The following is a 45813-nucleotide window of genomic DNA, read 5'->3' as shown; positions in this document are numbered from 1 at the left end:
TTACACCTTTAGGTGCATAATCTTATTATACAGTTGGTGGCTCTCACCATGGAACAGGTGGCTCAATTCCGTGAACAGACTTGCTCTATTCTATGGAAAAGCTGGCTCTATCCCATGGTTATATACAGATAAATTATTTTAATTGTGAGAATTGGTATACAGGCACTTGATCAGAAGACTATTTAGAGAGTAACAGATGCCGCTTTAGACAAGGGATAAACACGAACACCAGTGCATGGGCCGGTCAATGAGTATTTTTTTATAGATTGAGAGAATAAGAGTTTATCGCAAAAGCATAAACAGAAACCCCAATGTTTTAGTTGATGAGAATGAACAAGTAGATTTTGGAATGTGTTTTTGGCATGATACTTGCAAGTATTTATTTGTATCGACGTTGGGATAAAACAAACCAACTATAAGTTATTAAAACCTTAGGAGGTAAACGGAAATGAAAGTGCAAACTAGTTTTAAATTAGAAAACAGAGATTCGGTGTGGTTTCATGAGAATTCAGCGCCAGTGAATGTAGCTTATGCTAAAGAGGTATGCGATGTAGCAATTTTGCCAATTGGAGCCATTGAGCAACATGGTCCACATTGTCCTTGTGGATCTGATACCTTTAATGCGATCGGCATTGCGGAAAGAGTAGCAAAAGAATCGGGGGCAATGCTATTGCCAAGTCCGATGTACGGATCACACCCACACCATCACTGGGGAATGCAAGGGACAATTCCACTGAAATATGAAACTCACATAGCTTTGCTGGAAGATATTATAAGAGGAGCGGCAGTTGCAGGATACAACAAATTCATTATACTTTCAGCACATGGTCAAGTTTCATCGATGATCGTTGCAACTCATAAATTAGGGATCGAGGGCTACTTCACAATCGCATCGACTTGGTATGACTTCTTAAGAGATAATAAAGCAGTGCTAAAAGATTACATGTGGCACGCAGACGAAGCAGAAACTTCGTTGGCATTGTGCTTATATCCTCAGTGGGTCAACTTTGATCTAGCAGTATCAGGAGGAGGTACGCCTTTAATTGACTCTAAGTGGAAAATTGCTCCAGGCCAAGCGGCCACTCCGGGATCCATGTATCACTTTGAAGGAACCTTTGCATTGCCAGAGAAAGACGATTTGGAAACTGGAGTAATCGGAGATCCTACAAATGCTACAGCAGGAAAAGGTGAAAAATTAGTTTCGGCAACCGTTGGACATTATTGCGAATTAATTAAAGAAATTAGAGAAAAATATCCGTGCGGAATAAATCCTTTAGGATTTAGAAATCCGTTAGGTTATGCCGGTGCTGACAGCATTGTGTATGACAAAGACCACGACGAAAAGGGCCAATTAAAATAATAAATTTGATTCAAGTGTGGCGCTTTCGTTTATATACCTATAATGCCTTGGTGTGTTGTAGGTATATTTTTATATTAGGTGGCTAATATTTGAACATGCGGATTTGCATATAAATAATGCAAAAATGCATCGATAACATATATGAAAGGTGCCCAGGTTATTTGAACTGTATAGAAAACGATTAAATAATCAACTTGATTTATCGCTAAATCAGCCAGTAAAACATATGATCGAGAAGAAAATGAAGAAAAAAATAAATTCTGGCATGGAAATTGCACATATAGTATTAGAAAGTTGACCCGTCTTGATTAATACTATTATGGAGGATGAGATTATGAAAGCTATAAGATTTTTGGAACCAAACAAATTTTCTTATGATGAAGTTCCAGTGCCAGAAATAAAAGATGATGAAGTTCTAGTGAAAATTAAAGCGGTGGGGATTTGCGGTTCAGATCTTGAGCTGCTTGAAGGTGAAATGCCACATCAAAAAAATGGTTATACTACTTTCCCATTAATTCCAGGACATGAATGGAGTGGAGAAATAGTTAAAATCGGCGATGATGTAAAGGGGTTTAAGGTAGGTGACAGGGTTGTTGGAGATGTCAGCATTGGTTGTGGAAAGTGCGATTTTTGCAGAGAAGGCAAATTTAACATATGCCCCAATCGAGTGGTTATAGGATCGTATAGAAATAAAGATGGCGCATATGCTGAATACTTAAACGTACCGGAAAGACATATGTACTTGATTCCAGACAATTTAAGTTACGATGAGGCTGCTTTAATAGAAACTGCTGCTACTGCATATTATGGAGTTAAAAGAGGACGAGTTTCGTTTGGTGAAACGGTTTTATGTATCGGTGATGGATCGATAGGAATAATGGCGGTTCAATGTGCCAAAGCAGCAGGAGCTTCAAAAGTTCTTTTGGTTGGTAGTTGGAATGAAAAGCTGGAGATTGCAAAGGAAGTAGGGGCGGACGAGGTTTTCAATTATCATGATGGGAATATCCATGAGTGGGTAAAATCGATGACTAAAGAAATGGGCGTGGACGTTGTGATCGAGTGTTCGGGAAATTCGTCAGCGATCGATGAATCTCTTCTTTCGTTAAAGCCTGGAGGAAGAATAGTGTTGCTGAGTTTATATTGGAACTACTCTTTCGAAACGAGAATAAACGACATAATCCTCAAAGATTGTGATGTAATTGGAGTTTTAGCTTCTAGAAATACCTTCAGACCCACACTTGCTATGATGGGTAATGGTGTTATTAAGGCCAGTCCACTAATAACACATCACCACAAACTTGCGGATTTCGAAGAGGCGCTTAATATCATCAAGGGTAGAAAAGAAATGAGGCTAAAGATGCTTTTGCATCCATAAAATATTTTAGATCCAATAATACTAAATCGCATATTGGGAGGTGTTTGATAAATGATGCGCAAAAATAAATTGAAAAATATGTTAAAAAATGGTGAATGCGCAATAGGTACGTTTGCCAAGTTGACTGATCCGGCTGCTGTGGAAATATTAGGGTTGTCGGGATTTGATTTCTTTGTTCTGGACAATGAACACGTTGGAATGAGCAGATCGGACATGCAAAGTGTGATTAGAGGCGGTGATGCTGTTGGAATAGTGCCAGTGGTGAGAGTAAGAGAGAATAGTCCCGTTGAAATATTGCAAGCTCTCGATGCAGGCGCGCTAGGTGTTCAAGTTCCGAATGTAGACACTTTTGAACAAGCGACAAATCTGGTTAAGAGTTCCAAGTATTCTCCGTTGGGAAACAGAGGGTTTTCACCGACGACTAGAGCGGCATCATACGGGTTGTTTGACAAAATGGAGTTTATCAAAGAATCCAATGAAAACACGTTAGTTGTTGCTCATTGTGAAACTGTTGAATGCATAAATAATCTTGATGAGATATTGACTATAAAGGAAATAGATGTTGTTTTCATAGGCCCGATGGATTTATCACAGTCAATGGGCTTGATTGGACAAGGGAATCATCCAAAGGTTTTAGATGCAGTCGATACTATTATAAAGAAAGTCCTTGAAGCTGGTAAGTCAGTGGGCACAGTTTCTACAGTGGCAGACGCACAAAGTTTTATAGAAAGAGGAGTTCAATACCTGCTTGTAGGGTCGGATACCGGATTTATTGGAACAAGTGCAAAAGATATCGTTGCCAAAATTAAAATAGCAAGATAAATGAGAAAGAAAACAGAAAATTAAAAAGGATGGTGCCTATGCCTACTTTAAGAGAAAGAAATTTTAGACGATTAAGACAAAGCGTCGCTGGAGAAAAATCTGACGGACATGCTGTATTTAATTTTTACACATTTCCGTTCTTTCAGGCGGTTACGGGAGTGAAACTAGATGATTACTTCCATAAACCGGAAGTGGCACTTCAGTGCCAAGTGGAAGCTTTAGATTTACTTGATGGGGTCGGGAATGTGGTTCCGGATGTGGGATCGGTTGCAGAAGCCAGTGGCCTTGGAGGAATTGTAAAATTCGATAACCTTGGTTTTATTTCTATCCATCCAAATCCTGATATAGTCGCGGCAAATGATGCTGGAGATTTAGATTGGCTGGTACCGGGAGATCCGTATGGCGATAATTATATGAAGCAGGTGCTTGATACATTGCAATATATGGTAGACAACTGCCCTGAAGGCTATAAAGTAAATCCGCACCCAGTAATGGGGCCATTTACAGTGGGTGCAAGTCTTAGAGGACTTATTAATTTTTGTGAGGATACAGTAGAAGACCCTGATTTGGTCAATAAAATATTGGATGTGGTAGTAGAGACTCAAATAAGGTTTATGCGAGCTCAAAAAAAGATTTTAGGCTCACTTCACCATATATTAATAGCGGATGACTTATCCTCTATGCTTAGTATATCTGCATATAGAACTTTTGTTTTACCGAGATATGAGCAGATGTTTAAAGAGTTTCCAGATACTCAGAGATGGTTGCACAATGATGCAAGAGCTCAACACATAGCCCCAGCAATAGTTGATGCAGGAATGGTCGCTTGGCAATACCTGCCGACCATGGATCCAAGTGTTGCACTGGAATTGACTAAAGGGAAAATAACACTGCTTGGCGGTCTAAATCCACTTGACTTGCAAAAATGGACAGCTGATGAAACTTATGACAAGTGTATAGAAGTGCTTGAATCATTTCAAGGGAACAATAAGTGCGTTCTTGCTGCAGGAGGTTCGATCAATCAGGTGCCAATTGAAAATCTAAAGGCGATGTTTAAAGCGGCGGATGATTATAAAATCAAATAGCTGAATTATCGAAATGATAAATATAACACTAGTTATTGAGCAATATTTAATTCAATAAATCGTTCTATTCAATAGTGATATTCGGGAGGTGGTTGTGAACATGGTTAATGTAATCGATAAAATGCGTAAAAGTAAGAAAGATGACTTCACCGAATTGGGCATTAAAATATTTTACGATAACAGCTCTTAGTTTATTTTTGGAGAAGTATGATCATGTGAACTGAGTTTCATCATTTTAGAGAATAAAAAACACAAATTCTAATAAATAAAATGAAAAGGTTTGCATAAATTAAACAAACGATGTCTTGAAATATAGCGATCTGGATACTTTAACAAAAAGGGGAAAAGAGATTATGTATAATGAAGAATACAAATTTAAAGCTGATTACATGTTCGACAAAATGAAAAAGCAAGAAGCTAAAATTAAAAATGCGGAAATTCACGATGCAGAATCGCTTGCAGAGTATTTCAAAAATTACACAACTTTAATTTATGACTATAAATGGATCGGAAGCATATATGACATTTATGCAGATGATGTAGTTGTTCATCGTGAAAGTGGTTATCTTATCGAGGGAGCACACAATGTTATGACAGATGCTCTTACTTTTACTTCAGCCTTCCCGGATTTAAAAGTGAATTTTGTGGATACTTTTGCGGTACAGTATGGCGATGTGTATAAATTATGGAGACTTTATAACTTGGATGGCACAAATTTAGGAGTTAGCAAATACGGACCGCCAACAGGAAAGTCTCTCGAAGGGGATAAAGCTTTAGTTGTTAGCATGTCTACAGTAAAACTTATAAACAATAAATGGCGTATCGTAAACGAATATACAATGTATAGTGAAGAATGGATTCGTGAAGTATGCTCTTTGTGAAAAAGCATCAAATCTTGCATAAATTAAAAAAGAAGGAGTTGAATCAGGCATGAACGCAAGAAAAATTATTATTTTTAGTATATTGACCCTGTTTGTACTAATGTGCCCGCCTTTTATATTTATATATAATAAACCAATTTTAGTTTTAGGTATTCCGTTATTTATGGTGACGATTGTAGGTTTGAGCTTAATGATACCAGTATTATTATTTATCCTATACAAAATCGAACATCCGAAGAAGAAGGAGGATTAAAAAATGTATGAATTCAGTTGGATTCCATTTATTATGATGGGTGGTTTAATGGTCGCAGTTTTGGGATTGTCTTATAAAGCGACAATTTCTAAAAGATTGTTGGGAAGAAGCGAAACATTCGAGGATTTTTATACTGGAAATAAATCTTTTGCAACGTTTACGGTTGCTTTGGTTACCTTAGTTACTTTTTATTCTGGTTCAACATTTACGGGTAGAGTAGGATACACGTTTAGCAATGGTGTTGCTGCATTATCTGTAATACCATCTTGCGCAATGGCAGGAGTAATAATGTATTTTCTGGCGGAGAAAGTATGGCCTCTGGCAAAGAAATATCGATTGTCAACTCTTGCAGATTTGTTGGAGCTCAGATATCAAAATAGGTACGTCAAAGCTATAGTTGCAACGACAATTGTATCTTTTAATATTATTTGGCTGATATTAGAAATAAGAACTTTGGGCTATATAATCAACATTGTTTCAGGAGGATTGATTTCCGATACAATAGGATCCTTAATTGGATTTTCGGTGATTGTTATGTATGTAGTTACTGGTGGGGTCAAGTCCGTGGCTTCGGTAGACAGTTTTACATCCTTGGTTGTACTTACTTTCTCCTTTGCCACATTACTGTTTATCTTGGGATCATTTTATAATGGAAGTATAACAAACATTTTTGAAGTAATTAGAGATGTAGCGCCAGAAAAGATGGTGTTTGAAACAAGCGGAGAATGGGGCTGGAAGTTCTGGCTGTCTATAATGATTATAGATACACCAACTGGCTTTATTTACCCAGCGAATTTTATGATGATATGTATGGGTAAAGATACCAAAACTATCAAAAAGAGTGCTATGTTTACGGCACTATCCGGTTCTTGGTTGGCACTAGTTGTTGTTTTGGGTTTTGCAGCTTATGGTATAACAACCATGGGATACACAATTGTAAATCCGGAATCATCGTTATTGGAAATGGTAACGCTATTAAGCAGTCCGTTCTTTGTAGGCGTAGTGGCTACATTTATTTTTGCGGCAGCCTTAGGTACTCTTGATTCCACTTTAATTGGCCTTTCAGGTTTGATTTCAAATGATATTATCGGTGGAATAAAACAAATAAGAACAAAAGAGCCTTTGATTGGTTCTGTTGAAGGAAACGGTAAAGCCATAAATGAGCGTGTAACAAAAAATTCAAAACAAGAAATTCGAAGAACAAGAATTGCAATTGTTACGTTGGGAGCTGTTGCTTTTCTCTTAAGTCTATATGATTTGCCAGTGATGATGTTGATGATTGCGTTGGCTTCTGGCGGATTGATTCAAGTTGCTCCTATTATCGTAGGTGGGTTATGGTGGAAAAAATCCACACCGGTAGCCGGTCTTGCGGGAATGGGAATAGGTTTGACAACCTATATAATATTCCATTTATCAGGCCTTGACTTGGGCGGATTATATGTCTCAGTGCCGGCTATAATACTGAACATTATTGTATACGTTTCAGTTTCGCTATTAACATATAAAAAGCACCATGCTGATCATCCTCAAATGGAGAAGATTTTAAAGGACTTCTTTGATCTTAAATCGGTTGAAAAATATATTGAAGAAGAATTTGTTGATCTATAATCAAATTTAATTTTATAAAAAATATCAATACGTTATAAAAACTGAAGGACTATACATAATTTTAGGAGGTTACTATGCAAGATATCATACAAATTAGTGATATGACTGTAGATATGATTGTAAAAGAGAGAACAAAACTTGAGTATATTGTTGACAATTGTAAATATGAAACTCCTGAGCAAATTTGCGAATTAATGACAGCTTACACATTACTGATATGGAAGCATAAACAGGTAGGCAGAGTATACGATTTATATTATGACGAAATGGCAATTGTCGAGGAAGGAGGAGGCGATGTCGCCGGATCGGATAACGTTATAAAAGAAACGTTGGCCACGCTTGCATCAGTTCCCAATTTAGGAACGGTATTTTGTGAAATACATTGCGTTGGGAATCCGGAAGACGGCTTTAGATTTGGACAGGTAGTTTACAATCTTGCTTCTTCAGAAAATGGGATCAGTAAGTATGGGAAGGGTCCGGGAAAACAATTTGCGCCTTTCCAAGACTTGGAAATGTGCGAGTGTATAATGAAAAACGTTGATGGTAAATGGCGGGTCTTCAAGGAGTGGGCGGTCCGCAGTTTAACTGGTTTTGAGAGCGTTCTTAAAAAAGACTAATTAACTGTTTCTTCTATATAAATAGCATATATATTTTAAAATCAAAGGCTGTCATTAAACTAGACAGCCTTTGACTATCAATAAGAGAGTTTGCAGTCGAATAAATAAATCGACTGTATGAAAGCAATCTTTACAATGGTCAAGTAGAAGTTTCTTGTGGATCTCGGTTGCAATGCAGGGAGGTGTATTATGAATGATTGAACAAATTATTTTTGGGATTATGGGAATTGGTGTTTTGATTGGCGGAGCAGATAAAGTTTTTGGCAATAGATTAGGTTTGGGTGAAAAGTTTGATGAAGGGTTTAACGCTATGGGACCATTGGCGTTAAATATGGTTGGAATTGTTTGCTTGGCTCCGGTTATTTCAAAATGCTTGCAACCGATAGTTGCTCCGTTGTTTTCGGTTTTGGGCATAGATCCTGCAATGGCTGGAGTGATATTGGCAAATGATATGGGAGGCTATGCCATTTCCATGGAATTAGCTCAAAATGAGCAGGCGGGATTACTAGCCGGCGTGATAGTGTCATCCATGTTGGGATGTACGTTGGTTTTTACAATGCCGATAGGATTTGGGCTGGTTAAGGTGGAAGATAGACGGTATTTTGCAAATGGCTTACTGATAGGTTTAATATCGATCCCTTTCGGAGGATTGCTTGGTGGTATGGTAGCTGGATTTGATTCAATGACGGTGATAATAAACATGCTACCAGTCCTTGTTCTTTCGATGCTAATAGCATTAGGGCTAAAGTTTGCGCCAAGTAAGATTATCAAATATTGCATTGTGTCGGGGCAAATTATTACCAAAATAATTTATATAGGACTGGCTAGTGCGGCATTTCAATCTATTACAGGGATAGTAATAATCAGAGGGATGGCTCCTATTATGGAGGGAATGAACATAGTTGCAAAAATCGGTATTGTTTTACTTGGGACTTTTCCAGTGTTGTCGATTTTAGTTAAGGCATTAGATAGACCGCTGAATTTCGTAGGGAAAAAAATAGGACTGGACACAACAAGCATAGCCGGAGTTATATTTTCATTAGCCAACTCAGTTCCGGTTTTTGGTATGCTGAAAGACATGAATATAAGAGGAAAGATTACCAGTACAGCTTGGATGGTTCCTGCGAGTGCGGCACTTGGTGATCATCTTGGGTTTACAGCGAGCGTGAGACCGGACATGATAGTACCCATGATGACAAGTAAATTAGCGGCAGGTGCATTAGCTGTTGTATTGGCATTGTTTATCACAAAAGATTTAAAAGAATAAAATTATGCAAAAATGCATCACTTAAATGTGCATTTTTGCCTAGATTGAGGGACTCTGACATTGCAAAAAGACATCAACATGTTTTTATAAGTAGAGTTTTGTGTGATTTTAGGGCATATCGGGTTAATTTAATTAAAATTTAGTATTGGCATGATAATTGCTACATATAAATTAAAATATAAATTTAACAAAATGGAGGGAAATGAATTGGTTAAGGTAGCAGTTGCAGGATACGGTGTAATAGGACAAAGATTAGCGGATGGAGTATCACTTCAAAAAGATATGGAGCTTGTTGGGGTGGTAGATGCAGCACTGACAATTTCAGTTAAAGCTTTAAAAGAACGAGGGATGCCTTATGACTTGTATGCAGCGAACCCTGAAAGTGTTGCAACTTTTGAAGCAGCAGGCATACCTGTTTCGGGAACCATGGAAGATTTAGTTCAAAAAGTAGACATAGTTTTAGACGCCACTGGTGCTGGAATAGGTGCGAAAAATAAAAAAATATACGAAAAGTATGGAGTTAAAGCTGTGTTTCAAGGCGGGGAAAATAATGATGTGGCAGATGTGTTTTTTCATGGATATGCAAATTATGAAAAAGGTTTGAATAAAGATTATTTAAAGTTAACATCATGCAATACTACAGGATTGATAAGAGCGATCGATTGCTTGGATAGAAAGGTCGGAATAGAAAAAGTTGCGATAACAATAGTCAGACGCGTAGCGGATCCGGGAGACTACCATAGAGGCCTTACCAATGCATTGCAAGTAGACAAAGCTCCAAGCCACCAAGCGCTTGACCTCATGACAATAATGCCGCACATTGATGCAACTGGAATACTCGTTCACACCCCGGTTACTCATGGACACTTTATTACAGTAGTGGCAACTCCGAAAACGGATATTACAGCCGAAGAAACAATCGAGGCCTTCCAAGCGCATGACAGAATCAGAGTTGTAAGTATTGATGAAGGATTCTTGGGGAATGCATCGTTATTTAGATATGCAAGAGACCTGGGAAATTCAAGAGGTGATATGTATGAAATAAGCATCTGGAAAGATACGGTTGTAAAGTCGGGAAGGGACGTAATGTTCGGAATACATATTCCACAAGAATCTGTGACGATTCCAGAAACTATGGATGCAATTAGAGCTGCTCTTGGAATGCAAGAAACAAGAGAAGAAGGCACATCTAAAACTAATGAATATTTGGAGATGGCAAGGTGGAAATAAAAAATAATGTCGGAATAAAATCGATGGAAGAAATTGATTTTAGCAATAAAACCGTTTTACTGAGACTCGATATCAACTCGCCGATCGATCCAAAAACCAAAAAAATTGTAAATGAAAATAGAATAAATAAAAGTATACCCACTATAAAATTTTTGATTGACAGTAAAGCAAAATTGGCAATTATTGCACATCAGGGAGACACTCTGGATTATGAAAATCTTATTGCTATGAACGAACATGCTGAAAAACTAACAGAAAAGCTGGGAGTTGCTGTCAGTTACATTGATGATGTTTCAGGGCCTGCAGCGCAAAATGCCATAAAAAGCTTAATGCCGGGAGAAGCTGTATTACTGGGTAATCTAAGGTACTTATCTGAAGAAATTTCTACTTTTGAAGATGCAGTAAAACTTAAGCCGGAAGAAATGCTAAACACCCATTTAATTAGAAACATTGCTCCCTTGGTAGATTATTATGTAAACGATGCTTTTGCAGCAGCTCATAGGAATGCACCATCTATGGTTGGGTTTCAGGAGTTATTGCCGTCTGCGGCTGGGAAGTTGTTGTTATCGGAATATAACGCATTAACAAAAGTTTTGGAGAATCCAGAACATCCTTCAATTTTTGTTTTAGGCGGTGCAAAAATTTCTGATGCGTTTGGGATGATGAGACAAGTCCTTGAAAATGGAACTGCTGACAAAATATTAGCATCGGGATTAACAGGAGAAATTATGCTGTTGGCCAAAGGCTATAAGCTGGGAAGCGTGAAGGAGACATTTATTAAAGACAGATCTTTAGATGTGTTCATAGATTTGGCAAAGCAATACCTTGAAAAATTTCCCCAAAAGATAGTGTTTCCGGTAGATCTGGCCTATGAAAAAGATGGCGAGCGGATGGAAGTTGATATAGATGAGTTGCCTTTGGAAGAGATGTTTATGGACGTTGGATCTAAAACAGTGAAAATATTTGAAGACGAAATATCAAAGGCTGGAACAATATTTGTAAATGGCCCTTCAGGAGTTTACGAAAATAAATTATTCGAATATGCAACGAAAAAAATCTGGGAAGCTGTGTCAAACGCAAAGGGATATTCAGTGATTGGTGGAGGCGATACCGTAAATGCGGCATCTAGGTATATCGATCTAAATAATATCAATTATGTTTGTACTGCCGGAGGAGCTATGGTTAGATTTTTGTCGGGCAAGAAAATGCCTCTATTAAAAGCCATGGAGAAAAATAAGATTAAATTTAATCTATAGGCAAAAAGAAATAAAGACACTTTCGCCGCTGGGCATACCATCGCGTGCTGTAAAAGAAAGCTGCAGAATATAGCTGTAAAAGCACTACGGTGCTGATAAAAATAATATACAAAGGAGTGTTTATGAAATGAAAAAAAAAGTCGCGGTTATTCATACATTTTTGTACTCGGTTGAGGATTTGAAAAAGTTATTTAGAGAAAAATTGCCCGATGTTGAGATGATCAATATAGTTGACGATAGTTTACTGGAAGAGGCGTTGGCAAATAAAGGATTGACACCAGGGATCGTAAAAAGGATCTGTCAATATGCGACGACTGCCCAAGAGATGGATGCGGATTTGATATTAAATCAATGTTCTTCAGTGGGAGAAGCCGCAGATGTTGCACAAAAATTAATAGATATCCCATACATAAAAATAGATCAGCCAATGGCTGCCAAAGCTGTTGAGTTAGGTACTAACATAGCGGTTATAGCGACGGCCATATCAACTTTAGAGCCTTCTTCAAGGTTGGTTGAATCCAACGCAGCAAAGATGGACAAAAAAGTAAATGTAAATAGATTTTTTGCTGACGGTGCCTACGAGGCGTTGTTGGTGGAAAATGACAGAGAAAAACATAACAGAATCGTAATTGACACAGTGAAAGTAGCTGCAACAACTAATGATGTTATTGTACTGGCCCAAGGAAGTATGTATAAGTTAATGCCGTTGTTAGCGGATATTGAAATTCCTGTACTGACCAGCTTAGAGACGGGCGTCGAACAAATTAAAAAATATTTGGACATTTAAAGGCGTTCAAAAGGAGAGATGAGTAATTTGAGTGCTGCTACAAATGATAAAGAAGAAGCTATGAAAATGCATGAAAAATGGAAAGGAAAAATTGAAGTCATAAGCAGAGTATCGGTTAAGTCATCAAAAGACTTATCCTTGGCATACACCCCAGGAGTTGCTGAACCTTGCAAGGCCATTAACAAAAATATAGACCTTTCACATACATTGACTAGAAGGGGAAATTTGGTTGCAGTTATAACTGATGGAACGGCAGTCTTGGGTCTCGGAGATATCGGACCAGAGGCCGCCATGCCTGTAATGGAAGGGAAATGCGTGTTATTCAAGGAGTTTGCAGATGTTGATGCACTGCCTCTTTGTATACGTTCAAAAGATCCCGATGTAATTGTCGAAACCATAAAATTATTAGCGGGCAGTTTTGGAGCTATTAATTTAGAAGACATTTCAGCTCCCAGGTGTTTTGAAATAGAAAAAAGGCTCAAAGCTGAATGCGACATTCCCGTTTTTCATGATGACCAGCACGGAACTGCGGTAGTTGTCCTTGCTGGATTAATAAATGCGTTAAGAATAGTAAAAAAAGATTTAAATAGTATAAGAATCGTTATTAATGGAGCGGGATCTGCTGGAACTTCCATATGTAAACTTTTATTGTTGGCGGGTGCTGAAAATATCATCATGTGTGACAGGAAAGGGATATTGGTTGATGGTGCGGAGTGGATGAACCCGGCCCAACAAGAAATTTCTGTAATCACAAACAAAGCAAAGTTGGAAGGAACGCTGGAAGATGCATTATTAAATGCTGATGTATTTGTTGGGACCTCAGCTCCAGGAGCTTTAACACCTGAAATGGTGAGAACAATGAGCAAGGATCCTATTGTTTTTGCTTTGGCAAATCCAGTGCCGGAAATCATGCCGGATCTGGCCAGGGAAGCCGGGGCAATAGTTGTTGGTACTGGTCGTTCTGATTTTCCCAATCAAATCAATAATGTGCTTGCCTTCCCAGGTATATTTAGAGCGACGCTTGATGTAAGGGCAAAGGACATTAATGAACATATGAAAATTGCAGCAGCGAAAGCTATTGCTTCAGTTATCAGTGATGAAGAATTAACTCAAGATTATATCATACCGGAACCATTCGACCCTAGAGTAACGCATGCAGTTGTTGGAGCGGTATCTGAGGCTGCAAGAAAATCTGGAGTGGCAAGACTATAAGACAAATGCAATTGGACACATTATTTAAAGGGTGATGAAAATGGAGATAGCGTTGGGTTTTGCAAAAAAAAAGATTGCGATCGATATTGAAGACAATAAAGTATTGGGTGTATTAAAGCCCAATGAAGTGTTGGTGCGAAATACAGGAGCAGATGAAGTTAAAAGAGCATTAGAAAAACCAATAAATTCGCCAAGGCTGAAAGATGTAGTAAAACCGAGAGAAAAAGTTGTTATAATAACGAGCGATATAACGAGACCTATGCCAAGTAGCGTAGTTTTGCCATTAGTGATCGAGGAACTTAATCAAGCTGGTGTTATTGATGAAGATATCACTGTAGTATTTGGACTTGGCAGCCATAGAATGCACACAGAGAGCGAAAAAATATATTTGGTCGGTGAGGATATCTACAAGAGAGTAAAATGTGTTGATTCTGATGTTGAAGATTGCATAAATCTAGGAAAGACTTCTAGAGGAACTCCTATCAATGTTTTTAGACCAGTTGTTGAATGCGACAGAAGGATTTGTCTTGGCAATATTGAATATCACTATTTCGCAGGATATAGTGGTGGAGCAAAGTCGATTTTGCCCGGAGTATGTGATAAAGAAACTATCCAAGCTAATCATTCAATGATGGTTAAAGAAGAATCAAAAGCAGGAGAACTTGAACATAACCCCCTGAGAAATGATATTGATGAGATTTCAAAAGTTATTGATTTAGATTTTATGGTTAATGTAGTACTCGATGAAAAGAAAGAAATCATTAAAGCTGTTGCTGGAGATATTATTGAAGCCCATAGAGCGGGGTGCAAGTTTTTAGATCAGTTATATAAAATTGAATTGGAAAAACATGCGGACATAGTCATAGTATCACCAGGTGGGTATCCTAAAGACATAAACTTATACCAAGCACAAAAGGCTTTGGACAATGCAAAGCACGCAGTAAGAGAAGGTGGCGTGATTATTCTTCTGGCATCATGCAAAGAAGGATTTGGATCGGAGATTTTTGAAGAATGGTTAAAAACTGCAAAAGAGCCAGAAGAACTAATATCAAAAATCAAAGAGAATTTTAAGTTAGGAGGACACAAAGCAGCTGCAATTGCAATGGTACTGCAAAAATGCAAGGTGTTTTTAGTGTCGGAGCTTGAAGACGAAGTAGTTAGAAAAATTTTCTTGGAACCATATGATTCATTACAAAGCGCATTAGATGGCGCAAAAGAACTTTTGGGTGCAGACAGCAATATTATTGTGATGCCTTATGGAGGATCAACTTTACCCAAAGTATGTAATCAAATAAGTGAGCTTGAAACTTCGACTTTACGAAAGCCATCATTTAATTTGTGAGGAGACTTAAAAATGAAAAGGATATTTGTTACTGAACCGATACATGAGGATGGTATGAATTTGCTTAGAAGCGAAGCAGAAGTTATTTTGGGTTCTGCTACTGATGAGATGACAATAATAAATGAAGCTGCAAATTGTGATGCCATTCTTGTTAGATCGGCAAATATAACAGAGAGTATTATTCAAAATATTCCAACGTTAAAAGTTATTGCTAAACATGGAGTGGGTGTTGATAATATTGACAAAAGAGCAGCGAAACAAAATGGAGTAATGGTTGTAAATGCGCCAGAGTCTAATATTAATTCAGTTGCCGAGCACGGATTTGCCATGATATTGGCATTATCGAAGAATCTTGTTGTTATGGATAAAAACACCAGAAACGGTGATTGGGGATCAAGAAGCAGGGTTATTTCAATGGAGATGAAGGGCAAGACTATTGGAATGATTGGATTAGGGAAGATTTCTAAAGCTGTGATAAAAAAATTGCATGCCTTAGATGTAAATATTTTAGGTTATGATCCATATGTGGATCAGTCTGTAGCGGACAAGCATGGCTTCAAATTAGTTACTGATATAAATGAAATCTTTGTCGAATCCGATGTTGTAAGTTTACATATTCCATTAACAGATGAGACCACGGGTTTGGTTGGGACGGAAGAATTAAAAATGATGAAAGAAAGTGCCTGTTTAATCAATGTATCAAGAGGTGGAATTGTTGATGAAAACGCCTTATACAATGCATTGAAAAATAATACGATCAGGGGGGCTGCACTTGATGTATTCGAACAAGAACCTGCTGCCAAAGAGAACCCCTTGTTTGAGTTGGACAATATTATAGTTTCGCCTCATAATGCTGCGCTAACATCAGAAGCTTTGCTTGCGATGGCCACACATGCGGCCCAAGGAATCTTAGATGTGTTAAATAATGAAAAACCAAAGTATCGAGTTGAACTTTAATAGATATGATAATAAAAATGTCAAAGGCGAAATTACAAAGAGAGAAATATGTCCAAAATAATTGAAGTTAAAAATGCAGTAGGAATCGGTAAAACAAAATTAGTACCTGGTTTGGTGCAAGGCAACAAAACTATTTGAGGGGGAGATAATATGAAAAAATACACTGAAGTATTTAGATTTAAAAACATTGACGGATATGAAAGGGTTATCACTAGAAATAATTCTGATTGTGAATTTTTGGGATTCGACAGAATATTGATAAAAAAAGGTCAAACGTTAGAACACGAAGTAGTTGGTGAAGAGATTGCAATTGTCTTGCAGGAAGGTGAATACACCGCCGATGTATACTGGAATGGAAAAAAAGTATTGGATGGAGTAACTGGAAAACGTAAAGACGTGTACAGTGATCTTCCAACAACATTATACTTGCCTCCTAACAGCAAACTAATAATGAAGAGTGAAACGGGGCTGGAAGCGAGAGTCTTTACAACACCTTGCAGCGAAGGGAATCCGCCATTCCAAAGTTTGCCTTGTGATGTTGAAGAAGGCGATCCTGGACATTATAATTGGAGAAGGAAATATAGATGGATCTTTGGACCGCAAGGTAAAAATATGGACCATGTTACAAAAAAATTATTAGTCGGAGAGTCTGTTTCTATACCGGGAGGGTGGATTGGATTTCCAGCACATAAGCATGATTTAGACAATGAAAAAGAATTTCCGCTAGATGAAATATTTTCAATTAGAGTTAAAGGGCCACATGGTAAGTATGTTATTCAACATTCATACGGGCTTGAAGGGGATGAAGGTGGAGCTTGGGATGAGTTCAATAAGATCAGTGATGATGAAACGGCTATTGCATTGCCTTTCGGATACCATACTTCTTTGGCAGTGCCTGGATGTACAGAATACCTGCTGTGGGGATTGGCCGGAAATGACAAGGTTTATAAATTGTTGCACGATGAAAGATTCCAATGGCTTTCAGATGTAGAAACGTTAAGAGAATTTTGAGTAAAGGATCATTGAAAGTGATATGACGATATCCGTATAAAATTACAATAACCTCGCTGATATAAAATTATTTATAGAAGTGAGGTTTTTGCATGAAAAGAGAAAATAATGTGGGGACCAAACTTACTAAGAATTTGCATGGAAAAAAATTGTATTTATGTAAAATCAGATCCCATCGGTTATATGTTTTGTGGTATACTTCTAATCAATGTTAATTGAGAATTTCAAGAAAAGCGGGAACCATTTTAATGACTATCAAAGGAGATGTATATGTTTGGTCTAAAGGATCCACAAATCATAGCATGTTTTTTTTCGACGTTATTGATGTTGATATTTAATGTTGTATTCGGCATCATAAAATACTCCAAGGCTGAAAGGGAAAAATAGAATGAAACTAAATTTGTCGGTTTTTTTAATTACCAGTTTGTTTTTTATCGGAGCTATTGCATGTACAACGTATTTTGGTAAGAGAAGAACCAAGAATGCTTTGGATTTGACAGTTGGCGGAAGAAATATAGGTGGCTTGTTTATTGCACTATCTTATGGAGCTTCACTTGTCAGCACATCGGCAATTGTAGGGTTTGGCGGTGTTGCCGGTTTGTATGGATATAGCCTGTACTGGGGAATACTCGGAAACATGCTCATAGGTACATTTATAGCATTTTATGTTTACGGCAGGAGAGTGCGGGTCATAGGAGAACGCTTTGGTGCAGAGAGTTTTCCGCAGCTGATGGGCAAAAGATTTGAAAGCAAATTTCTTCAAAAGTCGATTGGTGTCATAATATACGTATTTTTGCCGGCCTACACAAGCATAATTTTGATTGGCGGAGCAAATTTTGTAGCCGGTGCTACCGGGATAGATTACAAACTCGCACTTATTATAATTTCTGTTTTAGTTCTGCTATACGTATCGTATGGTGGATTGATCGGTGTTATTTACACTGATGCATTATTGGCAAGCATCATGTTTCTTTCGAGTGTGATATTGTTGGGAACGATACTATGGAAAGTCGGGGGTATTACAACCGCTCACAATGTATTGGACAGTATCACACATTTGATACCAAATAATCTTGTCCAAGCAGGTCATAATGGTTGGGTTTGGATGCCGGATCTTGGATCGACCATATGGTGGACGGTGATGAGTACGCTGGTACTTGGCATCAGTGTGGGAACGTTGGCTCAACCTCACTTGCAAGTCAAGTTTATGGCTGTAAAAAGCGAAAAAAATATTTATATAGGTATCGTAGCAGCAGCGATTTTCATTTGGTTTTTGACTGGTGGTTATGTATTGGTGGGAATCTTCAGCAATGTATATTTTTACAATAAAACTGGTCAAATTTCATTATTCGCAGCTGAAGGAAATGTCGACATGATAATTCCAATGACCATTTCATCATTGATGCCTGAGTGGTTTGTGTATTTATTCATGTTCGGTTTGCTGGCAGCGGCACTGTCATCTTCAGCATCCTTGCTTCACCTTCAAGGAGTGGCTTTTGCCAGAGATATTTTTGATAATTTCAATACCGAGAAAAATACAAAAAGAATGATGCAGCTGGGAATAGTGATAGGATTGAGCTTTGGACTTTTACTTGCTTTTGTATTGCCGGCCGGCATTATCGCAAGGGCTACGGTGTTTTGGTTTGGGATCTGTGCCATTTGTTGGCTTCCCTCTTATACAGGGTGTCTTTTTTGGAAAGGATCTTCAAAAGCTGGAGCTATAGCAAGTGTGTATGGAGGATTGGTTTTCGCCCTTTTTTGGTATGGATTTGTTAAAGCCAGTGAAGCTGTGCCACTGGGCATATGTATGGCTTTGACGGGAAAACCCGTATTGTTTGGTCATCCCTGGTCCAGTATGGATCCCATGGTGATCGGTGTCCCGTTATCTGCACTCATATTTATCGTTGTATCCATATTTACCAAGAAGCCTGATAACAACTTATAAATCAATTTATCGAATATCAAAAGCCAACGGCATCCGTTGGCTTTAATTCTTATGCTTTCGTAATAATTTATTAAGATTTTTTTAATCACCCGTTAATGTGGTCGATCTACAATGAAATGAAGACAAAAAACACAGGAGGTTTCATATATGGAGATTGTAAAAGTGGAAAACCTCACCAAGACTTATGGTGAAGGCGAAAATATGGTAAAAGCGCTGGATGACGTTTCCTTTGCCATCAAGAAGGGTGACTTTGTGGCGATCACCGGTCCTTCGGGTTCAGGAAAATCCACCTTGTTGCATATTTTAGGGGGTGTCGATCGACCTACTTCCGGCAAGGTATTCATGGATGGCAGCGATGTCTATGGGCAGGACGAAGAGATGCTGGCCGTTTTTCGACGTAGGCAGGTAGGTTTGATCTACCAATTTTATAACTTGATTCCCGTCCTCAACGTGGTGGAAAACATGACCCTTCCCGTATTGATGGACGGAAAAGAGGTGGAGAAGGAAAGATTGTCCGACTTGTTGGAAACGCTGAATCTCCACGGGCGGGAAAACCATTTGCCCAATCAGCTCTCAGGGGGACAACAACAACGGGTGTCGATCGGAAGAGCACTGATGAACGAGCCGGTGGTGCTGCTGGCGGACGAACCCACCGGCAACTTGGATTCCAAGAATAGCCAGGACATTATCGAACTTCTAAAGGAGTCCAACCGCAAGTATGACCAGACGCTGCTTATCATTACCCATGATGATGCCATCGCCCGTCAAGCCAACAGGATACTGACCATAGAAGATGGGAAGATCACTCGAGATGAGGTGATAAGTTCATGAAGATCCTGAACAAAGTGACCTGGAAGAACTTGCAGAAGAATCGGACCAGAACTCTTGTCACCATTGTTGGCATAATTCTATCCGTATCCCTCTTTACAGCGATCACTACATCTGTCTTTAGCCTCCAGTCATATTTGATCGAAGTGGTAAAGGAACAAGAAGGAGATTTTTACGGTGGTGCACTGAACATTACAGCAGCAGACATCCAGACTCTGAGGGATGAAGAAGAGATAGAGGCAGTCTCCACCCTGGAGCATATAGGTTATGCCCTGTTGGAGGGTATCCAAAATGAAGACAAGCCCTATTTGTTTGTGGGTGCCATGGATGAAGAATTTTCTTTAATGATGCCGGTTCATTTAGTGGATGGGATCCTTCCGGAGGATAGCAGTCAGATACTCCTGCCGGAGCACCTTTCCAGCAACGGCGGTGTCACCATGTCTCTTGGAGACGAGATCACCCTGGATGTAGGAAAGCGGGTGCATGACGGAATTATCATGACCCAATCCCAATCCTTCCTGAAAGGTGCAGAAGCGCTGGAAGGAGAAGAGACGAAGACGTACACCGTCGTAGGATTTTATGAACGACCCTCCTTTGAAGGATTCACGGCTCCCGGTTATACGGCACTCACCGTGGCTGACGGCACGGGAAACGGCAGCTTCGACGTATACTTGAGAGTAAAGCCCATGGAAGGGATCTACACCTTTCTTGATGAAACCGGATTTGAAGAAACGGTGGTAAACAGCAATTTGCTCCGCTTTAGCGGCAATTCTAACGAGAACACCCTCAACGATGTACTCTACAGCATGGTGGCCGTGCTTTCTGCCATCATTATGTTTGGTTCCATATCTCTGATCTACAACGCCTTTTCCATATCCATCAGCGAGCGGACAAAGCAATTTGGACTTTTAAAATCCATTGGAGCAACAAAAAAACAGGTTATGGGCAGCGTAATCTTTGAAGCCTTTATTCTGAGTGCCGTGGGGATCCCGCTGGGGATCCTGTTGGGGATCACCGGGATCGGACTGACGTTCACATTTGCCAAGGACATCTTCAAAGCCCTGTGGAATTCTGGGACGAATGCACAGCTTATACTGCGGATATCACCCACGGCCCTGCTTTTGGCTGCTGCTTTGGGGCTGGTGACAGTTCTGATCTCTGCGGCCATCCCCGCAAGAAAAGCAGCCAAGATTTCCGCCATGGATGCCATTAGGCAGACAAATGACATTAAAATCAAGGCGGGAAAGGTAAAGACAAGTCGGATCACCTACAAGCTATTTGGATTCAACGGTATGTTGGCGGCCAAAAACTTTAAACGGAACAAACGAAAATACAGAGCTACCGTCATATCATTGTTCATGAGTGTGGTGCTTTTCATATCCGCCTCCAGCTTCACCAGCTACTTGCAGAAAAGCACAAGTCAGCTTTTCGGGGAAGCCACTTACGACATATCCTACACTCTAACGCCAGAACAGCAAATTGATGCTGGGCACCTGAGAGAATTATTGACTTCCGTGGAAGGGATTCGGGATTCCTCATATGAATACAGTGAAATGGGAGCAGGGATCTTGGTGCCAAAGGATTTGGTTGAAGAGAATTATCAAAAGTTGGCAGGGACCAACTGGATGCAGGAGATAGTCGGAATGACGGAAGGAGAGATGCTGCTTGACATGCATCTGATCTTTCTGGATGATGACAGCTTTATGAGGCTGCTGGAGAACAACCGGTTGGATGCAGGGGAGTATATGGGGCGGGATGAGCCCAAGGCCCTTGTCTACACCAAGGGAAAGATCTTTGACCCGGAAGATTCCAAGTATTATACTTATGACGCTCTGGAAGAGGGATATTTCACGGCGAAAGGGGTGGAGATCATGGATGTGGAAGGTGCTTATTTTACAGGAGAGGCCAGAGGAGACCAGCTGGTCTACCGAGACTTGAACGAAGTGGAAGTACTCCTTCCCAAGAAGGATGGGATCACCACCCGGGAGTTGGAGTTGGGATATATCATTCCAGAACTTCCAATGATGGCAACCAATTTAATGGGAACAGACATCAAGGTGATCTACCCTTTTAGTGCGAGTAAGGAGATCTTGGGTGAAAAGGAAGATATCCCTATCAATTTGTACTTCCATGTTGATGACCACAAGGCCGCTTATGAAGAGATGACCCGTTTGCTCAAGGAAGAGAAGTTATCCTACAGCCGGCTTATCGACCATGGAGCATTTCAGGAGCAGGATCGTGCCATGATCAGTGTGATAAATATCTTTTCCTATGGGTTCATAATCCTCATTTCGCTCATTGCCGCCGCCAATGTATTCAACACCATATCCACCAACATTCATCTGCGGCGAAGGGAGTTTGCAATGTTGAAGACAGTGGGAATGACACAAAAGGGTTTCTGGAATATGATGACCTATGAGAGCACCCTCTACGGCCTTAAAGGCATTATCTACGGCATCCCGGTGGCGGTAGGGATTACTTATCTTATATATATCTCCATCAGCAACGGTATGGAATTTCCTTTCTACATGCCCGTTAAGCCTGTGGTCATCGCCATCGGCAGTGTGTTCTTGGTTGTATTTGCAAGCAGCATCTATGCCATGGACAAGATCCGTAAAGACAACCCCATGGATGCATTAAAAAGCGAAAATATATAATGGAATGCAGGAAATATAAAAAAGTACACCCAACTATTAGATTTTACGTCTAACATGAGGGGTGTACTTTTAAATTTGTTGACTTTAATTTCTATCGTTTGATCGGCGAATGAGGCTGCTTTGCTCTGGGCGGACCCAGAATTTCAGCCATAACAATGCTTTGTCTCAAGTCTTTTTTGCTCAATCGCTTATTTATGGGGAATCCTTTGGGGGATTTCCTTTCCACTTGCAAGGGAGCTGTTTGACGATCGATGACTCTCTCAATTTTTTCGGATCGCTGTATTGAGCGCGTATATTCCTGTTTCATGTTTACTTGGGAGTTTCTTTCAAAACTATCCGTTGGATCATTGATCCGCTGCATTGTCTCTGCCTGCTCGCTTTTACTGACAGTACTTTCGGGGAATAGAGTCCCCTTGTCCAGCTGTTCGATCTGCTTGATCAGTTCGCGACCGTAATCCATCAAAGTTTTATTCTGCTGGGGAGGTGATTCCCCCTTTTTTTGTTTTGATATTCTTCCTAAAATGCTCGAACCTATCATTATAAGAACGGCTAAGAGTGGTGCTAGAATGTCTTCCATTTAATCACGCCTTTCAACCTCTGTGACTTAGGTATCATTCCTTTGTAGAATCCTCTTCAGAGATCCTGCCGATGGAATCACGCATTTGAGTATCTGCTCCAATATTGCGGTAGTTCATATAGTCCATCACGCCCATTTTGCCCGAACGCAATGCTTCTGCCAGTGCTAGAGGTACAGTTGCTTCTGCTTCCACAACTTTTGCACGCATTTCCTGAACGCGGGCGATCATTTCCTGCTCTTCCGCCACGGCCATTGCACGGCGCTCTTCCGCTTTCGCCTGGGCGATGCTCTTGTCCGCCTGGGCTTGATCTGTCTGGAGGATGGCTCCGATGTTTTTACCGATATCCACATCGGCAATGTCTATTGATAGAATTTCAAAAGCGGTTCCAGCGTCCAATCCGCGATTTAATACGTTTTTGGATATGGAATCGGGATTTTCAAGTACTTGCTTGTGGGAAGTGGCACTACCGATGGTACTGACAACTCCTTCACCGACACGGGCGATGACAGTTTCTTCACCGGCGCCACCTACAAGTCGTTCAATGTTGGCACGTACGGTGATCCTTGCTTTTGCCTTTACTTCGATCCCGTCCATGGCAATACCCGCAATAAAAGGTGTTTCTATTACTTTTGGGTTAACGCTCATTTGAACGGCTTGAAGCACGTCACGACCGGCAAGGTCGATTGCTGCTGCCCTCTCAAAACCCAATTCAATATTGGCTCTTTGCGCAGCAATTAGAGCATTGACTACTCTGTCAACGTTTCCGCCAGCCAAATAGTGGGACTCCAACTGGTTGGCATCCGCACTCACTCCAGCTTTATACGCCTTTATAAGCGGGTTGATAACCTTGCTTGGTACAACTCGACGTAAACGCATACCGACAAGGGTAAAGATACTAACCTTTACTCCAGCTGCCAAAGCACTTATCCATAAAGCCACCGGAATAAATGAAAACAAAATTGCAAGACCAATAATAATGATACCAATGATTATAATTGGTATGAAATCAGCGAAACCTAACATATAATTATGCCTCCTCGTTTGTAATTTCTCTTACGACCACTCGACCACCGCTTACCTGGACTATTTCAACGGCTTGACCGCCACTTATAAAAGTTCCTTCAGACACGATGTCTATCCTGCTGCCGTTAAACAGACCAGTACCGGCCGGCCTTAAGGGCGTAAGTGTTTTTCCTTTTAAACCCACCAGATCTTTTCGTTCTTCAACAGGCACATAGCCACGTTCGGCTGTCAGCTGATCCGATAAAATGATGTGGCGAAGAATTCCCTCCTGCAAGCCGATTTTTCTGTAAAGAATAACGGCTACGGCGATAGTGATGATCAGGGCTGTCAAGATGCTCAGACCCATCGTAAAGATATTGTTCGTTGCAAGAAACAACGAACCAATGATGCTTAAAACTCCCAGTCCCCCCAGGATACCCCCCGGCACAAAGAACTCGGCAATGACCAGACCGATTCCAATAAGAAGCAGAACGAAGACTTCCAATCCCGCAAGACCTGCAACGGCATGACCGTAGAAAAACAGGATCAATGAAAGTATGCTTACAATGCCCGCCACGCCAAAGCCTGCAGAGTATAGCTCTAAAACCAGTCCAAGTCCCGCAAGAGTAAGCAGTATGGAAACCACCAGGGAGTTGGTCAAAAATCTGGCAACGCTTTCAGCAAATGAAATCTTTGCTTCGACGATCTCTGCCTCATCAAGCCCAAGAATGGCCAACAGTTCGGTACGGTGGTTCACTGTTCCTTCGGAATAGCCCACTTCCATGGCTTTAGTGGGACCAAGGGTCAAAAATTCGCCTTCCGGTGCATTGTATTCCGGCAAATCGATGCTGGCGTCTGCCATTGCTTCCGCATAAATGCGGTCACGTCCTCCGGCTTCTGCAGCGCTTCCCATGGCTTCCCGCCAATAGGATTGGGCCTTTGCATCTGCTGCGTTACCATCAGTTGTGATGATTCCGCTGGCGCCCATGGTGGCCTGAGGGTTCATGTAAATATTGTCAGCAAACAACGCAATGTATGAACCGGCAGAAAGGGCTCGGGAACGGATGTACGCAGTTGTAGGAATGGTTATCTCCTGCATGATCTGACCGATATTGTCAGCGGCTTCCACAGCACCGCCGGGAGTATTGATCTCAAAGATGATATGATCTGCATTTGCCTCGGCCGCTTCTTTGGTCGTCCGTCTTAAAAATGCCTCAAGTCCCCTTTCAACTTCGTTTTCAATGGGAATGACGTATACGAGCTTCCCGGAACCTTCGGCCTGGACTTTGGGAGCAAATCCAGTTTGAATTGAAGCGAGCATCACAAAAGCAATTGCAAAGGATGTTGCACAAGTAAAGATTTTTTTCATCGATATATCACCACCCTTCGTTAAAATGCAAACAAAAATGTCTATCTTCTTAAGTATACCCCAACCAATAGGCACTTACAACAAAGCTGATCGATTGAATGAAGGAAACGGAAAAATTTTACTTCTTAAACATCAAATAGACAAAATATATTTACAACGCTAAAATAAAATGGGTTTCATGGGTATGTTTTTTCTATTTTATACGTAGGAACTACGGTGCCAAAAACCAAAATGACAGAATCGGAGGCCAAATATGAATGAAATGATCCAAGAAATCAAAGAAGACGAAGGTTGGAATCAGGAAAAGTTGAATGCTCTATTTAAAAAGGTGGAGCCAATGGTAAAAAACATGTACAAAAGATACGGGTATTCGGAAGATTCGTTTGAGGATGCATCTCAAAATTCCTTTGAGATACTGATGAAATCGATTAACGATTACGATGAAGCCAGGCATATGTCTTTTCTTATGTACTACAGAAACCTGTTGTTTTATCATTACATGCAAAGGGTCAAGAAAAAAAAGAAGGACGGGGACGCACTGACATTTCCAACTTACGACGTTTTTGTCAATATCAAGGAAGATAATGTTGTGGCTCATGATTCCCAGCTGATAAGGGAAGAAGAGAAAAAGGCCCTCAAAGAAGCAATAAAGGGTTTGTCGGAGAAGCAAATGTGGGTCATTATACATCACTTCTATCAGGGAAAGAAAATCAAAGAAATTGCCGAAGAACACGGAATGCACACCCAAAGCGTGGTCAAATTGAAGAAAAGGGCACTGGACAAACTAAGAGAAAAGCTGCCCAGTTGATAAATAAGTCAAAAGAAATAAGCTGCACCGGACAGAAGAAGGTGATGTGTGGAAAGGTTGGAGGAATAGATAGAAAACACCATTTTTCAAGTTTGGAAAGCAGCTTTTTTATAGGTTTTACATGAATTTTTGCTCATAAGTTACCGTTAAATGACTATGAGAAAAATGAAAAATTGGCCTCAAGATTTGCGGACTATCCGTAAAGAGCATTGGAATTCACCAAGCAGTTGATTTATATATTTTTGAACACAAAAATAGACAAACACGGCTATGTAAAAAACCATGCTTGTCTATTTGACAGTCAAACCTTTGGTCAGATCAAACCTGCAAACATCTTTCTGAATTTAACGAAGAATACATATCCTATGGCGGATCCGACTGCTCCCTGCAATAGGTTGAAAGGGATGCTGGCCAGAGGAGACAGGAAGTTCGAGTAGATGATGACTTCTGAAACATAATATCCACCCACCATAATGAGACAGCCTGCTACCACCGCTTTTAAAGGGTGGTTTTTTTTGAACAGGTAACCGGATACCAGTCCCATTGTTCCCTTGACTAAAAATGTAGGGATCATGTAGACGAAGTAGCCCAGGTAATAATCGCCCAAGGCGGAACCAATGGCACCTGCGATGAATCCCAACTGGGGACCCAGTAGAGCGGATGCAATGTAGATGGCACCATCACCAAGGTTGATGAATCCCAACGGCATGGGAATGGCTATGACTACGGTGGCTATAAAGACGATTGTGATCATTAAGGATGTATAGATCAATTTTTTCAATGTAATATTCAAATAGTTCAACTCCCTTGCATTTGTTTTTCTTTATGATACAATACAATTGACCATATGAAAATGTACAAAAACAAATATACACATAAGGACAGATGGAAAATGATAGATAAATTCATTTTAATGAACAAAGAGGGAAAACACCTTTATATTCAGTTATACAAGTACTTCAAAGACTGCATATTGAGCGGAGAAATCAAAAAAGGTGAAAAGTTGCCCTCCATTCGGATGCTGGCGAAAGAGTTGAACATAAGCAAGATAACCGTAGAAGGCGCATACAGCCAGCTGGTGGCGGAAGGATATATAGAAAATATCCCCAGAAGGGGATACTTTGCCATAGGACTGTCCGAGTACGTGTTCGATAGAAAAACTGCGGCTCAAAAGATCGGAGAGGAAACATTTACATACATAAATACTGGAGTCGACAAGGACAGTTTCGATCTGTCCCTGTGGAGAAAAACCTACAACAGCGTTATCAGGGACAATTCACAGGCTCTTTTCGACGGTGGAGACCTTAAGGGAGAATTGATATTAAGAGAAGAGATATCCGATTTCATTGGAAAAAGCAGGGGCGTGGTATGTGATCCAAACAGAATAGTGATCGGATCTGGAAGCCAATATCTTTTGGGGATGATAGCAACACTCATAAAGGATGAAAACTCATCGGTTATCTTTGAAGATCCTGGTTTTGAGCAGGCCAGGTATACTTTTGAAGACTACGGCTTTGGCATAAAAGCCGTTAAAGTGGACGGAGAAGGCATCAAAACGGATCTTTTGGAGAAAACCAATGCGAGAGTGGCGTATTTGAGTCCCTCTCACCAGTATCCCATGGGTACTGTAATGCCCATAAAAAGAAGGCTTGAAGTACTGGCTTGGGCCAGAAAAGTCGACGGGCTGATAATAGAGGACGACTACGACAGCATCTTCAGGTATGAAAATGAGCCGATACCTTCCCTTCAAGGCCTTGATGAAGGTCGCCATGTAGTATATATGGGATCCTTCTCAAAGCTTTTGACTCCGGCCATGAGGATCAGTTACATGGTTTTGCCTGACGGCCTGCTTTCTAAATATGAAAAGAACAAGCACAGATTCACTCAGACCGCTTCCAAAATCGAGCAGTTGACTCTGGGCAGATTCATGAAAGAAGGTCATTTTGAGAGACACCTTAGAAAAGCAAACAAAATCTATTACAAAAAGAACAATCTGCTGATAGACAGACTCAAAAGCAGGTACGGGGACAAAATAGAAATTTTGGGAGAGAACTCGGGGCTACACCTGATAATAAAATTTAAAGACCAAAAGGAAGAGTCTAAACTTCACAGTATCTTTGACAAGAACAACATCCTGTTTGAAAAAATAAAGATACCCGAATCAGAAGATAGCTACATCCTTTTGACCTACAGTGGTCTGTCCTCCGCTCAAATTGAGGATATTTTTTAGACAGCTTCGGCGGCATCAAGAAAATTCAAGAAATAATGATCTGCCAGAGATTTGATTTCATCTTCAAATCTTAAGTGGGCAGGGTCATGTATGGCTGCAACTGACATGCCGGCATTTTTGGCGGCCATTACTCCTTCAAGGGTATCTTCAAATACCAGGCACTCACTTGGCAGGACCTTCAGGTCTTCGGCCACCTTGAGGAAAACATCCGGGTTTGGCTTGCCCCGGCCTACTTCGCAGGAAGTCCTGATGGTTTTAAAGTATCTTGTCAGGTTCTTTGATTGAAGAAAACCCTGGGCTATGGTTTTGTTGTTGCTTGTTCCTACGCCCATCATGTAGCCCATTGAGTGCATCTTTTGTACGAACAAAAGAGCACCTTCCTTAAGGCTTACATCGTCGATAAATACGTCTTTGCATAGAGCCACCCATTCATCATGCATGGTCTCAAGGCTGTCCGGGATATCAAACTTGTTTTTGATGTATGCCACCGCATCGCTGAAACTTAGTCCGTTCATTTCTTCCTGGAGATTGTCGCTGCTGTATATTCCCTTGCCTTCAAGATAGATTTCATCAAGGTTCTTCCAGACCCAGATGGAATCTGCCAAAGTGCCGTCAAGATCGAAGATAATGCTTTTTTTATTTTTTAACATTCTTTTCTCCTTTTGGAATTATCATTGTTGGTGCTATATCTTATTTTAAAACAACTTCCGGGGCAAAACAACAGAGTAAATTTATGTAAACGTTATATTTCGTGATATAATATTCTTATATTAAAGGTGGGAGGGATTTTGATGAAAATAACCGTGCTTATCGGCAGTCACAGACGGAAAAAAAACACACAAGACCTTGTGGATGCTTTTCTGGAAAACCTGAAAGAAGGAAATGAGATCGAATACGTAAATCTTTTGGATAAAAAAGTTGAAATTTGTCTGGCCTGTGATTACTGCAGACAGCATTATGACGAATGTATAATAAAAGACGACAGGGAAGCTATAATGAACTCTTTCAAGGAAAGCGATCTGATAGTCATAGCAACGCCTCTATACTTTAACAGTGTCACCAGCAGGATGAAAATATTTATAGACAGGACCCAGGTTTTATACAACGGATGGTATCACTTCAAAGACCCCATATTCAAGGAGAAAAAGAACGTCGTTATCCTGGCAAACGGTGGTTCTCCCACCTATCCAAACCAATTCCAGGGCGTAGATGTGGAGTGTCAACATTTCCTGGGCAATATCAATGCCAATGTGATCGAGGACCTTAGATACAACAATACGGATAGAAATCCCATTAAAGAAAATGAAAAGGCCCAGAGAGAACTGCGGGAAGCTGCAATCAGAGTAAAAGAGCTGTTGAGCAAATAATTTCGCAATAAGACCTTGACATATCTTTGAGATTTTGTATAAAATATGGTGTACAAATCTATATACAAAGGCTGTGAAGAGACCAGTAGACATTTCGCAAAACTTCTCCAGAGAAGCGGTTCCAGGCTGAAAGACCGCCAAGTTTAGAATTGTTGAATATCAACTCTGAGCCAGATCCAAAGGATCCGGTAAACCCGTTAAAATATGAGGCATCTATTTTAGATGTGAAGTAAGATGGTACCACGAAGTCAAACACTTTCGTTCTTATATGAACGAAGGTGTTTTTTATTTATCACCAGATAAAAATTGAATTCAGGAGGAAAATCATGGCACGGTTCAACGAATTATCCAATCTGCCCGTATCGGAAAGAGAAAAGAAGATATCTGACAGATGGGAAGAAATTGAAATATTAAAGAAAAGTATCGATATCAGGGAAGGAAACGAGAACTTCGTATTTTACGAAGGACCACCAACTGCAAACGGAAAACCCGGCATACACCACGTAATAAGCAGGACCTTGAAGGACTCTGTCTGCAAGTATAAAGCCATGTCCGGATATAGGGTTTTAAGAAAAGCCGGATGGGACACCCACGGACTGCCTGTGGAAATCGAAGTAGAGAAAGCGCTTAATCTCTCCAGCAAACCGGAGATAGAGAATTACGGACTGGACAAGTTCAACAAAAAATGCAAGGAATCTGTATTTACATACGAAGCCCAGTGGAGAGAGATGACAAAAAGAATGGGTTATTTTGTCGACATGGAAGATCCTTACATTACTTTGGACAACGACTATATTGAGACTGTATGGTGGCTTTTAAAGCAGTTTTTTGATGGCGGAATGATTTATGAAGGCCACAAGATACTGCCTTATTGTCCAAGATGCGGAACTGGTCTGGCTTCTCACGAAGTTGCACAGGGATACCAAGAGATAAAGACTACTACGGTAATTGTTCCGATGAAGTTAAAAGACAAGGACGAGTATTTCCTTGTTTGGACGACCACTCCTTGGACACTTGCTTCAAACGTTGCCCTTGCCGTAAACCCGAAAGCTGTGTACGTAAAGGCATCTTATGAAGGTAAAACCTATATATTGGCCAAGGAGCTTTTGGGCAAGGTCATGGGTGAAGGGTTTGAGATCCTGGAAGAAATGGACGGAACCAAGCTTGAACACATGGAGTATGAGCAGCTTATGCCGTTTTTGAAAACGGAACAGAAGGCATTTTTCGTTACATGTGCCGATTATGTAACGACTGATGACGGTACAGGTATCGTTCATATAGCTCCCGCCTTTGGAGAGGACGACTATCAGGTAGGAAGAAAGTACTCGCTGCCGGTGTTCAATCCTGTGGACGAAGAGGGCAAGTACACTGAAACGCCTTGGAAGGGCATGTTCGTAATGGATGCTGATCCAGAGATAATCAAATGGCTCAAAGAAGAAGACAAGCTGTTCAAAAAAGAAAAAATCGCACACAACTATCCACACTGCTGGAGATGTAAGACACCGCTGGTTTACTATGCAAAGCCAAGCTGGTATATAGAGATGACAAAAATCAAGGACGAGTTGATCGCAAACAACGATTCTGTAGATTGGTTTCCAGATTATGTAGGGGAAAAGAGATTTGGAAACTGGTTGGAAAACTTGAATGACTGGGCTATTTCCAGAAGCCGTTACTGGGGAACGCCGCTTAATATTTGGAGATGCGATTGCGGTCATCTTGAATCTATAGGCAGCAGACAAGAATTAAAGGATAAAGCAATCGAAGATATTTCGGTGGATATAGAACTTCACAGACCATACGTTGATGACGTACATATAACTTGCCCCAAATGTCAAAGCACCATGAGCAGGGTAAGCGATGTAATAGACTGCTGGTTTGACTCGGGCTCAATGCCATTTGCACAATATCACTATCCATTTGAAAACAAGGAACTTTTCGAAGAGCAATTCCCAGCTGACTTTATCTGCGAAGGCATCGATCAGACCAGAGGATGGTTTTATTCATTGATCGCCATTTCTACATTTATAATGAAGAAATCCGCATATAAGAGGGTATTGGTCAATGATCTGATCTTGGATGCAGAAGGAAGAAAAATGTCCAAGACAAGAGGAAATACAGTTGATCCCTTTGAGCTATTCGACAAATATGGGGCAGATGCTCTCAGATGGTATCTATTGTACGTATCACCAGCCTGGACACCTACCAAGTTTGACATAGAGGGACTAAAAGAAGTTCAGAGCAAATTTTTCAACACACTCAAGAATGTTTATGCGTTCTTTGCGATGTATGCAAACACCGACTCTATCGATCCAAACGAGTTTTTCGTAGAGTACGCGCAAAGACCTGAAATAGACAGATGGGTCTTGTCAAAATACAACAACCTGATCAAAGAAGTGCAGGAAGAGATGGAAATATTCGACCTGACAAGGGCAGTGCGAAAGATCCAGGAATTCGTAAATGAAGACTTGTCAAACTGGTACATCAGAAGAAACAGAAGAAGATTCTGGGCAAAGGAAATGACGGAAGACAAAAAAGCCGTGTTCAATACCACATATGAAGTGTTGACAGGCATTTCAAAAATGATAGCGCCTTTTGCTCCTTATATTTCCGAAGAACTTTATACCACCCTGACAGGGAAAGAATCCGTACATCTGGCTGATTTCCCCAAATGCGATGAAAGCCTTCTGGATGCCGGTGTGGAAGAGAGAATGGACAGGGTAAGGACTCTGGTTAGTCTTGGAAGAGCTGCCCGGGAAGAAGCCCAGATAAAAGTAAGACAGCCCCTGCAAAAGATTTTAGTAGACGGAAAATACAAAGATTCAATAGGATATCTTGTACCGTTGATCAAGGAAGAATTAAACATCAAGGATGTAAGCTTTGAGGAAAGCCTGAACGAATTTTTGGATTTCAGCTTGAAGCCGGATTTCAAAGTGGCAGGACCGATATTTGGACCGAAGGTAAAACTTTTAGCCAAGGCCCTGGCTCAGTCCGACGCTGAAAAAGTGGTTACGGCTATAAAAGAAAATGGATCCACCACTATAGACATGGATGGGGAAGCAACGGAAGTGAAGGAAGAGTACCTGGATGTAAGGATCAGCGCAAAAGAGGGATTCAACGTACAGATGGAAAACAATGTATTTGTCATTCTTGACACTGCCCTTACTGACGAACTGACCTTTGAAGGATACGCAAGAGAAATCGTATCAAAAGTACAGCAGTTGAGAAAGCAAAACGGTCTTGACGTATTGGACAGGATCGTATTGCACATAAATGCCGATGAAGAAGTGTCAAAAGGTATAAGCAAGTTTGAAGATTTCATAAAATCAGAAACCCTGGCAGATGAAATCCTGCTTGGCAAAGAAGAACTGGAAACACAAAACATCAACGGACACGATACGGGGATAAAAGTAATAAAAGCAATATAAATAAACAAGGAGGCCGTCCAAAAGGGTGGCCTCCTTTGCTATATAATATCCAATAGCTCAATTATCTCATTAATTCTAAAATCGGAAAGTGACAATTCCTCTTTTGAGCCGTATCCGTAGGTGCATCCTACGGCTTTTATGTCGTTAAGAAACCCTGCTTCAACGTCGTGGATCCTGTCACCAACTACTAAAAGCTCCTTTTGATAACTGTCTTTTATAGATTTGATTATTTGATACTTTGGTTTGAAATCCCAGGATTCGGTGGCGATAAATTCTTTGAAATATCTATCCAATCCGTATATTTCTTTTACGGCTTCCATGTAAGAGTTGCGGCAATTGCTTAAAAAGACCAGGGTAATACCCATTGAGACCAGTGTTTTCAGCACTTGTTCAGTACCTTCATACAGACTGCCGTTGCCGGCAATCAACTGGGAGTGCATTTCATCCCGGATGATGAGGCTTGCCCGATTTTTTATGTCGGGATCCAAATCTGGCATAAAGCTATTCCACATGTCTCCGGCAGTGTAGCCGAGCCATCTTGAGATTTCTCCATCGTTCCAGCTTCGTTCTTGGGCAACGCCTTGATCCACTAAAAAATCATAAGCTTTACAAAAGGCCGGTTTATAGATTTTTAAGGTCTCGTGCAAAGTACCGTCAAAATCCATGAAGATGGTTTTTACATCCGGCATCATGTTTATATTTCTTTTAAAAGATTGACCATCTCAATCGCAGTGACCGCCGCTTCGTACCCTTTGTTTCCCGCTTTGGTGCCTGCGCGTTCAATGGCCTGTTCGATGGAATCTGTAGTCAGTACTCCAAAAACTACGGGGATATCGCTTTCAAGAGAAACGCTGGCAACTCCCTTTGACACTTCGTTTGCGACGAAATCAAAATGAGGGGTGGATCCTCTTATCACCGCTCCAAGGGTGATCACCGCATCGTATCTTCCGGATTTGGCCATCTTTTTTGCAGCCAGAGGGATCTCATAAGCACCGGGAACCCAAGCTACGTGGATGTTTTCTTCTTCTGCACCGTGTCTTACAAGTCCGTCAATAGCTCCGGACAGTAGCTTTGAACCGATAAATTCATTGAATCTACCGACCACGATACCGTAATTGCTTTTCTCTGATATTAATTTTCCTTCAAAAACCTTCATCTTCAATTCCTCCTAATTTAAAATATGTGTCCCATTTTTTCTTCTTTTACTTTAAGGTACTTCTCGTTGTTGGTGTTGCACTCAATTACAATTGGAACCCTTTCCACCACATTTATCCCATAGCAGCTTACATTGGCTATTTTTTCCGGATTGTTGGTCATCAGTTTGATGTTTTTTACACCCAGGTCTTTTAAAATCTGCACCCCTGTATGATAATCCCTTAAGTCTGGTGCAAAGCCAAGAGCCACGTTGGCTTCAACCGTATCGAGCCCTTCGTCCTGCAAGGCGTAGGCCTTAAGCTTGTTGAGAAGTCCAATGCCCCTGCCTTCCTGGCGAAGATAAACCAAAACTCCAGTTCCTTCTTTTTCAATCATTCTGGCCGCCGCATCGAATTGATCCTTGCAGTCGCATCTTAGAGAACCGAAAACCTCTCCTGTAAGACACTCGGAATGTACTCTTGTCAACACGGGATCTGTATTGGCTATGTCACCTTTGACCAGAGCTATGTGTTCTTCACCTGTGATTTTATGTCTGTATCCGATCACCGTAAATTCTCCGTTACGGGTGGGCATTTTGGCTTCGGTCACTCGTTCAACCAGGGAGTCATTGATCTTTCGGTAGGCAATCAAATCGGCGATGGTGACGATTTTTAAATCGTGCTTTTTGATGTAGTGCTCCAAATCGGGGATTCTTGCCATTGTTCCGTCGTCGTTCATGATTTCGCAGATAACTCCTGCAGGATAAAGACCTGCAAGTCTTGGCAAATCGATGGCCGCTTCAGTGTGGCCCATCCTAACCAATACTCCGCCGTCCTGTGCAGCGAGTGGTAGCACGTGTCCGGGTTTTGTAAAATCTTGGGGCTTTGTATCGGCAGCAAGAAGTTTTTGTATGGTAAATGCCCGCTCTCCGGCAGAAATACCTGTAGTAGTGCCTATGGCATCAACAGTTTCGGTGAATGCGGTTTCCTTAGGGTCGGAAACGTTGTGGATCATTTGAGTTATTCCCAAATCTTTTAATCTCTGTTTTTCCATTGGGGTGCAAATCAAACCCCGTCCGTGGGTCGCCATAAAGTTTATGGCTTCAGGCGTGACCTTCTCTGCAGCCATTAAAAGATCGCCTTCGTTTTCTCTGTCCTCATCGTCTACAACGACGATCATTTTTCCTGCCCTTATATCTTCCAAAGCTTCTTCAATAGTATTGAATTTCATAATTTTCCTCCTTGAAATTTTCTTTATATTTAAATTTAAAATCCGTTTTCGATCAGATAATTCAGATCTAAAACATTCTCTTTTTTAAAACCCATCAGTCTTTCCACATATTTTCCCAGTTGGTCGCATTCGATGTTTACCAAGTCCCCCAGCCGCTTGTTCAATAAAATGGTATCTTCTCCCGTCAAGGGTATGATGGAAACTTCAAACCATTCGCCGCCCAGGGAAGCCACGGTAAGACTCACTCCGTCCAAGGCCACGCTGCCCTTGTTGATTATGTATTTCAGCAGGTTTTCTTCGGCTTGGATCTTTATCCGTACAGCGTTATCCTCACGGATCTTTGATATTATCCTGCCGGTGCCGTCAATGTGGCCTGAAACGATATGTCCGCCAAAGCGTCCGCCCATCAACATGGCTCTTTCAAGATTCACCTTCCCGGTCCCTTGGACATCTTTAAGGCTGCTTCTTCTAAGAGTCTCGGGCATGACGTCTACATAAAAACAAGTTTTGTCAAAAGATGTGACAGTCAGGCAGATGCCGTTTACAGCGATGCTGTCACCTTTTTTTACGTCTTCTAAAACCTTTTCGGCACGGATCTTCATCCTTGCGGAACTGGTGCCTCGTTTGATTTCAATTATTTCACCGATTTCTTCGATCAATCCTGTAAACATTTTTTAACCTCCCCGATGATCAGAAAATCTTCATCAAATATTTCTGTTCTTATATTTTCCAGCTGTATGGCATCGTTCATCAAATCGATCCCCCTGCCTTCGACAGGCGTTGGCGCAGAAGCACCTCCGACTATTTTTGGTGCAATGAAGCTCATGACCCGATCGACTATTCCGGACTTAAGTGCGCTGAAGTTAAGCGTCCCTCCGCCTTCCAAAAGAATTCCGTCGATATTTTCCTTGCCCAGAAGGAACATCAGGTCCTTAAGGTCGATTTTTCCATCCATAGCTTTGACAAATATTACCTTGGCGCCTTTTGATTCGATGGCTCTGACTTTATCTGTATCGGTTTCTTTAAGAGTGGCCACGATCGTCAGATTTGCTTGTTCATCGTTCAGGACCTTGGAATGAAGGGGGATCCTGAGATTGGAGTCCACGATTATTCTTCGGGGTTGCCTTGCGTTTTTTTCCAATCTGCAGGTCAGTGAAGGGTCGTCGGTCAAAACTGTGCCGACGCCGACCATGATACCCAAATATTTATTGCGCAATTCGTGCACGAAGCGCCTTGATTTTTCATTGGTTATCCATTTTGAATCTCCCGTATGGCATGCAATTTTTCCGTCTAAGGTCATGGCGGTCTTCATGACGCAAAAGGGAGTTGACGTGGTAATGAATTTGACAAAAACTTCGTTGAGCCTTAAGGCTTCTTCTTTCATCAGGCCCGTATGGACCAAAACGCCGTTTTCCTTTAAAATTTTCAGACCGTTTCCTGCAACCAACGGATTTGGATCCTCCATGGCCACGTACACTTCCCTTATCCCGTTTTCCATAATGGCATTGACGCACGGTGGCGTTTTTCCGTAGTGTGAGCACGGTTCTAAAGTGACGTACATGCTTGAGCCGGCCAAAGATCCATTTGCACTTGCAATAGCGTTGATCTCCGCATGATTGCCGCCAAAAACTTGATGATAGCCTTCGCCTATTATTTTATCGTCCTTGACGATTACAGCTCCGACCAAAGGGTTGGGGTTGACTTTGCCCACGCCCAAAGCTGCTATTTCAAGGGCCCTTTTCATAAAATCCCTGTTCATGGTCTCCTCCTTAAAAAAATAAAAAAGCTTCGAAGAAATTAACTTCGAAGCTAAATATTCGCAAGAGGCGTAGTGCAATAACGCATTTTTGACCTTCTATACAAACCTTCTCTCATCCAGACTATACTGTCGGTTCTGGAATTGCACCAGATCAGCCGTTAGGCTCGCGGACTTTTACCGCCGGTAGGGAATCACACCCTGCCCCGAAGATTGATATTCAATTGATTAAATACTAACATCATGTTAAATTGCTGTCAAGAGAAAAAAATAACTTGCCCGTGAAAAAATGAAACCGTATTCACGTTTGAATAATACTGCAAACGTTATATAATACAATTATAAACCAATCGAGAGGAATGATACCATGAGTCTTGCGAAACTTCAAAATGGTTCGGATGTACGAGGAGTTGCATTGGAAGGAATAGTCGGCGAGGAAGTAAATCTTACTCCGGAAATAGCAAAAAAAATCAGCGGAGCATTTTATATCTGGCTGAAAAAGAAAACTGGAAAGAACAAACTTAAAGTAGCCGTGGGGATGGACAGCAGATTGTCCGGTCCGGCAATTTTAAAAGGTGTGACTGAAGGGATATATCTTCTTGGTGGAAAAGTATATGATTGCAAAATGGCTTCGACCCCTGCAATGTTCATGGCTACAAAAGACGATGTGGTCGATGGAGACGGCGGGATAATGATCACTGCCAGTCACCTGCCTTTTAACAGAAACGGGCTAAAGTTCTTTACTAAAGAAGGCGGAGCCGATAAAAAAGATATAACGGAAATTTTAGAATTGGCGGAAAATTTGACTTTTGACGACAAAGAGACCGGCGAGATAGTGGAATTCGACTTTATCAGCAGATATGCGCAGGGTCTTGTAGATTTGATCAGAGAAAAAACCGGTATGCAAAAACCATTCCAGGGAAACAAGATCGTTCTTGATGCTGGAAATGGCGCGGGAGGATTTTTTGCGGAGAAAGTGCTTCAACCATTGGGAGCAGATACGCAAGGAAGTGTATTTCTGGAGCCCGACGGGAATTTTCCAAATCATGAACCCAACCCTGAAAATCAAAAGGCCATGGATGCTATTCAAAATGCGGTCATCACAAGTGGCGCGGATCTTGGAATAATATTTGATACGGATGTGGACCGTGCGGCAGTGGTTGACGGTTCGGGAAGATCCATCAACAGAAATGCCCTGGTGGCATTGATGTCTGCCATAGTTTTGGAAGATGATCCGGGAACCACCATCGTAACGGATTCCATAACTTCAAAAGGGCTAACAGACTTTATTGAAAGCCTGGGAGGCAAGCACCACAGATTCCAGAGAGGATACAAAAATGTCATCAATGAATCCATAAGGTTGAACAATGAAGGAACAGACAGCCATTTGGCCATGGAAACCAGCGGACACTGCGCTTTCAAGGAAAACTACTTCCTTGACGACGGAGCGTATCTGGTGACAAAAGTTCTGATAAAATTCGCCAAGCTCAAGGAACAGGGAAAAACCTTGGTAGACTTGATATCCGACCTTAAAGAACCTTTGGAAGATTTGGAGTTCAGATTGAAAATCAAGGAGGAAGATTTCAAGGCCTACGGCAATTCGGTTTTGGATGAATTCAGATCCTATGTAGAGACAGTTGAAGGATGGACCTTGGTGGAGCCCAATTATGAGGGAGTAAGGGTAAATTGTTCTAAAGAAGAAGGTTGGGTTTTGATCAGACTTTCTCTTCACGATCCTGTTATGGCTGTAAATGTTGAATCTGACATTGAAGGCGGATGCAATGTGATAAAAGCAAAAATGGAAGAATTTTTGAAAAGATTTTCAAAACTGACAATGTAAATCGAGTAGTATGTATCTGACAAAAGTCAGACATATAGAGAGCCGGATCACATGATCCGGCTCTTATGTTTTATTATTGTTCATCATCCAGTGGTTTTACCTTGTAGTCGGTAAAATCAAGTGTGCTTTTATCCGGTAGGATCAAGGCCATGATTATGTAGAGAAACAAGCCTATGCCTCCCCAGAAAAAAGAAACCGCCCAGACGATCCTTACCAGGGAAGGATCTATGTCAAAATACTCGGCCACGCCCTGACATACTCCTGATATCATTCCGTCGGCCTTGTTTTTGTATAACTTTTTCATATTTTACATCCCCTTTTAATATTTGTTTCAATTGTATCCTCAAACCATTAGATACCCATTATCCCAATATTAAAAACATATTAATTTAATTACTGACCCGGGTTTGAATTTTAAAAACACAGGGTAAGTTTATACTAGTTTACGATGGCAAAAGGAAAGGTGGGACAGAGAATGGAAGCATTCTACAACAAATTCAGGGAACTTATTGAAACTGAATCAAAGAACGAAGCGATCGAATTTGCACTTGCTTTGATCGACAAGCATAGAGTCACCATTGTGGAATTTTATGAAGAAATTTTGGCAAGGACCATGAACTCTATTGAATGCCACAATGACGAAAAGAATCTGTGTGTCTGGAGAGAACATGTAAGAAGCGGAATAGCCAGGACGATCATCGAGTCATTGTATTCTCGGGTGCTCGCTGAAAGGAGCAAAAATCATTCAACTCCACCTGACAAAAAGGTGGCGGTGATATGCCCCGATGGGGAGTATCACGACATGGGAGCCAGGATAGTGTCGGATTATTTTACATTACTGAATTGGGATGTGGTATTTGTAGGAAACAGCACTCCGAAGGACGAATTTATCCGCGTCGCTGAGCATTTGAATTTAAATGCAATTGCAATCAGCGTGACTAATCCCTATAACTTGGTTTCAGCAAAGAAAACCATCGATATGATGAGAGAAAAATGTGATGAAAACCTTAAAATTTTTGTAGGTGGATATGGATTCACCAAGGTGGATGACATCAAAAAGGATTTCAACGTGGATGGCTATGTGTCGAGCTTTAATGAGCTGAAAAACCTTTTGGAAGGGGGCGAATATTAAATGTTTTCATTTAAGATCGCAACCAGGTTTCTTCGCTTTAGTCTGGGTCAGACCATCTTGATCGTGGCAGGTATTGCCATCGGCGTCTCGGTACAGGTCTTTATAGGCCTTTTGATACAGGGATTGCAGAAGGATCTTGTCGACACCACCATTGGCAATTCTTCTCAGATCACAGTCAGACCTGCAAGAGGAGAAAATAATATCGAGGATTGGGAAATGATATTCAATGAAATAGAACAAAATCAAGAAGGCATAAGGGCTCTTAGCCCGTCGGCGGATGGTCCTGCATTTGTTCTGGGAGAGGACCGCGGAGACTCGGTATTGGTAAGGGGGTTTCAGTTTGATGATGCGGAGGGCATATACTCATTTAACGAAAAAATAATGGAAGGTTTCATGCCGGATCCGGGAGAAGTAATGGTGGGAGAGACCTTGAAAGATGAGTTGGATCTAGCGCTTGGAGAAGAGATCGAACTTGCTACAGCTGAAGGGAAAACGGAAAAATATCGGATATCCGGATTTTTTGATTTTAAAGTGGCAAATATAAATGCAACATGGATCTTGACGACTTTGGATACTGCGCAGGAGCTGTTTGGCTTGGATAAGAGTGTGACTGCAATCGAAATGCAGGTGGAAGATGTATTCTTGGCGGACACCATCGGGGGTCAAATAGAAGAACTGATCGACAACGAAAAAATCGTCGTTGAAAACTGGAAGGATCAAAATCAGGAACTGCTAAGCGGGCTCAACGGCCAAAGCATTTCCAGCATTATGATACAGGTATTCGTGATGGTATCGGTAATACTGGGGATATCCAGTGTACTTGCCATAACGGTAATGCAAAAATCAAAGGAGATCGGTATACTCAAAGCCATGGGGATAAAAGACGGAACAGCCAGCAGGATTTTTCTGGTTCAAGGACTTTTGCTTGGAGTGTTTGGCGCCGCATTGGGCGTCGCCTTGGGATTGGGCCTATCAGTGGCATTTACAAAATTTGCCGTCAATCCGGACGGAAGCCCTATAATAGCACTTTACATAAATTACGGTTTCATTGCACTCTCCGGCGGGATAGCCGTACTGGCCTGTTTACTGGCTTCGCTAATTCCCGCAAGAAAGTCATTGAAGCTTAACCCCATAGAGGTGATCAGAAATGGCTGACATGATTAGATTGGAAAAAATAAATAAAGTATACGGTGAAAAGATAAAAACCCAGGTCCTTTTCGATATCGACCTGTCCTTTGAAAAAGGAAGCTTTAACAGCATCATTGGGGCTTCAGGCAGCGGTAAGAGCACATTGTTGAACATCATAGGCACGCTTGATCAGCCCACTTCGGGAAAAGTTTTCATCGGGGGAAATGAAACCAGCGCTCTCGGTAAAAAGGATCTGGCAGTACTAAGAAACAAGACACTGGGATTCATTTTTCAATTTCACTATCTTCTGCCTGAATTTACGTCTTTTGAAAATGTTTTGATGCCCCACAGGATCAAAGGAGGACCAATCACGAAAGAAATCGAGGACAGGGCAAACGAAATAATGGACATGGTGGGGTTGTCTGCAGTAAAGACAAACATGGCAAACAACATGTCAGGTGGACAACAGCAGAGAACTGCAATTGCCAGGGCGCTTATGAACAAACCGGATATAATTTTAGCCGACGAGCCCACGGGCAACCTGGACTCCGAGTCAACTGAGACTGTCTATAAAATATTAAGGGATATCAATGAAAAATTGGAGACCACGTTTGTGATAATAACCCACGATAGAAGGATCGCAGAAAAAGCGGACAGGATAGTGGAAGTAAAAGACGGACGGATCGAAATGGATATCAAGAGATAAATTAAAACCCCGGGAAAATTCCCGGGGTCTGATCATGCCAAATTCAATGCAATTTCCATCATGTCGGTAAATGTTTTTTCTCTTTCTTCAGAAGTCGTCAATTCTCCGCTGACCAGACTGTCGCTTACAGTAAGTATGACCAGTGCATTTTTTTTGAGTTTTGCCGCATTCATGTAAAGTGCGGCAGCTTCCATTTCCACAGCAAGGACTCCCATACGGGCCCATTTCTTCCATGAGTCGGGATCGTCATCGTAAAAAATATCGCTGGAGAGAATATTCCCCACTTTTACGGGAAGATCCAACTTTTCTGCAACGGAAACCGCTTTTGACAAGAGGCTGTAACTTGCCGTGGGGCAAAATGTGCCGGGCAGGTCGTACTGGGAAGCATAGCGGCTGTTGGTGCACGCCCCCATGGCAATGACCACATCTCTGACTTTCACATCTTCCTGAAATGAACCGCATGATCCAACTCTGATGATATTGTCCACATCATACTCGGTGAACAGCTCGAATGAGTATATCCCCATGGAAGGCATGCCCATACCGGATCCCATGACGGAAATTTCCTTTCCCTTGTAGATTCCGGTAAAACCCAGCATCCCTCTGACGGAGGTCACCTGCTTGAAGTCTTTTAAGTATTTCTCGGCAATAAACTTTGCCCTCAGCGGATCGCCGGGCATTAAAACCGTTTTTGCGATTTCATCTTTTTTGGCGCCGATATGTACGGTCATTTTTTTAGCCCCCTTCTGGTTTATAGTTTTTTTATACCAGATTTTTATAAAGAAATCAAATTCTGAAATTCAGCGACTGTGAACTCTTTATTTTTGAACCCATTAATGAGATAATAAGGAGTGTTGTGCAATTAAAGAGTATAGGAGAGCTTAATGAGTTTTTATAATGTTTTTTTAGCGATATTCACATTGTTTATTGTGGGGATCACCGGATTTGTTTCCAGACGGATTGGAATAATGACAAAAGAAATGGCGGACAATATCCCGAAATTCATCACACATGTTACGATGCCTGCGATGTTTTTGACTTCAATGCAGCTGACATTTTCCTGGGACAGGCTGGCAGGGCTTGGATATATCCTGGGTACTGCCCTGGTGGCGTACAGCATACAGTTTTTGGCTGCTTTTCTGATCCCCAGGCTTTTGGGGGAGTCCGGCAGTCCGGACAAAGGCGTCTATCAGTTTATGATGATATTTTCAAACGCCGCCTTCATGGGCTTTCCCGTTCTCAATTCAATATTCGGTCAGGAAGCTGTATTTTATGGAGCTGTCTTCAATCTGCCTTTCAACGCATTGGTATTTACACTTGGGGTATACATAATGCAAAAGGAAAAAGGTTCCTTCAAAGCCAGACAACTGGTATCTCCGGCTTTGATAGCCACGATCATCGGCATGATGTTTTTTATATTTTCAATAAAGATCCCCGGAATGATAAATCAACCTTTATCGATGATAGGGGACATGACCACTCCATTGTCCATGATATTCATTGGTGCATCTTTGTCTGAAGTAACGTTTGGGGGCATATTTTTAAAAGGAAAACTTTATGTGGTGGCTCTCTTCAGGCTGCTGCTGATACCACTGGTATTGTTGATGATATTGAAACCTTTTGTGTCGGATCCCATAATACTGGGAGTTCCCGTGGTCATAATGGCAATGCCTGTGGCTGCCTTGTGTTCCATCATAGCCAAATCCTATGACAACAACGTAGAACTTGCAGCTGAAGGCACTTTTATAACCACCACATTATCCATGATCACGATACCTTTTGTTGTGTGGATACTAACGATAATATAAAATTGGAGGAATTGCTTGTGAGAATCGGAATCATTGGAGCCATGGAGACAGAAATACAGATGCTCAAGGAAAAAATGACTATAGCTGATGTCAGGGAGATAGCCACCCTGGTTTTTTACGAAGGGACCCTGGCTGGAAAACAAATAGTATTGGTAAAGTCTGGAATAGGCAAAGTAAATGCAGCCATGTGTGCCCAAATTTTGATCGACAGATTTGAAGTTGAGGCCATAATAAATAGTGGAGTAGCCGGAGCATTACATCCGGATTTGGATGTCGGGGACATTGTCCTTGCCACCGAATTGATTCAACACGACATAGATGCATCGATTTTCGGAGATCCCAGAGGAATCGTTCCAGGTCTAAAGTGCAGCGTATTCAAAACCGACAAAAGTCTTTTGGAGGCCTGTGAAAAATCCAGCAAATCTTTTAGAACATTCAAGGGAAGGATCGTGACGGGAGATCAAGCGGTGGGAGACAGCAAAACCAAGGATTTTCTTCATTCGGAATTTAAAGGATACTGTGTGGAGATGGAGGGCGGAGCAATAGCCCATGTGTGTAGTTTGAACGAAATCCCTTTCATGGTGGTCAGGGCAATATCAGATAAAGCCAATGAAGAAGTAGAAGTGGATTATGGAAAATTCATGAAAGAATCGGCAATTAAATCCTGCATCATAATTGAAGGAATGTTGGGTGAGATATAGTGGATCCAAAGAAGATACAATTGAACTGCCGACCCACCAGATGTGAAATAAATCTGGATCTTTTGATCGAAAACTATAACAGGATCAAAAATCACGCAGGGGCCCGTGTGGAAGTGATGCCTGTAGTAAAGGCCGACGCATATGGACATGGAGCGGTGGAGTGCAGCAAGGCTTTAGTGGAAGCCGGAGCCCGCATATTTGGCGTGGCTGTAGACGACGAAGCAATTGAGTTGAGAAAGAATTCTATTGACACCGACATTCTAGTTTTGGGTTACACACCTAAAAGTCATATCCAGAAGATCCTTGAATGGAAGATAACTCCAACGGTCTATCAACTGGATTTTGCCGAAGAACTTTCCAGAGCGGCAAAGGGAAAGACAAAAATCCACATCAAGATAGATACGGGCATGGGAAGGATTGGATTTAAGGCCAAAGAGGCCGCAGGATCGGTCATGAAGATAGCGTCGCTGAAAAACATTGAAGTAGAGGGGATATTTTCCCATTTTGCAGAATCGGATTCTAAGGACAAGTCCTTTTCAATGCTTCAAATGGAAAGATTTGATGAGCTGATTCAATTGTTGGAATCCAATGGCTTGCACATACCCATAAAGCATATGGCAAACAGCGCCGGTATTTTGGATTTGCCAAAAAGCAAATACGACATGGTAAGGCCCGGCATTATACTTTATGGAATGTATCCATCTGATGAAGTGGAAAAAAACAATATCGAGATTTTTCCGATAAAAAAATTCGTAACGGAGATTGCCCATATAAAATGCATCGGGTCGGGAGACAGCGTCAGTTACGGAAGAAAATTCATCGCAAATGGAGACAGGCTTATAGCAACACTGCCTGTAGGCTATGCAGACGGATACAGCCGTCTTCTGTCCGGCAGATCCAGAGTATGGATAAACGGTGATTTTTATCCTGTTGTCGGCACCATATGCATGGATCAGACAATGATCGACATAACAGGATCCGATGGTTTTGTTGTAGGTCAGGATGTGTGTCTGTACGGTGAGGGCGTTCCAATTGAAGAAATTGCAGAAATCATGGGGACCATCAATTACGAAATCACTTGCATGACCAAGGAAAGGGTACCAAAG

General features: G+C 41.2%; 41 protein-coding genes and 1 riboswitch (1 of these 42 cut by a window edge). Of the genes, 29 read left to right on the top strand and 12 right to left on the bottom strand.

Going from position 1 to position 45813, the window contains the following annotated elements; genetic code table 11:
* Positions 1–448: 448 nt before the first annotated feature.
* From IWB18_RS06300 to IWB18_RS06215, 18 genes are all read left to right on the top strand, one after another.
* Positions 449–1360 carry a creatininase family protein gene (locus tag IWB18_RS06300; protein WP_195682766.1) on the top strand — a complete coding sequence of 304 codons (912 nt, stop codon included), beginning with the start codon at positions 449–451 and terminating at the stop codon, positions 1358–1360.
* A gap of 334 nt (positions 1361–1694) precedes the next feature.
* Positions 1695–2735: a zinc-dependent alcohol dehydrogenase gene (locus tag IWB18_RS06295; RefSeq protein WP_195682765.1), complete on the top strand. Its 1041-nt coding sequence runs from the start codon at positions 1695–1697 to the stop codon at positions 2733–2735.
* Positions 2736–2786: 51 nt separating this feature from the next.
* A complete protein-coding gene (locus tag IWB18_RS06290) occupies positions 2787–3557 on the top strand; it encodes an HpcH/HpaI aldolase family protein (RefSeq protein WP_195682764.1) in 771 nt (256 codons plus the stop codon).
* A 38-nt stretch (positions 3558–3595) separates the two neighbouring features.
* A complete protein-coding gene (locus IWB18_RS06285; protein WP_195682763.1) occupies positions 3596–4642 on the top strand; it encodes a uroporphyrinogen decarboxylase family protein in 1047 nt (348 codons plus the stop codon).
* Between the two features lie 353 nt (positions 4643–4995).
* On the top strand, positions 4996–5523 hold the full coding sequence (locus IWB18_RS06280) for a nuclear transport factor 2 family protein (RefSeq protein WP_195682762.1): 528 nt from the start codon (positions 4996–4998) through the stop codon (positions 5521–5523).
* Between the two features lie 256 nt (positions 5524–5779).
* Positions 5780–7384 (top strand): sodium:solute symporter family protein, encoded by a 1605-nt coding sequence (locus tag IWB18_RS06275; RefSeq protein ID WP_195682761.1) that lies wholly within the window; start codon positions 5780–5782, stop codon positions 7382–7384.
* A gap of 74 nt (positions 7385–7458) precedes the next feature.
* Positions 7459–8001 (top strand): hypothetical protein, encoded by a 543-nt coding sequence (locus IWB18_RS06270; RefSeq protein WP_195682760.1) that lies wholly within the window; start codon positions 7459–7461, stop codon positions 7999–8001.
* Between the two features lie 193 nt (positions 8002–8194).
* Positions 8195–9268 (top strand): ethanolamine utilization protein EutH, encoded by a 1074-nt coding sequence (locus tag IWB18_RS06265; RefSeq protein ID WP_195682759.1) that lies wholly within the window; start codon positions 8195–8197, stop codon positions 9266–9268.
* 207 nt (positions 9269–9475) lie between these two features.
* On the top strand, positions 9476–10498 hold the full coding sequence (locus IWB18_RS06260) for a type II glyceraldehyde-3-phosphate dehydrogenase (protein ID WP_195682758.1): 1023 nt from the start codon (positions 9476–9478) through the stop codon (positions 10496–10498).
* A complete protein-coding gene (locus tag IWB18_RS06255) occupies positions 10489–11754 on the top strand; it encodes a phosphoglycerate kinase (protein WP_332310670.1) in 1266 nt (421 codons plus the stop codon). The genes IWB18_RS06260 and IWB18_RS06255 overlap by 10 nt, the downstream gene beginning before the upstream one ends.
* 127 nt (positions 11755–11881) lie before the next feature.
* Positions 11882–12541 carry an aspartate/glutamate racemase family protein gene (locus tag IWB18_RS06250; RefSeq protein ID WP_195682757.1) on the top strand — a complete coding sequence of 220 codons (660 nt, stop codon included), beginning with the start codon at positions 11882–11884 and terminating at the stop codon, positions 12539–12541.
* Positions 12542–12559: 18 nt separating this feature from the next.
* On the top strand, positions 12560–13753 hold the full coding sequence (locus tag IWB18_RS06245) for an NAD(P)-dependent malic enzyme (protein WP_195682756.1): 1194 nt from the start codon (positions 12560–12562) through the stop codon (positions 13751–13753).
* A gap of 40 nt (positions 13754–13793) precedes the next feature.
* Positions 13794–15095, top strand: a complete 1302-nt coding sequence (locus IWB18_RS06240) for a nickel-dependent lactate racemase family protein (RefSeq protein WP_195682755.1) — start codon at positions 13794–13796, stop codon at positions 15093–15095.
* A gap of 12 nt (positions 15096–15107) precedes the next feature.
* Entirely contained in the window at positions 15108–16052 is a 945-nt protein-coding gene (locus tag IWB18_RS06235; protein ID WP_195682754.1) for a hydroxyacid dehydrogenase, read from the top strand.
* 150 nt (positions 16053–16202) lie between these two features.
* A complete protein-coding gene (locus IWB18_RS06230; protein WP_195682753.1) occupies positions 16203–17063 on the top strand; it encodes a 5-deoxy-glucuronate isomerase in 861 nt (286 codons plus the stop codon).
* Positions 17064–17451: 388 nt separating this feature from the next.
* Positions 17452–19008 carry a sodium:solute symporter family protein gene (locus IWB18_RS06225; RefSeq protein WP_195682752.1) on the top strand — a complete coding sequence of 519 codons (1557 nt, stop codon included), beginning with the start codon at positions 17452–17454 and terminating at the stop codon, positions 19006–19008.
* A gap of 147 nt (positions 19009–19155) precedes the next feature.
* Complete coding sequence (locus tag IWB18_RS06220; protein WP_195682751.1) at positions 19156–19839, top strand: ABC transporter ATP-binding protein; 684 nt, start codon at positions 19156–19158, stop codon at positions 19837–19839.
* On the top strand, positions 19836–22493 hold the full coding sequence (locus IWB18_RS06215; RefSeq protein ID WP_195682750.1) for an ABC transporter permease: 2658 nt from the start codon (positions 19836–19838) through the stop codon (positions 22491–22493). The genes IWB18_RS06220 and IWB18_RS06215 overlap by 4 nt, the downstream gene beginning before the upstream one ends.
* 91 nt (positions 22494–22584) lie before the next feature.
* Here IWB18_RS06215 and IWB18_RS06210 read toward each other — a convergent pair whose 3' ends face one another.
* Genes IWB18_RS06210 through IWB18_RS06200 form a run of 3 tightly spaced genes read right to left on the bottom strand, consistent with a single transcriptional unit; the run spans position 22585 to position 25442 of the window.
* The gene (locus IWB18_RS06210; protein ID WP_195682749.1) at positions 22585–23070 is read right to left on the bottom strand and encodes a hypothetical protein; all 486 of its coding nucleotides are present in this window, start codon (positions 23068–23070) and stop codon (positions 22585–22587) included.
* Positions 23071–23104: 34 nt separating this feature from the next.
* On the bottom strand, positions 23105–24094 hold the full coding sequence (floA, locus tag IWB18_RS06205) for a flotillin-like protein FloA (protein ID WP_195682748.1): 990 nt from the start codon (positions 24092–24094) through the stop codon (positions 23105–23107).
* A gap of 4 nt (positions 24095–24098) precedes the next feature.
* Positions 24099–25442 (bottom strand): NfeD family protein, encoded by a 1344-nt coding sequence (locus tag IWB18_RS06200; RefSeq protein WP_195682747.1) that lies wholly within the window; start codon positions 25440–25442, stop codon positions 24099–24101.
* A gap of 253 nt (positions 25443–25695) precedes the next feature.
* Between IWB18_RS06200 and IWB18_RS06195 the strand changes: the two genes are divergently transcribed.
* Positions 25696–26250: an RNA polymerase sigma factor gene (locus tag IWB18_RS06195; protein ID WP_195682746.1), complete on the top strand. Its 555-nt coding sequence runs from the start codon at positions 25696–25698 to the stop codon at positions 26248–26250.
* 313 nt (positions 26251–26563) lie between these two features.
* Here the strand turns inward: IWB18_RS06195 and IWB18_RS06190 are convergent, their stop codons facing one another.
* Positions 26564–27043 (bottom strand): ECF transporter S component, encoded by a 480-nt coding sequence (locus tag IWB18_RS06190; RefSeq protein ID WP_195682745.1) that lies wholly within the window; start codon positions 27041–27043, stop codon positions 26564–26566.
* Between the two features lie 54 nt (positions 27044–27097).
* Between IWB18_RS06190 and pdxR the strand changes: the two genes are divergently transcribed.
* Positions 27098–28480 carry a MocR-like pyridoxine biosynthesis transcription factor PdxR gene (pdxR, locus tag IWB18_RS06185; protein WP_195682744.1) on the top strand — a complete coding sequence of 461 codons (1383 nt, stop codon included), beginning with the start codon at positions 27098–27100 and terminating at the stop codon, positions 28478–28480.
* Here the strand turns inward: pdxR and IWB18_RS06180 are convergent.
* Positions 28477–29130, bottom strand: coding sequence for an HAD family hydrolase (locus IWB18_RS06180; protein ID WP_195682743.1), 654 nt, complete (start codon positions 29128–29130; stop codon positions 28477–28479). The genes pdxR and IWB18_RS06180 overlap by 4 nt on opposite strands.
* A gap of 141 nt (positions 29131–29271) precedes the next feature.
* Here IWB18_RS06180 and IWB18_RS06175 point away from each other — a divergent pair, with 141 nt between their 5' ends.
* Positions 29272–29847 carry a flavodoxin family protein gene (locus tag IWB18_RS06175; protein ID WP_195682742.1) on the top strand — a complete coding sequence of 192 codons (576 nt, stop codon included), beginning with the start codon at positions 29272–29274 and terminating at the stop codon, positions 29845–29847.
* A gap of 326 nt (positions 29848–30173) precedes the next feature.
* Positions 30174–33272: an isoleucine--tRNA ligase gene (gene ileS / locus IWB18_RS06170; RefSeq protein WP_195682741.1), complete on the top strand. Its 3099-nt coding sequence runs from the start codon at positions 30174–30176 to the stop codon at positions 33270–33272.
* Positions 33273–33310: 38 nt separating this feature from the next.
* Here ileS and IWB18_RS06165 read toward each other — a convergent pair whose 3' ends face one another.
* From IWB18_RS06165 to ribD, 5 genes are read right to left on the bottom strand one after another with little or no spacing between them, the layout of a single operon-like run.
* Positions 33311–33961, bottom strand: a complete 651-nt coding sequence (locus IWB18_RS06165) for an HAD family hydrolase (RefSeq protein ID WP_195682740.1) — start codon at positions 33959–33961, stop codon at positions 33311–33313.
* Between the two features lie 5 nt (positions 33962–33966).
* A complete protein-coding gene (gene ribH / locus IWB18_RS06160; RefSeq protein ID WP_195682739.1) occupies positions 33967–34428 on the bottom strand; it encodes a 6,7-dimethyl-8-ribityllumazine synthase in 462 nt (153 codons plus the stop codon).
* A gap of 17 nt (positions 34429–34445) precedes the next feature.
* On the bottom strand, positions 34446–35636 hold the full coding sequence (locus tag IWB18_RS06155; RefSeq protein WP_195682738.1) for a bifunctional 3,4-dihydroxy-2-butanone-4-phosphate synthase/GTP cyclohydrolase II: 1191 nt from the start codon (positions 35634–35636) through the stop codon (positions 34446–34448).
* 35 nt (positions 35637–35671) lie between these two features.
* Positions 35672–36307, bottom strand: coding sequence for a riboflavin synthase (locus IWB18_RS06150; RefSeq protein WP_195682737.1), 636 nt, complete (start codon positions 36305–36307; stop codon positions 35672–35674).
* Positions 36292–37395 carry a bifunctional diaminohydroxyphosphoribosylaminopyrimidine deaminase/5-amino-6-(5-phosphoribosylamino)uracil reductase RibD gene (ribD, locus tag IWB18_RS06145; RefSeq protein WP_195682736.1) on the bottom strand — a complete coding sequence of 368 codons (1104 nt, stop codon included), beginning with the start codon at positions 37393–37395 and terminating at the stop codon, positions 36292–36294. Before ribD ends, IWB18_RS06150 begins: the two co-directional genes overlap by 16 nt.
* Positions 37396–37495: 100 nt before the next feature.
* Positions 37496–37610: riboswitch (FMN riboswitch) on the bottom strand.
* Between the two features lie 149 nt (positions 37611–37759).
* Here ribD and IWB18_RS06140 point away from each other — a divergent pair.
* Positions 37760–39232: a phosphohexomutase domain-containing protein gene (locus tag IWB18_RS06140; RefSeq protein ID WP_195682735.1), complete on the top strand. Its 1473-nt coding sequence runs from the start codon at positions 37760–37762 to the stop codon at positions 39230–39232.
* Positions 39233–39305: 73 nt separating this feature from the next.
* Here IWB18_RS06140 and IWB18_RS06135 read toward each other — a convergent pair whose 3' ends face one another.
* Positions 39306–39536, bottom strand: coding sequence for a PspC domain-containing protein (locus IWB18_RS06135; RefSeq protein ID WP_195682734.1), 231 nt, complete (start codon positions 39534–39536; stop codon positions 39306–39308).
* A 144-nt stretch (positions 39537–39680) separates the two neighbouring features.
* On the opposite strand from IWB18_RS06135, the gene IWB18_RS06130 reads away from it, so the two are divergent.
* Genes IWB18_RS06130 through IWB18_RS06120 form a run of 3 tightly spaced genes read left to right on the top strand, consistent with a single transcriptional unit; the run spans position 39681 to position 42198 of the window.
* Positions 39681–40364, top strand: a complete 684-nt coding sequence (locus IWB18_RS06130) for a cobalamin B12-binding domain-containing protein (protein WP_195682733.1) — start codon at positions 39681–39683, stop codon at positions 40362–40364.
* The gene (locus tag IWB18_RS06125; protein WP_195682732.1) at positions 40365–41519 is read left to right on the top strand and encodes an ABC transporter permease; all 1155 of its coding nucleotides are present in this window, start codon (positions 40365–40367) and stop codon (positions 41517–41519) included.
* Positions 41512–42198, top strand: a complete 687-nt coding sequence (locus IWB18_RS06120; RefSeq protein ID WP_195682731.1) for an ABC transporter ATP-binding protein — start codon at positions 41512–41514, stop codon at positions 42196–42198. The genes IWB18_RS06125 and IWB18_RS06120 overlap by 8 nt, the downstream gene beginning before the upstream one ends.
* A gap of 32 nt (positions 42199–42230) precedes the next feature.
* Here IWB18_RS06120 and deoD read toward each other — a convergent pair whose 3' ends face one another.
* Entirely contained in the window at positions 42231–42929 is a 699-nt protein-coding gene (deoD, locus tag IWB18_RS06115; RefSeq protein ID WP_195682730.1) for a purine-nucleoside phosphorylase, read from the bottom strand.
* 153 nt (positions 42930–43082) lie between these two features.
* On the opposite strand from deoD, the gene IWB18_RS06110 reads away from it, so the two are divergent.
* The 3 genes in view from IWB18_RS06110 to alr are tightly spaced (at most 17 nt apart) and all read left to right on the top strand, a layout consistent with a single transcriptional unit that may run on beyond the window.
* Positions 43083–44006, top strand: coding sequence for an AEC family transporter (locus IWB18_RS06110; protein WP_195682729.1), 924 nt, complete (start codon positions 43083–43085; stop codon positions 44004–44006).
* 17 nt (positions 44007–44023) lie between these two features.
* Positions 44024–44707, top strand: coding sequence for a 5'-methylthioadenosine/adenosylhomocysteine nucleosidase (locus IWB18_RS06105; protein WP_332310669.1), 684 nt, complete (start codon positions 44024–44026; stop codon positions 44705–44707).
* Positions 44707–45813: the 5' portion of an alanine racemase gene (gene alr, locus IWB18_RS06100; RefSeq protein WP_332310668.1), read on the top strand. It continues 36 nt past the right edge of the window; the window shows 1107 of its 1143 coding nt (coding positions 1–1107); it begins with the start codon at positions 44707–44709; the stop codon falls past the right edge of the window. Before IWB18_RS06105 ends, alr begins: the two co-directional genes overlap by 1 nt.

The organism is Alkalibacter mobilis, assembly GCF_015594845.1.
In the GTDB taxonomy this organism is placed as follows: Bacteria; Bacillota; Clostridia; order Eubacteriales; family Alkalibacteraceae; genus Alkalibacter; species Alkalibacter mobilis.
This window is presented reverse-complemented; position numbering and strand designations above follow the sequence as displayed.

Excerpts from the sequence above, each read along its gene's own strand:
- IWB18_RS06180 (WP_195682743.1), bottom strand. The coding sequence starts at position 29,130 with ATGTTAAAAAATAAAAAAAGCATTATCTTCGATCTTGACGGCACTTTG.
- IWB18_RS06140 (WP_195682735.1), top strand. The coding sequence starts at position 37,760 with ATGAGTCTTGCGAAACTTCAAAATGGTTCGGATGTACGAGGAGTTGCA.
- IWB18_RS06280 (WP_195682762.1), top strand. The coding sequence starts at position 4,996 with ATGTATAATGAAGAATACAAATTTAAAGCTGATTACATGTTCGACAAA.
- IWB18_RS06300 (WP_195682766.1), top strand. The coding sequence starts at position 449 with ATGAAAGTGCAAACTAGTTTTAAATTAGAAAACAGAGATTCGGTGTGG.
- IWB18_RS06175 (WP_195682742.1), top strand. The coding sequence starts at position 29,272 with ATGAAAATAACCGTGCTTATCGGCAGTCACAGACGGAAAAAAAACACA.
- IWB18_RS06165 (WP_195682740.1), bottom strand. The coding sequence starts at position 33,961 with ATGCCGGATGTAAAAACCATCTTCATGGATTTTGACGGTACTTTGCAC.
- IWB18_RS06120 (WP_195682731.1), top strand. The coding sequence starts at position 41,512 with ATGGCTGACATGATTAGATTGGAAAAAATAAATAAAGTATACGGTGAA.
- IWB18_RS06285 (WP_195682763.1), top strand. The coding sequence starts at position 3,596 with ATGCCTACTTTAAGAGAAAGAAATTTTAGACGATTAAGACAAAGCGTC.
- IWB18_RS06210 (WP_195682749.1), bottom strand. The coding sequence starts at position 23,070 with ATGGAAGACATTCTAGCACCACTCTTAGCCGTTCTTATAATGATAGGT.
- ileS (WP_195682741.1), top strand. The coding sequence starts at position 30,174 with ATGGCACGGTTCAACGAATTATCCAATCTGCCCGTATCGGAAAGAGAA.
- ribH (WP_195682739.1), bottom strand. The coding sequence starts at position 34,428 with ATGAAGGTTTTTGAAGGAAAATTAATATCAGAGAAAAGCAATTACGGT.
- pdxR (WP_195682744.1), top strand. The coding sequence starts at position 27,098 with ATGAAAATGTACAAAAACAAATATACACATAAGGACAGATGGAAAATG.
- IWB18_RS06195 (WP_195682746.1), top strand. The coding sequence starts at position 25,696 with ATGAATGAAATGATCCAAGAAATCAAAGAAGACGAAGGTTGGAATCAG.
- IWB18_RS06295 (WP_195682765.1), top strand. The coding sequence starts at position 1,695 with ATGAAAGCTATAAGATTTTTGGAACCAAACAAATTTTCTTATGATGAA.
- IWB18_RS06125 (WP_195682732.1), top strand. The coding sequence starts at position 40,365 with ATGTTTTCATTTAAGATCGCAACCAGGTTTCTTCGCTTTAGTCTGGGT.
- IWB18_RS06220 (WP_195682751.1), top strand. The coding sequence starts at position 19,156 with ATGGAGATTGTAAAAGTGGAAAACCTCACCAAGACTTATGGTGAAGGC.
- IWB18_RS06245 (WP_195682756.1), top strand. The coding sequence starts at position 12,560 with ATGAGTAATTTGAGTGCTGCTACAAATGATAAAGAAGAAGCTATGAAA.
- IWB18_RS06230 (WP_195682753.1), top strand. The coding sequence starts at position 16,203 with ATGAAAAAATACACTGAAGTATTTAGATTTAAAAACATTGACGGATAT.
- IWB18_RS06130 (WP_195682733.1), top strand. The coding sequence starts at position 39,681 with ATGGCAAAAGGAAAGGTGGGACAGAGAATGGAAGCATTCTACAACAAA.
- IWB18_RS06290 (WP_195682764.1), top strand. The coding sequence starts at position 2,787 with ATGATGCGCAAAAATAAATTGAAAAATATGTTAAAAAATGGTGAATGC.
- IWB18_RS06265 (WP_195682759.1), top strand. The coding sequence starts at position 8,195 with ATGATTGAACAAATTATTTTTGGGATTATGGGAATTGGTGTTTTGATT.
- ribD (WP_195682736.1), bottom strand. The coding sequence starts at position 37,395 with ATGAACAGGGATTTTATGAAAAGGGCCCTTGAAATAGCAGCTTTGGGC.
- IWB18_RS06240 (WP_195682755.1), top strand. The coding sequence starts at position 13,794 with ATGGAGATAGCGTTGGGTTTTGCAAAAAAAAAGATTGCGATCGATATT.
- IWB18_RS06110 (WP_195682729.1), top strand. The coding sequence starts at position 43,083 with ATGAGTTTTTATAATGTTTTTTTAGCGATATTCACATTGTTTATTGTG.
- IWB18_RS06250 (WP_195682757.1), top strand. The coding sequence starts at position 11,882 with ATGAAAAAAAAAGTCGCGGTTATTCATACATTTTTGTACTCGGTTGAG.
- IWB18_RS06215 (WP_195682750.1), top strand. The coding sequence starts at position 19,836 with ATGAAGATCCTGAACAAAGTGACCTGGAAGAACTTGCAGAAGAATCGG.
- IWB18_RS06275 (WP_195682761.1), top strand. The coding sequence starts at position 5,780 with ATGTATGAATTCAGTTGGATTCCATTTATTATGATGGGTGGTTTAATG.
- IWB18_RS06150 (WP_195682737.1), bottom strand. The coding sequence starts at position 36,307 with ATGTTTACAGGATTGATCGAAGAAATCGGTGAAATAATTGAAATCAAA.
- IWB18_RS06135 (WP_195682734.1), bottom strand. The coding sequence starts at position 39,536 with ATGAAAAAGTTATACAAAAACAAGGCCGACGGAATGATATCAGGAGTA.
- IWB18_RS06270 (WP_195682760.1), top strand. The coding sequence starts at position 7,459 with ATGCAAGATATCATACAAATTAGTGATATGACTGTAGATATGATTGTA.
- floA (WP_195682748.1), bottom strand. The coding sequence starts at position 24,094 with ATGTTAGGTTTCGCTGATTTCATACCAATTATAATCATTGGTATCATT.
- IWB18_RS06235 (WP_195682754.1), top strand. The coding sequence starts at position 15,108 with ATGAAAAGGATATTTGTTACTGAACCGATACATGAGGATGGTATGAAT.
- IWB18_RS06200 (WP_195682747.1), bottom strand. The coding sequence starts at position 25,442 with ATGAAAAAAATCTTTACTTGTGCAACATCCTTTGCAATTGCTTTTGTG.
- deoD (WP_195682730.1), bottom strand. The coding sequence starts at position 42,929 with ATGACCGTACATATCGGCGCCAAAAAAGATGAAATCGCAAAAACGGTT.
- IWB18_RS06225 (WP_195682752.1), top strand. The coding sequence starts at position 17,452 with ATGAAACTAAATTTGTCGGTTTTTTTAATTACCAGTTTGTTTTTTATC.
- IWB18_RS06155 (WP_195682738.1), bottom strand. The coding sequence starts at position 35,636 with ATGAAATTCAATACTATTGAAGAAGCTTTGGAAGATATAAGGGCAGGA.